The sequence below is a fragment of the Janibacter corallicola NBRC 107790 genome (genome assembly GCF_001570965.1).
In the GTDB taxonomy this organism is placed as follows: Bacteria; Actinomycetota; Actinomycetes; order Actinomycetales; family Dermatophilaceae; genus Janibacter; species Janibacter corallicola.
On sequence record NZ_BCSR01000018.1, the window covers coordinates 1 to 49,213 of the forward strand.

The window sequence follows — 49,213 nt, forward strand, 5'->3', positions numbered from 1 at the left end:
CCCGCCGGTGGTGGGGCGGGCAGTGGCAGCGGCGGGCCGTCGAGTCCGGCTTCCACGAGGAGGTCCTGCGGCAGGGCCTGGCCGACGAAGGGGACATCGCCGAGGTCGTCGAGGGCTGGCGGTCGTGGACCGGGTCACCCGACGGGTGGTTCGTCGTCGTCCACGGTGAGGTGCTCGCCCGGTGCCATACTCGGGACCGCCCGTGACCCCCTTCGTGCCCCTGGAGTGTCTGCATGACGATCACCGCCGCCGCTGACGGATCCGCCCTCGGCAACCCCGGCCCCGCCGGCTGGGGCTGGTACATCGACGAGGACCGCTGGGACCACGGTGGCTGGGCGCACGGGACGAACAACATGGGCGAGCTCACGGCGGTGCTCGACCTGCTGCAGCAGACGGCGCACCTCGAGGAGGACCTGCACGTCATCTGCGACAGCAAGTACGTCATCAACTCGATCACCGCGTGGATGCCGGGCTGGAAGCGCAAGGGCTGGCGCAAGAAGGACGGCAAGCCGGTCCTCAACGTCGAGATCATGCAGGCCCTCGACGCCGCGATGCAGGGCCGCTCGGTGACCTTCGAGTGGGTCAAGGGCCACGCCGGTCACGCGCTGAACGAGGAGGCGGACCGGCTCGCCTCCAGCGCCGCCGCGTCCTGGGCGAAGGGCGCCGCCCCCGAGGGTGGCCCCGGCATCCCGGGCGCCGGAAGCGTGCGGGTGCCGGCGACCCCCGCCCCCGGGGAGGACCGGGCCGAGGAGGGGCCGCTCTCGCTCTTCTGAGGGCCGCTCAGCGCTCGAGGACGTCGGTGAACTGGCGCAGCCTCGCCCCGGTGTAGACACCCGAGTCGACGACCCGGCGGGCCAGGACGGCATCGCCCAACTTGGCGCGCAGCACCGTGGGCAGGTCGATGCCGGAGCCCGAGGGCTCGACGTCGATCTCGTCCCCGGCGCGGATCTCGCCCGGGACGAGCACGCTGAAGAGGGCTCCGGTGCGGCCGTGCCGGGCGAAGCGCTTCACCCAGCCGCGCTCGCCCATCCACTCGCCGAAGGTCGCGCACGGCTGGCGCGTCCACCGCACCTCGAGGACCGCGCTGCCGACGTGCCAGCGGTCGCCGACCTCGGCGGCGTCGACGTCGATGCCGCTCGTGGTGAGGTTCTCCCCGAAGGACCCGTTCGGCAGCTCGCGCCCGAGCGCGGCGGCCCAGATGTCGAGCTCCTCGCGGGCGTAGGCATAGACCGCGCGGTCGTGCCCGCCGTGGTGTCGCCCGTCGCCGACGTGGTCACCACCGACGCCCGAGACCCCGGCGCCGTGCTCGACCCGCCGCGGGCCCGGGTCGTGGACCTCGAGCACGTCGACCGGCTGCTTGTCGATGCCGGTGGGTCGCTCGGGGGCCAGGCGCAGCGGACGGGGTCGCCCGATGTTGGCGGACAGCACGCGTGGCATGACCGAACCGGTGAGGGAGTGGCTCAGCGGGGGAGGGCCGAGGCCCGCCAGCCGCCGGGCGCCGGGTGGAGCGGGGCGTGCACCAGTCGGGCCGGTGCGGACCACTGCGACGTGGGCGCGGCAGGCGGTTCGTCCTCGCCGCCCAGCCCGGAGAGCACCGCGACGAGTGCGGCGACCTGCTCGGGCGTCGCGTCGCCGCGCACCTCGATGCGCTGCGCCGGGGTGGCAGCGTCCTGCGGGTCCGGACCGGAGTCCTGTGCGGAGTCTTCCTGCGCGGCGCTCACAGCGGGATGTTCCCGTGCTTCTTGGGCGGGAGGGTCTCCCGCTTGGTCTTCAGGGCCCGCAGCGCCTTGGAGACGTTCATCCGGGTGTTGCTCGGCGAGATGACCGTGTCGATGTACCCCCGTTCGGCGGCGACGTAGGGGTTGGCCAGCGCCGTCTCGTACTCGGTGATGAACTCCTGGCGGGCCGCCTCGACGTCCTTGCCCGCCGCCTCGGCCTCGGCCAGCTGCTTGCGGAAGAGGATGTTGACCGCGCCCTGGGCGCCCATGACCGCGATCTGGGCCGTCGGCCACGCGAGGTTGATGTCGGCGCCGAGGTGCTTGGAGCCCATGACGTCGTAGGCGCCGCCGTAGGCCTTGCGGGTGATGACGGTGACGAGCGGCACGGTCGCCTCGGCGTAGGCGAAGATCAGCTTCGCGCCGCGACGGATGATGCCGTTCCACTCCTGGTCGGTACCCGGGAGGAAGCCCGGCACGTCGACGAAGGTCAGCACCGGGACGTTGAAGACGTCGCAGGTGCGCACGAAGCGCGCGGCCTTCTCGGAGGCCTCGATGTCCAGGGTCCCCGCGAACTGCATCGGGTTGTTCGCGACGATGCCGACCGAGCGGCCCTCGATGCGGGCGAAGCCGCAGATGATGTTCGGCGCGAAGAGCGGGTGCACCTCGAGGAACTCGCCGTCGTCGACGACGCTCTGGATGATGGCCAGCATGTCGTAGGGCATGTTGGCCGAGTCCGGGATGATCGTGTCGAGCGCGAGGTCGGTCTCGTTGACCGACAGGTCCAGCTCGTCGCCGAAGACCGGCGGGTCCTCGAGGTTGTTGCTCGGCAGGTAGGAGAGCAGGGCACGCACGTAGTCGACCGCGTCCTCCTCGTCGTCGGCCATGTAGTGCGCGACACCGGACTTGGTGTTGTGCGAGCGGGCGCCGCCGAGGTCCTCGAACTCCACGTCCTCGCCGGTGACGGTCTTGATGACGTCCGGGCCGGTGATGAACATGTGCGAGGTCTGGTCGACCATCACGGTGAAGTCGGTGACCGCGGGGGAGTAGACGGCGCCGCCGGCGCAGGGGCCCATGATGACGGAGATCTGCGGGATGACACCCGAGGCGTGCACGTTGCGCTTGAAGATCTCGCCGTAGAGGCCGAGGGAGACCACGCCTTCCTGGATGCGGGCGCCGCCGGAGTCGTTCAGGCCGACGACGGGGCAGCCGATCTTCATGGCGAAGTCCATGACCTTGGTGATCTTCTCGCCGAAGACCTCACCGAGGGAGCCGCCGAAGACCGTGAAGTCCTGGGCGAAGACGGCCACCTGCCGACCGTCGACGGTGCCGTACCCGGTGACCACGCCGTCGCCGTAGGGGCGGTTGGCCTCCTGGCCGAAGTTCGTCGAGCGGTGCCGGGCGTACTTGTCCATCTCGACGAAGCTGCCCTCGTCGAGGAGCATCGCGACCCGCTCGCGGGCGGTCTGCTTGCCGCGCGAGTGCTGCTTCTCGACCGCACGGGTGGAGCCCGCGTTGGCGACCTCGGCCACCCTCCGCTTGAGGTCGGCGAGTTTGCCTGCCGTGGTGTGGATGTCGATGTCGACGGGTACTTCGGTGCCGCCGATCGACGGTGCTTCCGCGGTTTCGGTGCTCTGGGCCATGGGCCGCAGCCTAGCCTTGCGGTCGTGCCCGATTCGATCGACGTGCCCCGTCTCACCGACCAGCTGCCCCCCGACACGCCGTGGCGGGGCATCACCCACCTGGCCGAGGTGGACTCCACGAATGCCGAGGTCGCCCGTCGCGGTGAGCAGTGGGCGCCGGTGCTCGCGGACCACCAGACCGCCGGGCGCGGCCGGCTCGGCCGCGACTGGCAGGAGCGCCCCGGGGCCGGCCTGGCGATGTCGGTGCTCGTGCCGGCCGTGGCCCCGCCGGGGTGGCTGCCGCTGCTCACCGGTCTCGCCGTCCGCGAGGCCCTCGCCGGCGTGGACGTGGCGGCGGCCCTGAAGTGGCCCAACGACGTGCAGCTGCCCGCCGACGGGCACCGCAAGGTCTGCGGGATCCTCTGCCAGGGAGCCGGGGCGCTCGGTGCCGGGGTCGTCGTCGGCATCGGGATCAACGTCCACCACGACCGTGGGGACCTGCCCACGGACACCGCCACCTCCCTTCGCCTCGTCGGAGCGGAGGTGGACCGCACCGACCTCGCCGCCGGGGTGCTCACCGGGCTGGCCCGGATGCACGCGGACCTGGTCGCCGGCGGGACCCGCGCGAAGGGGGTCCGCGCCGCCTACCGCGCCGCCTGCGACACCCTCGGACGGCGAGTCGTCGTGCACCTGCCGGACGGGACCAGGGAGGAGGCACTGGCCGACGGGATCGACGAGGACGGCCGGTTGGTGGTGGACGGTCCACGGGGCTGGACTACCGTGGCCGCTGGTGATGTCCAGCACATCCGCGCCGCGGGCGCGTCGCGGACGCAGGGCCAGCACCGGCAGGAGCACTGAGTTCACGGAGGTGTCGTGACCGACGGGGCGCGCGAACGCGGCGAGGGTGATGGACCCGAGTCCTTCGAGCGTGCCCTCCTGGGGCGGCCCGCCTCCCTCGGGCGGCGCGAGGTCTCCCGGAGCGCCGGCGTCTCGATCCGCTCGGCCCGCAAGTTCTGGCACGCGATGGGCTTCCCCATCGTCCAGGACGAGGACACGATGTTCACCGAGGCCGACCGGGAGGCCCTGGCCCGGGTCGCCGAGATGGTCCGCCACGAGGACATGGAGGAGGAGTTCGCGCTGTCGATGACGCGCGCTCTCGCCCGGACCATGGACCGCCTCGCGGCGTGGCAGGCCCAGCTGGTCACCGAGGAGATCGCACGGCGCCGGCACGGCGAGGACTCGCTCGCCGACGTCGCCCGGGAGGAGATCCGCCTCCCCGACGAGCGGACCCTCGGCGACAACGAGGACGCGGCCCGGGCGCTCGCCGACCTCGCCGACGACCTGGAGCCCCTGCTGCTCTACGTGTGGCGCCGACAGCTGACCGCGACGATCCAGCGGATGCTCACCCGCGAGGAGGAGGACGGGCGCACGAGCACGATCGGCTTCGCCGACCTGGTGAACTTCACCTCGGTGGTGCGCCGGCTCACCGAGCGTGAGCTCGGCCGGCTCGTGCAGCGCTTCGAGGACCTGTGCACCGACATCGTCACCGCGCACGGCGGACGGGTGGTCAAGACGGTGGGCGACGAGGTGCTCTTCCAGACCTACGACGTCGCCCCGGGCGCGGCCATCGCCCTCGACCTCGTCGAGGCGATGGCCGAGGACGACCTGCTGCCCGCGGCACGGGTCGGGATGGCCCACGGGTCGGTGCTGCGCCGCCTGGGTGACGTCTTCGGCACGACGGTGAACCGGGCGAGCCGGCTCACCGCGGTGGCGCCCCCCGGGGGTGTCTACGTCGACGACGCGCTCGCCCGCCAGCTGGAGCCGTTGAGCGGCTTCACGACGGTTCCGACCCGGCGCCGCTCCCTTCGTGGCATCGGGGAGGTCCAACCGAGTCGCCTGCTGCGGGTCACCGGCGGCCGCCGCCAGACCGATGTCATGGCGCACGTGTGAGTCCCATCGCGCACCACCGGTCCGAAGTTCCTATGCTGCCCCCATGACCCGAGTGCTGCTGGCCGAAGACGACTCCGCGATATCCGATCCGCTGGCCCGCGCGCTGGTCCGGGAGGGCTACGACGTCACGGTCCACGCCGACGGGCGTGAGGCGCTCGACGTGGCCCTCAGCTCCACCCCCGACCTGCTCGTCCTCGACCTCGGCCTCCCCTCCCTCGACGGGCTGGAGATCTGCCGACGGATGCGGGCCACCGGCTCCGACCTGCCCGTCCTGATCCTCACGGCGCGCGCGGACGAGGTGGACACCGTGGTCGGGCTCGACGCCGGCGCCGACGACTACGTCACCAAGCCCTTCCGGCTCGCCGAGCTCATGGCCCGGGTGCGGGCGCTGCTGCGGCGCCGCTCGGACGAGCAGCTCGAGCCCTCCGGCCCGGTGCGCATCGACCCGGACAGCAGGCGGGTCTGGTTCCACGGCGAGGAGCTGGCCCTGACCGCCAAGGAGTTCGCGGTGCTGAGCGTGCTCGTGCGCGAGAGCGGGCGCGTCGTCACCCGCGAGCAGCTCATGGGCGAGGTCTGGGAGACCGAGTGGTACGGCTCGACGAAGGCCCTGGACATGCACATCTCCGTGCTGCGCCGCAAGCTCGGTGACGACGTCGCCGACCCGCGGCACATCGCGACGGTGCGCGGCGTGGGTTTCCGCTTCGACGCCTGAGGGACCTCCCGTGAGCTTCATCGGGTACGTACGGCGGGCGGTGTTCGTCGCCGTGGTGTGCGCCGGGGTCGTCACAGCGCTGGTCCTCGGCGCGGTCGCCCTGACGATCACCGGCGGTGACGGTGCGCGGGTGCTGGGGCTGGACGTGCTCGCCTGGGCCGTCGTCGCGCCGGTCGCCGGTGTGTTCCTCGCGGCGCCGATCGGCATGCTCGCACTGCACTCGATCATCCGGCGGCGCAACCGCGGCCTGGCCTTCATCGATGCCCAGGTCGAGGCGATCCGCCGGGGCGCCGGCGCCCTGCCGCGGCCGAAGGTCGGGCTGAGCGACATCGACTCCCACACCCAGGGGCTCGCGCGGCTGGCCGGCGAGCTGGCCCAGCAGCGGGCGCTGGACCGGGACTTCGCCTCCGACGCCTCCCACCAGCTGCGCACGCCGCTCACCGCGCTGCTCATGCGGCTGGAGGAGATGGGCGAGACCGACGACATGGACGTCGTCCGCGAGGAGGCGGCCGTCGCCGTCACCCAGGTCGAGCGACTCACCGGCGTCATCGACACCCTGCTGGCCCGCTCGAAGGGGGAGGAGGGCGTGGTCCCCGAGATCTCCCTGGACTCGGTGCTGGCGGCGCTGCAGCGGGAGTACCAGCCCGCCTTCACCGCGGCCCGGCGCACGATGCGGGTGGACGGCCCGCCCGGCCTGGCGGTGCGCTCGAGCCCGGCCGACCTGGGGCAGATCCTGCAGACCCTCATCGAGAACTCCCTCGCCCACGGGGACGGCCGGGTGACGATCACGATGCGGGCCTCCGCGGGCTCGACGGTCATCGAGGTGCAGGACGAGGGGGAGGGCATCCCGGCCGCGATCGCGCCCCACGTCTTCGAGCGGTCGGTGACCTCGCACGGCTCCGGCCTGGGGCTGGGGCTGGCCCGTCAGCTCGCCGAGCGCAACGGCGGCCGGCTGGAGCTCGTCAGCTCCCACCCCGCGGTGTTCTCGGTCTTCCTCGCCGGCCGGGGGATCCGCTGAAGCGGCCGGCCCGCCCGGGCGCGAAGACGAAGGAGCGGTAGGCCCAGAAGCGGAAGACCGTTCCCAGCCCGATCCCGATGATCGTCGAGACGTTGTCGGCGATCGTGCTCGTCAGCCCGAGCCCGTAGTGGCTGAGGACGAGGCAGAGCGTCGAGATGAGCAGTGCGATCCCGTTGACGACGAAGAAGAGCGTCACCTCGTGGTGGGCCGGGCGCGAGCGGCGCCGCACGAAGGTCCAGGACCGGTTGCCGAACCACGAGAAGAGGGTCGCGACACTGCCGCTGATGATCCTGGCGGTCGTGACCTTGTCCGAGAGCACCGTGGAGATCAGCAGGTTCAACAGCCCGATGTCGATGACGAAGTTCGCGACCCCGATGACACCGAACTTGCCCATCTCGTGCCAGAGCGTGTCGACCAGGCCCTGGCCCCCCTTCGCGCGCCGTCTCACCACGGCACCCCGGGCGGGGGTGCCGCCGTGGTCTCGGCTGCGTGGTGCACCACGGCAGGCTAACCGGGCCGGCCGCGTATCCTGCCCACGTGTCGACTCCCGTTCGTGCCCCCGGTGGATTTCCCGTTGTCGGCGTCATCGGCGGCGGCCAGCTCGCCCGGATGTGCGCCGGCCCCGCCACGGAGCTGGGGGTGACCCTCTCCGTGCTCACCGACGACCCCGGATCGAGCGCGGCGCAAGTGATCCCGTCCGCTCCCGTCGGGGCCCACACCGACATGGCCGCGGTGCGCGCCTTCGCCCGGGAGTGCGATGTCGTCACCTTCGACCACGAGCACGTGCCGCAGGAGATCCTGGCGGCCCTCGTCGAGGACGGCGTCACCGTGCACCCGAGCCCCGGCGCACTCCTGCACGCCCAGGACAAGCTCGTCATGCGCCGGGTGCTCACCGACGCCGGCACGCCCTGCCCCCCGTGGCGGGCCGCGGGCAGCCGTGAGGAGGTCGAGGCCTTCGCCGCGGAGGTCGGCTGGCCGATCGTGGCCAAGACCCCCCGTGGCGGCTACGACGGGAAGGGAGTCCTCGTCGCCGCCGCGATCGAGGACCTCCAGGAGTGGCTCGCCCGGGCGGACGAGCAGGGTGAGCAGCTGCTGCTGGAGGCGAAGGTCCCCTTCGTGCGTGAGCTGGCGGTGCTGCTCGCCCGCAGCCCCTCCGGCCAGGCGGCCGCGTGGCCGGTCGTCGAGACCGTCCAGACCGACGGCATCTGCACCGAGGTCATCGCCCCCGCGCCCGGGCTGTCCGAGGAGTCCGCCCGCGCCGCCACCCTCATCGGGCTCGACGTCGCGGCGGAGCTCGGGGTGACCGGTGTCATGGCGGTCGAGCTCTTCGAGCTGGCCGACGGGTCGGTGCTCGTGAACGAGCTCGCGATGCGTCCGCACAACTCCGGGCACTGGAGCATGGACGGCGCCGTCACGGGGCAGTTCGAGCAGCACCTGCGGGCCGTCCTCGACCTCCCCCTCGGGTCCCCGGAGGCACGCGCCGGGTGGACCGTCATGGCCAATGTCCTCGGCGGCGAGCACGAGGACCTGTACCCGACGTACCGGCACGTCATGGCGCGGGACCCCGGGCTGCGGGTCCACCTCTACGGCAAGGGGGTCCGTCCCGGTCGCAAGATCGGGCACGTCACCGTCTGCGGCGAGGACCTGCCCGCCCTGCGGGAGCGCGCCACCCACGCGGCCGACTACATCCAGGGAGTGATCACGCAGTGAGCAGCGAGCAGGTGCCGGTCGTCGGCCTCGTCATGGGCAGCGACAGCGACTGGCCGACGATGGAGGCGGCCGCGACGGTGCTGGAGGACTTCGGCGTGCCGTACGAGGCCGACGTCGTCTCCGCGCACCGCATGCCGACCGAGATGATCAGCTACGGGCAGCAGGCCGAGGAGCGCGGGCTGCGGGTCATCGTCGCCGGCGCCGGGGGAGCGGCGCACCTGCCGGGGATGCTGGCCTCGGTGACGAGCCTGCCGGTCATCGGCGTGCCGGTGGCGCTGGCCAACCTCGAGGGCTTGGACTCGCTGCTCTCGATTGTGCAGATGCCCGGCGGCATCCCGGTCGCGACGATGGCCGTCGGCGGGGCCCGCAATGCCGGTCTCATGGCGGTGCGGATCCTCGGCGCCGGCGAGGGCGAGGAGGCCCGGCGGTTGCGCGAGCGCACGGCCGAGTTCGCGACCGAGCTGTCCGAGCAGGCCCATGCGAGGGGGGAGGCGCTGCGGCGCCGACGCTCCGCAGGGTGAGGTGGCCGCCCTCGGGGCGCGGGGCGGGCCCCCTTCGCTCAGCGGGAGGCGCCCTCCATGCGCAGCCGTCGCCACTCGATCTTCGGGCAGGTGTCCATGATGACGTCCAGCCCGGCCTCGCGGGCCTTGTCCGCGGCGGTGTGGTCGATCACCCCCAGCTGCATCCAGACCGCGTCGATCTGCAGCCGGTCCTTGTGCTCGATCGCCTCGTCGACCACGGCACCCACGTGATCGGAGTTGACGAAGCAGTCCACGACCTTGATGTCCCCGTCGGGGATGTCCGCGATCCTCGCGTAGCCGGTGTCGCCGTCGACCGCCTCGGCCGCGTGGTGCACGGGGATGATGCCCTTGTGCATCTCCCGCTTCAGCCACTGGGCGACGCGGAAGGCGTCCCGGTCGGTGTTGTTGCTCAGCCCCACGACGACCCAGGTGCCGGGGTCGGCGATGAGGCGGCGCATCGTCTCGATGTCGTTCGTGTGCGTGAGGCTCATGTGACCCATCCAACGCCGGAAGTGCCGGAGGTGCAATGGTCCACGCCCACCGCGTGGCGGTCTGTTTCGCCGGTGGCACACTTGTGCGTGGTTGCGTCGCCCCACTGAAATGAGGAATGCGTGAGCACGAAGATCGCCGTCGTCGGAACCGGGTACGTGGGCCTGTCCATGGCCGTCCTGCTCTCCCAGCACAACGAGGTCGTCGGCTTCGACATCAACGCCGACCGGGTGGCGATGCTGGGGGAGGGACGCAGCCCCATCCACGACGACGAGATCGTCGACTTCCTCGCCCACCGCACGCTGGACCTGCGCTTCACCCTGGACAAGGAGGAGGCCTACGCCGGCGCCGAGTACGTGGTCATCGCGACCCCGACGGACTACGACCCGGAGACCAACTACTTCGACACCTCGAGCGTCGAGGAGGTCATCTCCGACGTCACGAGCGTCAACCCCGAGGCCGTCATGGTCGTGAAGTCGACGATCCCCGTCGGCTTCACCCAGGGCCTGCGCGAGAAGCTCGGCACCGAGAACCTCCTCTTCAGCCCGGAGTTCCTCCGCGAGGGGAAGGCGCTGATGGACAACCTGCACCCCAGCCGGATCGTCGTCGGCGAGGTCAGCGACCGGGCCCAGCGCTTCGCCGACCTGCTCGTCGAGAGCGCGGCCGACCCCGAGGTGCCGGTGCTGCTCACCGACTCCACCGAGGCCGAGGCGATCAAGCTCTTCGCCAACACCTACCTGGCGATGCGCGTGGCCTACTTCAACGAGCTGGACACCTTCGCCGCGCGGCACGGGCTGAACACGCGGCAGATCATCGAGGGCGTCGGGCTGGACCCGCGCATCGGGTCCCACTACAACAACCCGTCCTTCGGGTACGGCGGGTACTGCCTGCCCAAGGACACCAAGCAGCTGCTGGCGAACTACGAGCACGTCCCGCAGAACCTCATGCAGGCCGTCGTGGACTCCAACCGCACCCGGAAGGACTTCGTCGCCGAGGACATCCTGCGCCGCCGCCCCCGGATCGTCGGCGTCCACCGGCTCATCATGAAGTCCGGGTCGGACAACTTCCGCGCCTCCTCCGTCCAGGGGATCATGAAGCGGATCAAGGGCAAGGGCGTCGAGGTGGTCGTCTTCGAGCCCGAGATGGCGCAGGACGAGTTCTTCGGCTCCCGCGTGCTGCGCGACCTCGAGGAGTTCAAGGCCGAGGCCGACGTCATCATCGCCAACCGCCGCACCCCGGACCTGGCCGACGTCGCCGAGAAGGTCTACACCCGGGACCTCTTCGGCACCGACTCCTGACCCACGGTGGTCGAGACGCTCGGGCCCCCTGGGGCCCGAGCCTCGAAACCACCGGTAGCATCGCGCCCGTGAGCGCCAACCCAGACTTCGACCTGTTCCGCACCTCCGAGGACCACGAGACACTGCGTGAGGCGGTGCGTGCCGTCGCCGAGGGCAGGATCGCCCCCTTCGCCGCCGCGGTCGACGAGGAGTCCCGGTTCCCGACGGAGGCCAACGAGGCACTGATCGCCGCCGACTTCCACGCCGCCCACGTGGCCGAGGAGCACGGCGGCGTCGGGGCGGATGCGCTCGCGGTCTGCATCATCATCGAGGAGGTCGCCCGCGTCTGCGCCTCCTCCTCGCTGATCCCGGCCGTGAACAAGCTCGGCTCGATGCCGGTCATCCTCGGCGGCTCGGAGGAGATCAACGCGACGTACATGCCGCGGCTGGCCAAGGGGGAGGGCTTCTCCTACGGGCTCTCCGAGCGCGAGGCGGGTTCCGACACCGCCGCCATGCGCTGCCGCGCGACCAAGGACGGCGAGGACTGGGTCCTCAGCGGGCAGAAGGCCTGGATCACCAACGCCGGCGAGTCCGAGTTCTACACCGTCATGGCGGTCACCGACCCCGACGGTCCCCGTGGCGGCAACGTCTCCGCCTTCGTCGTCGAGAAGTCCGACGAGGGCTTCGGCTTCTCCGAGCCGGAGCACAAGCTCGGGATCAAGGGCAGCCCGACCCGCGAGCTGCACTTCGACAACTGCCGCATCCCCGGTGACCGGATCGTCGGCGCCGAGGGCGAGGGCCTCAAGATCGCCCTGCGCACCCTCGACCACACCCGGGTGACCATCGGCGCCCAGGCCGTCGGCATCGCCCAGGGCGCCCTGGACCAGTCGATGGCCTACGTCAAGGAGCGCAAGCAGTTCGGCAAGAACATCGCCGACTTCCAGGGCATCCAGTTCATGCTCGCGGACATGGCGATGGAGCTCGAGGCAGCCCGTCAGATGGTCTACGTCGCGGCCGCGAAGTCCGAGCGCCACGACGCGGACCTGCCCTTCTTCGGGGCAGCCGCCAAGTGCTACGCCTCCGACGTCGCGATGAAGGTGACCACCGACGCGGTCCAGCTGCTCGGCGGCGCCGGCTACACCCGCGACTTCCCGCTCGAGCGGATGATGCGCGACGCGAAGATCACCCAGATCTACGAGGGCACCAACCAGGTCCAGCGCCTCGTCATGGCCCGCCAGCTGCTCAAGGGTCTGCCCACGGCGCGCTGAACGACAGCGAGCCTCCGCGGGTGAAGGCGTGGGGCGCGGCCCTTGGGGCTTCGCAAGCTCAGCCCCTGAGTCGGGCCGACCCCAGCCTTCATCCGCTGCGCTCGCGACGCCCTACTTCTCGTACCTGTAGAACCCCCGGCCGGCCTTTCGGCCGAGCAGCCCGGCGTCGACCATGCGGGCGAGCAGCGGCGGGGGAGCGTAGAGCGGCTCCTTGAACTCCTCGTAGAGCGACTCGGCCACCGCCATCGTCGTGTCCAGACCGATGAGGTCGGCCAGGGCGAGCGGGCCCTGCGGGTGGGCGGCACCGAGGACGAGGCCGGTGTCGATGTCCTCGGCGGTGGCGAAGCCGGACTCGTACATCCGGATCGCGCTCAGCACGAAGGGGATGAGCAGGCTGTTGACGACGAAGCCGGCGCGGTCCTGGCAGGTGATCGCCTGCTTGCCGAGCACCCCGTCGACATAGGCCCGGGCCGCCTCGGTGGTCTCCTCCGCGGTCATGAGGGAGGGGACCAGCTCGACGAGCTTGAGCACCGGCACCGGGTTGAAGAAGTGCACGCCGAGGACCTTCGCGGGGCGCGAGGTGACCGTGGCGAGCTTCATGATCGGGATGGAGCTGGTGTTGGAGGCCAGGATCGCCTCGCTGTCCTCGACGATCTGGTCGAGCTGCTGGAAGAGCTCGACCTTGGCGCTCTCCTCCTCGACGATCGCCTCGACGACCAGCTGCCGGTCGGCCAGCAGCGTCAGGTCGGTGACCACCCGCACACGCGCCAGCGCGGCATCGGCGTCCTCGATCTTGCCTCGCTCCTGGGCCCGGCGCAGGGACTTCTCCAGCCGCCCGCGCGCGTTCTCGGCCCGCTCGTCGTCGGCCTCGACGACCACGACGTCGCTGCCTGCCCGGGCGCACACCTCTGCGATGCCCGAGCCCATGAGGCCGCCGCCGACGACCCCGATCCGTTCCATCGTCTTGTCCATGGGCGCAACGATAACCGTGCCCGCGTGACCGGCGTCACGTCGGGTCCGTGAGCGGGACGGTCAGCCCTGGGAGGGATCGACCTCGAGCGGCTCGTCGTTGCGCAGCTTCTCGAACAGGGCGTCGGAGCGCTCCTCGTCCCACTGCACCGCGGTACCCGCGGGAGTGGCGAGCGCCTCGCTGCTCATGGGGACCACGAGCGAGTTCCCCTTGCCCTGGGAGATGCCGCGGAAGGCCCACATGGCCCGGGCGGTGCCGATGAAGGAGTCGTCCTCGCCGATCGTGAGGTTCTCCGCGCTCGCGCTACCGAGGTGGTGCGCCCGCCAGGGCAGGAGCATGTTGGCGGGACTGACCATCTTGCCCATGAGGGCCCCGAGGAACTCCCGCTGCCGCTCGGCGCGCCCGATGTCGCCGCGCGGGTCGGAGTAGCGGGCGCGCACGTACCCCAGGGCGGTCGGGCCGTCGAGGACCTGGCAGCCCTTCTGGATGTCCAGGTGCGCCTTCTCGTCCTGCATGTCGTTCTTCACGCACATGCGGACCCCGCCGACGGCGTCGACGACCGAGGAGAAGCCCCCGAAACCGATCTCCATGTAGCCGTCCATCTTCAGGCCGGTGTTGTGCTCGATCGTCTCGGCGAGCAGCTCGGCGCCACCGATGCTGAAGGCGGCGTTGATCTTGTTCATCCCGTGCCCGGGGATCTCAACGTAGGAGTCCCGGGGGATGGACAGCAGCGTGGACTTCCCGCTGCCGGTGTGCAGGACGAGGATGCTGTCGGTACGCGCGCCGCCGGTGTCGGACCCGGTGCCGAGCGTCTGCTGCTCCTCGGCGCTCAGGCCCGCGCGGCTGTCGCTGCCGACGAGCAGGGTGTTGCTCCCCTCGCTCGAGGGTCGCTGGCCGTCCGGCGTGGCGTCCACGCGCTGCACCTTGGACCAGGAGGACCCGATCGCCCAGACCATCGCGACCGCCCACACGAGCAGCAGCACGAGCAGGACGAGGAAGAACTTCCGGGCCGGGCTGCGGCCGTGACCGGCGCCCGCCGGGCCGGCGGGCACCGGACCCCGCGGCCCGGTCGGACCACCGCGGTCGACGGGGCGCTGCGGGGGAGGCCCCGCCGGGCGTGAAGGGGGCGTGCCGGTCGGCATCACCCGGGTCCGGGGCTCCTGGGGCCGGGGGCGCCGCTCCGGTGTCGGTCCACCGCGACGCCCGGTCGGGATGGCGCGAGCGGAGGAGTCCGAGGACCTCCCGCGACGGTTGTCGAAGGTCATGGCCTCGCCGTCACGAGGGGGGCTCGTGCGGCCGTCGTCGGGTCGACGTGGGCGGGAGGGGCGCGCAGGCATGGGCCAGAGGATATGAGGTGTGGCTGGATGCTGCCCGACAGGACACCCTGCGGCGCGTCACGGCCGCCTCACGGGGGCGGAGGAATCCATACTGGGCGCGTGCTTCCCCGAGTCAGCGTCATCATGCCCGTCCTGGACGAGGAGCGACACCTGGCCGCCTCGGTCCGGATGGTCCTGCAGCAGGCCTACGAGGGTGAGATCGAGGTGGTGCTGGCCCTCGGCCCCTCCCGCGACGCCACGGACGCCGTCGCGGCGGGTCTCGCCGAGCAGGACCCCCGCGTGCGCACGGTCGCGAACCCCTCGGGCCAGACCCCCGATGCACTCAACGCCGCGATCGGGGCCTCGAGCGGCGACGTCATCGCCCGGGTCGACGCCCACGCGGAGATCCCGCGGGACTACCTGTCCACCGCGGTCGGGATCCTCGACGAGACGGGTGCGGACAACGTGGGCGGGATCATGGACGCGAAGGGGGCCACCCCCCTGGAGCGGGCGATCGCCTGCGCGATGAAGAGCCCGCTCGGCGTCGGTGGTGCCCGCTTCCACACCGGCGGTGGTGCGGGTGAGTCCGACACCGTCTACCTCGGGGTCTTCCGCCGCAGCGCCCTCGAACGCGTGGGCGGCTACGACCCCCACTTCGCGCGGGCCCAGGACTGGGAGATGAACCACCGCATCAGGGCCACCGGTGGACGCGTGTGGTTCACGCCCGAGCTCGTCGTCACCTACCGACCCCGCTCGAGCCTGCGCAAGCTCGCCGACCAGTACTTCAACTACGGGCGCTGGCGCCGCGTCGTGGCCCGGCAGCACCCGGGGACGGCCAATGCCCGCTACCTCGCGCCCCCGGCCATGGTCCTCGGCACCGTCGCGGCGAGCGCCCTCGGCCTGGCCTGGCGACCCGCCTGGCTCGTGCCCGCCGGGTACGCAGCCGCGGTCGGCGCCGGCGGCTGGCTGATCTCCGGCACCGAGCCCGCCGGGGTGCGCGCCCGCGTCCCGCTGGCGATCGCGACGATGCACTGGTCGTGGGGCATCGGCTTCCTCACCAGCCCGGCGAGCCTGGCCGACCGCGCGGACTGAGCCGCGGACGGGTTCGGGGAGTGGTGAGCTCCTCGGCGCGCCGCTCCCGGGTTCGGAGAGCTGGGGCCCGCCCTTGGACTACGGCCGCGGGCGGCCTCCGTCCTGAGACGGGCCGACCCCACTCCCCGACCCCGTCCGCGGCCCGGGCGTCGGCTCGTGTCAGGCCAGGTCGACGGCCAGGGGCGCGCCGGTGCGCTCCTTGACCTCGTGCTCGGTGACGCCGGGGGCGAGCTCGCGCAGGACGTAGCCCTCGTCGGTGACGTCGATGACGGCCAGGTCGGTGATGATCCGCTGCACGACGCCCTTGCCGGTCAGCGGTAGGTCGCAGTCCTGGAGGATCTTCGGGGAGCCGTCCTTGGCGTTGTGGTCCATGAGGACGATGACCTTCTTCGCGCCGTGGACGAGGTCCATCGCGCCGCCCATGCCCTTGACCATCTTGCCCGGGATCATCCAGTTGGCGATGTCGCCGTTGGCGGCCACCTGCATGGCGCCGAGGATGGCGGCGTCGACCTTGCCGCCGCGGATCATCCCGAAGCTCGTCGCCGAGTCGAAGATGGAGGCGCCCTTGCGCAGGGTGACCGTCTCCTTGCCGGCGTTGATCATGTCCGGGTCGATGTCCGCCTCGCTCGGGTAGGGCCCGACGCCGAGGATGCCGTTCTCGGACTGCAGGACGATCTCGACGTCCTCGGGGACGTAGTTCGGCACGAGCGTCGGCATGCCGATGCCGAGGTTGACGTAGTCGCCGTCGTGGAGCTCCTCGGCGGCGCGGGCGGCCATCTGCTCACGGGTGAGTGCCATGTCAGGCCTCCTTGCTCTCGGTGCGGACGGTGCGCTTCTCGATCCGCTTCTCGGCGGCCTGCTCGGGGGTCAGCGGGACGACCCGCTGGACGTAGATGCCCGGCAGGTGGATCGAGTCCGGGTCGAGCTCGCCGGGCTCGACGAGCTCCTCGACCTCGGCGATCGTCACCTGGCCGGAGATGGCGCACAGCGGGTTGAAGTTGCGGGCGGTGGTGCGGAAGACGAGGTTGCCGTGGCGGTCGCCCTTCCACGCCCGCACGAGGGCGAAGTCGGCGGAGATCGCGTGCTCGAGGACGAACTCGTGCTCGGCCAGGACGGTCTCGCCCTCGGGGGTGCGGTCCTTGACCTGGAAGGTGCGGGTCTCCTTCTTGGGGGAGGAGACGGCGACATCACCCTCGGAGTCGTAGCGCCAGGGGAGCCCGCCGTCGGCGATCTGGGTGCCGACACCGGTCCGGGTCCAGAAGGCGGCCATGCCCGACCCGCCGGCGCGCAGCTTCTCGGCGAGGGTGCCCTGGGGGGTCAGCTCGACCTCCAGCTCACCGGAGAGGTACTGGCGCGCGAACTCCTTGTTCTCCCCGACGTAGGAGGAGACCATCCGCCGGATCTGGCCACCGGCCAGGAGGACGCCCAGTCCCCAGTCGTCGACCCCGCAGTTGTTCGAGACGCACTCGAGATCCTTGACCCCCTTGTCGCGCAGCTGGGCGATTAGCACGCTCGGGATCCCGCAGAGCCCGAACCCACCCACCGCGAGCGTGACGCCGTCGGGGATGTCCGCGACGGCCTCTGCCGGTGAAGTGACCACTTTGTCCATGCTCGGCAGGCTAACGCCCCCGTGTGAGGAACCTCATGTGAGGGCCGCACGTGGTGGTGGCGCCGCAGCGTGCCGGGAGGCCATGGCGCCCGACCCGGACGGGACGCCTCGGAGGCGGGTGGGAACCACAGGGACGTAATTACCCGGATGGGTCTGGCGTGCTGCAAGTGGTCTGTGGAGCATGTGTGACGGTGCTGCATTCACGTGCCTCCTGTGGTTGGTGTGACTGCGCCCCGACAACCGAAGCAGTCGACAACCGACGCAGTCCCGGCGCCACCCCGACGCCCGACCCGATCCCCACAGCAAGGAGCAGCCGCGTGTCTCGATCCGCCCGCATGGTCGGTGCCGCTCTCATCCCCGCCTTCGCCCTGCCGTTGGCGGCGGGGCCGGCACGCGCGGCGGTCCCGCAGCCCCCGACGAACAAGAACCTGCCCCAGGACCTGGACGTCGCCTCGCCGTACGTCCCGCAGTCCACGTGCGACCCGGACCCCAAGCCCGGGGTGACGGCCTTCGCGCGGCTGATGGCCAACCACTACGAGGAGTTCAGCTACGGGATCTCCCGGGAGTGCAACCACGGGCTGACCGAGCACTCCGAGGGCAGGGCCCTGGACTGGATGCTCGACGCGAACGACCCGCACGAGCGGGAGGTCGCCGACTCGGTCATCTCCTGGCTGCTCGCCCCCGACGACCAGGGCCGCCCGGCCGCGATGGCCCGCCGCTTCGGGATCATGTACATCATCTGGAACCGCCAGATCTGGGGCACGTACCAGATGAGTGACGGCTGGCGGCCCTACAACGGCCCGAGCCCGCACACCGACCACATCCACTTCAGCTTCAGCTGGGACGGTGCGATGCAGCGCACCTCCTGGTGGACCGGCAAGGCGTGGCAGGACGTGACCACGACCCCCGGTGGGCCGAGCGTGCCGGTGCTGCCGCCGGACGGCTACCCGACGTTGCGCGAGGGCTCCCGCGGACCGGACGTCCAGCTGGCCCAGCGGGTCATCGGCGTCACCGCGGACGGGGTCTTCGGCCCGGACACGAAGGCGGCGCTGCGCGAGTGGCAGGGCGAGCACGGCCTCACGAGGACCGGCGTCCTCGACGATGACACGTGGAACCGGATGGTCGCCGAGGGCGAGGTCTCCGCACGGGGGGAGGACGACGGCGGCATCGCGAAGTACTTCGACACCTCCGTGCGGCTCGGTTCCACCGGCGAGGCCGTCAAGGCGTTGCAGCGCGAGCTCGGCGTCACCGTCGACGGCGTCTTCGGGCGCCGGACCGACAAGGCGGTCCGGGACCTCCAGAGGAGCAAGTCGCTGCGGGCCGACGGGGTCGTCACCGCCAACGTGTGGCACGCGCTCGCCGGCCTCGACTACACGAGGAACGCCAAGAAGCCCGACAAGAAGCCCGACAGGAAGCCGGAGCAGGAACCCGCTCCCACCCCGGAGCCGGAGCAGACCCCGCAGCCGGAGGCCACGTCCGAGCCCGAGCCGGAGAAGACGACCGCGCCCACCCCGGAGGAGAGCGGGAGCACCGAGCCCGCCCCGGAGGGGACCTCCGGGAACGAGCAGCCGGAGGAGGCGAAGGGGGAGCCCGACGCCGAACCGACACCGACCCCCAGCGGCTCGCCGGACTCGACGTCACCGACGACCTCGCCGGCTCCCTCGTCCTCGCCGAGCAAGGGCTCGGTCGTGCGCACCGACACCTGGTTCACCCGGGTCAAGGACGAGGTGCTGGCCAGGGGCTCGCACGGCAGCGCCGTGAAGGTGCTCCAGCGGGGCCTCGGCGGGGTGGCCGTCGACGGGAACTTCGGCGCGACCACGGAGCGCGCCGTCGCCACCTTCCAGCGGGCACACGGCATCCGGGCCACCGGGGTCGTCGACGAGGACACCTGGGAGGCACTGGAGGTGCGGGCCTTCCCGCTGCTGCACTACCGGACCATGGTCCTCAAGCCGGGCTCGAGCGGCGACGGCGTGAGCGCCCTGCAGCGCCACCTCGGCGTCGAGGAGACCGGCACCTTCGACGACGAGACGCGGGCCGCGGTCAAGGAGCTGCAGGCCCGGCACGGGCTGGCCCGGACCGGGTACGTCGGCGCCGTCACCTGGGAGGCACTGGAGGAGGAGGCCCGCCCGTACGAGCGGAACCACTGACCCCCACACCGGTGTCCCTCAGCCCGCCGTGACCCCCTCGGCCTGCGCGCGGCGCTCCACGGTCTCCGGGTCGCTCGGGCCGAGGTGGACCACGAGCGACCCGCCGGCGGCCCACACCGCGACCGCGGTGCGCAGCAGGGTCTCGGCGGAGGGGTCGACCAGCTGCAGCCGGCTGTCCGGCTCGACCCCGGCGTCGGTGAGTGCGGGGACGACCTCGCCGTAGGTGAGGCGCTCGCCGGCAACGAGCAGGGCGGTGTCGTCCTCGTCCGGCTCGTCCAGGGCGGTGAAGTCGTCGCCGTGCGAAGCGAGCTCGGCCGCCTCGTCCATCGTCGAGCCCGGCAGCTCCGTGCCGGCCGAGCGGGCGAGGGCGCCCCGCGTGACGAAGACCCCGGGCACGCCCGCCACGAGGCGGTCGAGGTCGTCGGTGACGACGAGCTCGGGGCTGGCTCCACCGCCGTCGCCCAGCTCCACGGCGGCGCCGACCGACCAGGTCGCCCAGGCCCAGTAGAGCAGCCGCCAGTGCGGTCGCAGGGCGAGCCGGACGGTCTCGCCCGGCTCGAGGCCCCACTCGTCCTGCAGGGCATTCGCGGCCTTGCTCACCCAGGTGTCGATCACCCTGCCGGAGAGCTCGATCCGCTCCCCGGCGGTGGGGCCGGGCAGGTCGTCGTAGCACGTGATGCGGGGGGCGGCCGAGTCCTCCCGGTTCAGGCGGGTCAGGAGGTCTGGGGGCGTGGTCATGGCACCACCCTACGAAGGGGGCGGCCGCCTGCGCGCCGCCCTCCTGCCAGAGTGGGTCCGGTGAGGACACGAGTGCACCGGTCGGAGCCGCCGCTGGACCTGGACCGGACGCTCGCCCCCTTCGTGCGGGGCAGCGGGGACCCGACGTCGCGAGGGGACCACCGGGACTGGTGGTTCGCGTGGACCACACCAGAGGGGTCGGTGACCCTCCGGCTCGTGGGCGAAGGGGGCACCGTGCGGGCCACCGCGTGGGGGCCGGGGCAGGGGTGGGTGCTCGAGCGGGCCCCCGACCTGCTCGGTGCCCGTGACGACCCGAGCGGCTTCGTGCCCCACCACGACCTCGTGGCCCGGGTCTGGCCGGAGCTGTCCCGGTGGCGGGTGCCCGCGAACGGCCTCGTGGCGCAGATGCTCGTCTGCTCGGTGCTGGAGCAGAAGGTCACCGGTCGGGAGGCCTTCGCCGGGTACCGCCGGCTCGTGCGCGCCCACGGGCGACCGGCCCCCGGCCCGGGCGCCGACCTCGGCCTCACCGCCCCGCCGACGCCGCGGGAGTGGGCGCTGATCCCCTCCTGGGAGTGGCTGCGCGCCGGTGTCGACTCCGGCCGTTCGCGCACGGCGGTCGCCGCGATGAGAGTTGCCGGCCGCCTCGACGAGTGCGCCGATCTGCCTCTGCCGCAGGCGCACTCCCGACTCCGGGCGCTGCCGGGCGTGGGGGAGTGGACCGCCGCGGAGGTGGCCCAACGCGCCCTCGGCGACGCCGACGCGGTCAGCTTCGGGGACTACCACGTGGCGCGTGACGTGACGAGGGCACTGACCGGCGAGGAGGGGGACGACGCGCTCATGGCGCGGCTGCTCGAGCCGTATGCGGGACAGCGCTTCCGCGCGCAGCGGGTGATCACCCTCGGAGCCCGGCAGCGGCCACGGAGGGGCCCGCGCCGGGCGCTGCCGACGCACCTGCCGAGGCCTTTTTGAGGAACGCACAACAGCGCCCGGTACCGTGTCGTCCTCGCAGGGACGATGCAGGGAGATGAGATGACCCGGAGCCGAGGCGGCCGAGCAGTGGCGGCGGTCCTCGGCATCACGCTTGCGCTCTCGGCGTGCGCGGGAGGAGATCCTGCGCCGTCGAGCAGCTCCGGGGATGCCAGGCCCACGTCCACCGCGAGCCCGAGCTCGGAGGAGCCCACGGACGTCAACCCGTTCAACGACGACGACCTGCCCGCCGTCGACCCGGGCACGCCGAACACGCTGCCCGGGGACGCGCGGAAGAAGACCAAGGAGGGGGCGCTCGTCTTCTCCCGCTTCTACCTCGAGCAGATGGGCGAGGCGATCCGCACCCGGGAGTCGGCGACGCTGCGGAAGAACTCCCAGGAGTGCCCGGAGTGCGAGGAGTTCATCGCCTGGATCGACTACGGCCGGCTGCGGGGGCTCACCGCGAACCGCAACCCGTTCACGGTCGAGGGGGTGACGATCCTCAGCAGCGTCGCCCACGCCCACGAGATCCGCGCGCGGGTGAAGGTCCAGGACGTGGTCACGAAGGACCCGGGCGGCCCCACGACCCGTGCGGTCGTGCCGCGGCTGGCGCCCGAGGAGGGCGTGACGACCGGTCCGGACGGCGAGGAGACGAGTGTGCCGACCGCGCCGGGCCTCTACAGCGAGGTCCCGGGTGCCTACAGCGCCGCCCTGTCCGTCGCGTGGGTGCACGGCCGGTGGGTCGTGCGCGGCATCTCCTTCGTCTGACCCGGCCGGACTCAGGCGTGGGCGCCCGTGCGGCCCAGCTCCAGTGCCCGGGCGGCCGTGCGGGCCGCGGCCTCCGGCGAGGCGAGGGTGATCGGCTCCGCGGCGGTGCTCGTGGGCGGCGTGGAGCGCGTCGGGGCGGGGTCCTGCGGGTCGGCGAGCCAGCCGTCGAGCAGCCCCTCGTAGACGTTGCGGGCGCCGGTCCCGTCGGTCGCCTCCCCGAGGGCGGCGAGCGAGGCGGTGAGCGAGGGGAGCCCGCCCGGGCTGGTCCCCACGACGGGGGCCGTGGTGCCGCGCACCGCGTCCCGCACCCCCGGGACCCCGAGGACGATGCCCAGGGAGAGGACCGGGTCGCTCGGGGCGAGCAGCACCACGTCGGTGCCGCGGAGCGCCTCCAGGACGCCCGGGGCCGGGGTCGCCCGGTCCAGGCCGGCCACGACGAAGCGGCTCGGCGCCCGACCGGGGCCGCGCTGCCACTCCTGGACGTGCACGGCGTGCTGGCCCTCGTCGTCCTCGAGCACCGCGTGGGTCTCGACCGGGACGTCGCTCATCGGCAGCACCCGGACCCACTCCGGGACCCCTCGGCGGCGGGCCAGCCGCTCGGTCACCTCGGCCAGGCCGTCGCCCCGGGCCAACCAGCTCGTGCGGGCCAGGGAGGCGGCGACCTCCGCGTCGGTGATCGGGTACCAGTCCGGCTCTGCCCCGAGGTCGTCCAGCCCGCGGCGCACGACGTCGCCGGAGGCGGCTGCCGTGGGGGTGGGGGAGAGGGCCTCGACGTGGCGGTCCAGGTCAGGGCAGAGCCGCAGTCCCCAGAGCGAGATGTCGTCACCCGTGTTGACGATCACGCTCACGGTGCTGCCGGCGAGGTCGCCCGAGCCGGCGACGTGATCGACCAGGCCACGGACGAAGGCGGCCCCGCCGGGGCCGCCCGAGAGGACGCAGATGTGCATGGGCACCATGGTCCCACCCGGGCGGCACGGTCCTCTCGGGGGTGGGACCGTTCGCCGCACAGCCGCCCCTTCGGCTTGACGTGCCGGGATGACACACGTGTAATTTCATGTGTGTCATGCCGAGGTCGTCGGCCGGGCATGGAGTAAAGGGTCGGGTGCCTAGGTCGAGGAGGGACCGTGCACGAGCTTCATCTGATAACTGGTGTCGAGGACGAGAGCGAGCTGTCCTGGCAGGAGCGTTCGCTCTGCGCCCAGACGGATCCGGAGGCCTTCTTCCCGGAGAAGGGCGGATCCACGCGAGAGGCCAAGAAGGTCTGCGTCGGCTGCGAGGTGCGCCAGCAGTGCCTGGAGTACGCCCTCGCCCACGACGAGCGCTTCGGTATCTGGGGCGGACTGTCCGAGCGCGAGCGGCGCAAGCTGAAGAAGCGCGCGGTCTGAGCCCCGTGAGGTCGTGACCCGCCCGGGTACCGCCTCCGCCACCCCTTCCCGGCGGATGACGGCATCGCTGATGACCGTCACCGTGGTGGTCATCGCACGCACTCGGGAAGGCGCCGGACAGGTCCTTGCCGCCCTCCTCGCGCAGGACCGCATCCCCGACCGCGTCCTCCTCGTCGACGCCTCCATCGACGGCCTCGGGGACATGGGTGACCTGCTCGACCCCGTCGACGACTCGGGCATCGACGTCCTGAAGACGACCCTCGGTCCGAGCCGCGGAGTGCGCCGGTACCTCCCGTCGGTCATCGACGCCGTCCCCCGCGCACGGCTCGGCCGGGACCAGGTCTGGGTGCTGACCTCGCGCGCCCGCCCGCACCCGGAGGCGCTGCACCGTCTGCTCGCCGCGAGCACCGAAGGCGTCGGGATGACCCTCCCGAAGCTCGTCGACGCAGAGCACCCCGACCGGATCGTGGGTCTCGGGCTCCAGGCGACGAAGACCGGCCGGCTCGTGCCGCAGCCGATCCCCGGCACCCCCGACGACGGCGCCCACGACAACGACGTGGACTCCCTCGGCGCGCCCCTCGAGGGGGTGCTGCTGGACCGGGAGACCTTCGAGCAGCTCGGAGGCCACGACCCCTCGCTCGGCGACGTCGGCGGCGACCTCGACCTCGGCTGGCGCTCCCAGCGCGCGGGCCGACGGGCGGTGCTCGTCCCGGCCGCCCGCGTGGCGGTCACCCCCACGCCCGCCGACGAGCACCCCACGACGACCCAGCGGCGGCAGGCCCGCCGCGCCGCCCTGACCCGCGCGAACCTCCTGCTCGCCCCGTTCCTGGCCCTGTGGATCCTCCTCGGCTCGCTCGTGACCGGCCTCGGCCTCCTCCTGGCCAAGCGGCCCCGGATGGCCCTGGAGGAATGGGGCGACGCCGGGGCCGCACTCGACCCGCGCACGCTGCGCTCGCGACTGCGCGGACGGGCGCCGCGTGGAGTGCCCCGCCGCCATCTGCGCAACCTCTTCGTCACCGCCGGGGAGGCTCGTCACCGCCTCGCCGAGGAGTTCCGCGGCCCCACCCTGCGGACCGCGAGCCCCCCGCGCACCCGGACGAAGGGGGCCCGCGGCCTCGCGCGCCTGGCCCACCCGCTCCCGTGGCTCCTCCTCGCGACCATCGCGATGACCGCCTGGGCGGCGCGTCCGCTCGCCGGTGGGGCATGGCGCCACGGCGGCTCCGGCCTCGTCGGTGGTGAGCTGCTCGGGGGACGGGCCACCGCGGGCCAGCTGTGGGACGACTGGCAGCTGGGCTGGCACGGCTCCGGCTGGGGCGACGGCCTCGCGACCTCCCCGGCCCGTCTGCTGCTCGCCGCGGCGGCGCAGGTCGTGGAGTGGCTCCCCGGTACGGTCGCCTCCCCGGCCGGCGTGGTCATCACGGTGCTCCTCGCCGTGGCCCTCCCGCTCGCCGCCCTCGTCGCCTACACGAGCACCCGCACCATCACCGCGCGCCGCTGGCCGCGTGCCGGCGCCGCCCTGGCCTGGGTGGGCAGCGCCCCGGCAGCCCTCGCGGTCGGCGAAGGGAGGGTCGGTGCCCTCGTGGCGCTGATCCTGCTGCCGCGGATCGCCGCGGGACTGCTGCGGGTCACCCACCCGGAGGTGCGTTTCAGCGACAGCGTGCGGACCGCCCTGTGGGCCGGCGTGCTGGCCTCCTTCGCTCCCGTCGTCGGCGTCGGGACGATCCTGCTCGGTCTCGGTCTCGTCCTCCTCGGCGACGTCCGTGGGCGCCTCCGGGGTCTCGTGCTCGCGGCCGTCCCGTTGGTGCTGGCCGGGCCGTGGCTGCTCACGCTGCGCGCCGAGCCCCGCCGACTCCTCACCGGCTGGGGGCTCACCGACACCCCCGTCACGACGGAGCCCTGGCAGCTGGCCCTGGGGCAGCTGCCGGGCGGCGCGCCCACCACGTGGTGGACGGCTGCCGTGCTCGCCCTGGGTGTCCTCGCGCTGCTCGTCCCCGGGCGTCGTGGCGGGTCCTGGGCGGTCGCCGTGACGGCCCTGCTCGGGCTCCTCGGGGCAGTCGGCGCCCCGCACCTGGCGCTGGGCCACCGGCCCGGCGGGGCCCACGGGGCCGGTGAGCTCGTGACCCCCTGGGCCGGCACCGGCCAGCTGGCGCTCATCGGGTCCGCCCTCGTGGCCGTCCTGATCGCCGTCGATGTACTGCCGGAGCGCACGCAGGCCGGCCGCTCCCCGTCGTGGCGGTGGCTGCCGGCGCTCGTCCTGCCCGTCGCGGCTCTCGGCAGCGGGGTGGTCCTCGCGCTGCACACCTTCGGTGACGGACTCTCCCCCTGGCAGGACCCCCGGCCCCGCCAGGCGGTGGCGGCCGCAGAGGGCCCGGGCGCCACCCGCACGCTCGTCGTCACGGCCGGTGACGGGCCGGTCCGGTACTCGGTGCCCGGCCGTGAGCCGGGCCCGCTCGTGCGCGACCTGCAGGCGCCCGGCGAGCCGGACTTCGGTGAGCAACAGGTCGCCGATGCGGCCTCCCGGCTGCTCACCGCGCAGGAGGGGGACCGCCCGGTGGGGCAGGTCCTCGCCGAGCAGGGCATCTCGCACGTCGTCCTCGTCGGCGCGGACCCCGAGCAGCGCGCGCGGGTCGCCGCGACCGACGGGCTGACGAGGACGGCCGCGGCGCATGGTCGCCACGCGTGGTCCGTGCAGTCACCGGTCACCGACGGGCACCCGCCCTCCCGCGCCCGCGTCGTCACCTCCCGGGGCAGCGAGCCGCTGCCGGGCACCGGAGCCCACGCCGACACCGACGGCCCCGTCGCGATCGACGGGGGCAGCCGACTGGTGGTCGCGGAGTCCGTCGCCTGGGGCCAGGCCGCCACGGTGAGTGCCGACGGCACCGAGCTGACGATGAGCACGCGCAGCCAGCTGCCCACCTACCGCCTGCCCGCCGGGACCGACGAGGTGACGATCGACGTCGCGGACCACCGGACCTGGCAGCTCGTCTCGGCGGTGGCACTGCTGCTCGTCCTCTACCTCGCCCTCCCGTTCGAGCGCCCTCCTGCCCGGGCCCGCACGGGCGAGGACGACGTGCCCGAGTCCCCCGAACCGGACTCCGAGGACGACCCCGATCGGGACGCGCTCGACGCGGATGCCCCGGAGCGGGACGAGACCGCCGGCGACCCGACGGCTCCCACGGCCCCCGAGGAGGAGCGATGACCTCGCGCGCGGGTGCCTGGGCCCACGCGGTCGCCCGCGTGGCCCTCGTCGGCGGCGTCGGTGCCGCTCTCGTCGTCGGGGCGCAGGACCTCGGCACCATCTCCTCCGGGCTGCCGCCGGCCACCGGCGAGCAGGCGGGCTCGAGCACGACCACGGCGTACTGCCCGGGCGCCCCCTTCGCGCCCGGCGCAGGGTCCGTCGTCGGCATCGCGGCGCCCGCCGTCGCCCTCGAGGGCCTGGCGGAGGCCTCGGGGGTGCCCGGTGCCGTCACCGTCGACCCGCTGCCGGCCGGTCCGTCCACGGACGACGGGCGGCAGGACCGGGCGCGGGACTCCGTGTCGCTGCCCGACCGCCCCGTGCGCGTGCGCGGGAGCCAGGACCGGGCCCCGGGCGTGGTCGCGGGGCAGTCCTTCACCGCCGAGGGCGAGGAGAGGTCCGGTCTGGCGACGCTGACCTGTACTCCTCCCGAGGCGGAGTCCTGGCTGATCGCCGGCGAGGACGAGGACGGCAGCCGGGGCCGGCTCGTGCTCGTCAATCCCGCGAGCAGCGCGGCCACCGCGGAGGTGAGCGCGCTCGGCGGCCGCAGCACGCGGGTGCGTGTGCCCGCCGAGGCCCGCACGGAGGTGCCGCTCGACCGCCTTCGCGGGGAGGGCCCCGCCCACGTCGTGCACGTGCGGGCCGAGGGCGGGCCGGTCTCCGCGAGCCTCGCCGTCGAGCGGCAGGGGGAGCTTCCCGCCGGTGTGGCCACCGTCGGCCCGACCACGGCACCGGCCACCCGGCAGGTCGTCCCCGGCAATGCGGACGCCGTCGGCAAGTCCCTCGTGCTCGCCGCGCCCGGAGAGCGCGACGCGAAGGTCGAGATCACGGCCGCGGCCACGAAGTCCTCGGACGTGACCAAGGAGGTCACCGTCCCCGCCGGGGAGCAGCGCGAGGTGGACCTGCCGGAGGTGGAGGGCATGCACACCTGGCTCGTCGACTCCGACGAACCGGTCCTGGCCGCGGGCCGACTCACCACCGCCACCCCCGACGGGCGCGGGGACCGTGCGTGGACCGTGGCCACCCCGCCGGTGACCGGCCTGGCGGGAGCGAGCCTGCCGACCGAGGCGCCGAAGCACGTGAGCCGCTACCTCGAGGTGGCGGCCCCGGACGGCCCCGCCAGGGTCGAGATCCTCGTGCTCACCGACGGACGGGTCGGCACCCGCACGCTGCGGATCGACCGCCACCGGAGCAAGGCCCTGGACGTCGGCCGCGCCGAGGCGGTGTGGGTGCGCCCCCGCGACGGACGGGTCCACGCCGCGGTGCTGCTGCTCGGCGACGAGAAGGCCAAGGACCCGGCGATCGCCTCGATGCCCTTGCTGCACGCACCGGTCAGCCGCAGCGAGAGCGAGGTCGTGCGCAGCGAGTGACCCGCCCCGGCGCCGGCTCAGAGCCCGGGGTCGACCTCGTGCGGGGGGACGCCGAGCAGCAGCGCGATCTGCTCGACCAGCACCTCGTGGACCACGAGCGCCCGGTCGCTGCCGGGGGCGATGCCCTCCACGGGACGGCGGTAGACCACCACCCGGGCGGGCAGGCGCCCCTGAGCGGGCCACAGCCGCGCGAGCGGGACCCCGCCCTCCCACTCGGCCGGCTCCTGCGGGGGGATGTCCTCGACGGCGAACTCGACGTCGTGCCACCGGCGCCCCAGCACCGGCCGGAAGCGCTCCGCGGTCTCGAGCACGAGGTCGTCGAAGGCCTCCGCGCGGGTGGCCATCACCGGTACGGGAGGGTGCGCGAGCGGCCCCCGGGGGCCGCGGCCACGTCGATCACGATGCCGGCTCACACCTGCAGATCGTAGGCGGACGGCGTGCCGATGACCGCGAAGGGGGAGCCGTGGCCTAGCCTGCTCGGGTGACAGCCCCCCGAATGTGCTCCCGCGCCGCCTGTGCGCGACCGGCCTCCGGGACCCTCACGTACGTGTACTCCGACTCGACGGTCGTCCTGGGCCCGCTCGCGACCTACGCCGAACCCCACGCCTACGACCTGTGCCGGGAGCACGCGGCGCGGCTCACCGCGCCCCGGGGCTGGGAGGTGGTGCGACTGGCCGCCGACCAGCCCGCCCCGGCCAGCCGCGACGACCTCGTCGCGCTCGCGGAGGCTGTGCGGCAGCGGCCCGAGCCGGAGTCCCGCCCCACGGACGCCCGGCCCGAGCCCGAGAGCGTCACCGAGACCAACCGGCGTGGCCACCTGCGGGTGCTGCGTGACCGCGACTGACCCGCCCGACCTAGGATTGGGCGTGTGTCCGTCCCTCTCGCCGACTTCGTCAAGGCCTACGACGTACGGGGACTGGTCCCGGCCCAGCTGAACCCCGACGTGGCACGCGCGCTGGGCGCGGCCTTCGTCGAGCGCCTCGTGATCCCCGAGGGCGCCGGGGCCGTCGTCATCGGTCACGACATGCGGCCCAGCTCACCGGAGCTCGTGGATGCCTTCGCCGAGGGGGTCGTCGGGGCCGGCGCCGACGTGGTCGTCATCGGCCTGTGCAGCACCGACGGGCTCTACCACGCGAGCGGCTCCCTGGACCTGCCCGGGGCGATGTTCACCGCCAGCCACAACCCCGCCCGGTACAACGGGATCAAGCTCTGCCGGTCCGGTGCCCGCCCGGTCGGCAAGGGGTCGGGCCTCGTCGAGGTCCGGGACCGCGCCCAGACCCTGCTCGATGCCGGGGGCCCGATCCCGGTCGCCTCCCCGGGGAGCGTCCGGCACCGGGACATGCTGCCCGAGTACACCGCCTTCCTCCGGGGGCTGGTCGACCTGGGGGGCAGCCGCCCCCTTCGCGTCACCATCGACGCCGGCAACGGGATGGGAGGGCTCACCGCGCCCGCGGTCCTCGGGGACGGTGCCGGCCTGCCGGCCCTCCCGCTGACCCTCGACCCGCTGTACTTCGAGCTCGACGGCACCTTTCCCCACCACGAGGCCAACCCGCTGGACCCGAAGAACCTGCTCGACCTGCAGGAGCGGGTGGTCGCGAGCGGCTCGGACATCGGGCTCGCCTTCGATGGTGACGCCGACCGCTGCTTCGTCGTCGACGAGCGGGGAGCCCCGGTCAGCCCCAGTGCCATCACCGCGATGATCGCCGGGCGGGAGATCGCCCGGGAGGTGGCCGCCGGTACACCCGCGCAGGACGTGACGATCGTGCACAACCCCATCGTCTCCGCCGTGGTGCCCGAGACCGTCGCCGAGCGCGGCGCCCGCGCGGTCCGCGCCCGGACCGGGCACTCCTGGGTCAAGGAGGTCATGGGCCGCGAGCAGGCGGTCTTCGGCGGCGAGCACTCGGCCCACTACTACTTCCGGGACTTCTGGTTCGCCGACACCGGGATGCTCGCGGCGATGCACGTCCTCGCCGCCCTCGGCGAGCAGGAGGGGCCGCTCAGCTCGCTGATGGCCCCCTTCGAGCGCTACGTGGCCTCCGGGGAGATCAACTCCGCCGTGGCCGACACCGAGGAGGTCATCGAGCGGGTCCGGGATCGGCACGTCGGCCCCGGCGCCCGGGCCGAGCACTTCGACGGGCTGACCGTGTGCCACCCCGGTGACGAGGACTCGCCGATGTGGTGGTTCAACCTGCGCGCGAGCAACACCGAGCCACTGCTGCGGCTGAACGTCGAGGCCGCGGACGTGGCGACGATGGAGCAGCTGCGCGACGATGTCCTGACGACGATCCGGGAGGACTGACATGAGCGGCACGACGATCGCACCCTGGCTGCGCGAGATCCTGCGCTGCCCCGCCTGCCGGGCACGGCTGCGCGACGAGGGCGGCGGGCAGGGGAGGCCCGAGGAGCTCGTCTGCACCTCGGGCGAGTGCGGGCTCGCCTACCGCGTGGAGGACGGGATCCCCGTCCTCCTCGTGGACGAGGCGCGCCGGCCCTGAGGCTCCGCCATGGCCTTCGACGAGTCACTGCTCGACGACGAGGGGCGCCGGCACTCCGTCGACGCCCAGGACCTGCTGCGCGCCCTCGCCGGCGCAGGTGCACAGCTGCGGCGGGCGACCACGCTCGCCGGTGAGGCGCCGGACCTGCCCCGGGTCGCTGGCGGCGAGCGGCCGCGGGCCGTGCACGTCGCGGCCGTCGGCAGCTCCGAGGCGGTCGCCGACGTGCTCGACCTGCTCGTCTCCACGTCCGGCCCGGTGCTGCTCACCCGCGACGGCTCCGGCCCGCTGCCCGGGTGGGTCGGCACGCTCGACCTCGTCGTCGCCGTCTCCGTCTCGGGCCGCGCCGAGGGCCCGGTGCGTCAGGCCCGGGAGGCCGCCCGGCGCGGTGCGCACCTGCTGACCGTCGGTCCCAGCGGGAGCCCGCTCGCCGACGCCGCCGAGGCCGCGAGGGGAGTGCACCTGCCGATCGCCCCGAGCAGCGACCACTCGCGCACCGCGCTCTGGGGGCTCGTCACGCCCACGCTGCGCGGGCTGGACGCCTGCGGAGTCCTCGAGGTGCCCGAGCACGTCCTCGACCGGGTCGCCGACCGGCTCGATGAGCAGGCCGAGGCCTGCCGGCCCGACGCGGAGTACTTCGTCAACCCCGCCAAGTCCCTGGCCCTCGAGCTCTCCGAGGTCACCCCCGTCGTCCTCGGGGACGGGCCGGTCACCGGCGTGGCCGCCCGCCGGGCGAGCGCGATGCTCGCCCGCACCGCCCGCACCCCCTCCACCTGGGGGCGCCTGCCGGACGCGGCCGCCCAGGTCGTCGCCTGCCTCTCGGGACCGCTGGCCGTCGGGGAGAAGGCACCCGACGGTGGCCGGGACATCTTCGCCGACCCGTACCTGGACGCGCCGGCCGGCCAGCACCTCGGGCTCCTCCTGCTGCGCGACCCGACACCGGACACCGGTGGCCCCGCGGGCGAGATCGAGCGGCACAACACCGCGCAGTCGGTCGCCGACCACGCGCAGGACACCGGCACGAGGGTGCTCGAGCACACCGCGCACCCCGGCCACCCACTGGAGCGGCTGGCCGAGCTGGTCGCCCTCACCGACTTCGCGAGCACCTACCTGGCCATCGGCCACGGGCTCGATCCGGCCACTGCGCCGGGACTCTCCGACATCCACCTCCCGAGGAAGGCCCCGTAGATGATCGACGTGGACATCGCCGTGATCGGCAGCGGATCCGGCAACAGCCTGCTCACCGAGGAGCTGGCGGACAAGCGCTTCGCCGTCATCGAGGGCGGGGAGGTCTTCGGCGGAACCTGCCTGAACGTCGGGTGCATCCCCACGAAGATGTACGTCCACGTCGCCGAGGTCGCCACGACGGTCCGTGAGGGGGGTCGGCTCGGGGTCGACGCGGACCTGGAGCGGGTGCGCTTCGCCGACGTGCGCGACCGCGTCTTCGGGCGGATCGACCCGATCTCGGCCGCGGGGGAGGCCTACCGGCGCGACGGTGAGGGCGTCGAGCTAATGCGCGGCCACGCCCGCTTCACCGGGCCGCGGACCCTGCACGTGGACCTGCGCGACGGGGGCAGCGAGGAGGTCCGCGCCGAGCAGGTGGTCCTCGCGACCGGCTCGCACGCGACCATCCCCGAGCAGCTGACCCGCCTCGCCGAGCGCGAGGAGGTCACGCTGCACACCTCGGACACCGTGATGCGGCTGCCCGAGCAGCCTGCCCGGATGCTCGTCGTCGGGGGCGGCTACATCGCCGCCGAGATGGCCCACGTCTTCTCCTCCTACGGCACCCGCGTGACCGTCGCGACCCGCGGCCCGCAGATGCTGCGCCACCTCGACCAGGACATCGTCGACGCCTTCGACACCCGGGCCCGCTCGCAGTGGGACGTGCGTACCGGGGCCCGGGTGAGCGACCTGCGCCGCGGCCCGGACGGGACCGTCGTGACGCTCACGGACGGCAGTGAGGTGGTCGTCGACGTCGTCCTCGTCGCGACCGGTCGCCACCCGAGCAGCGGCGGCCTCGACCTGGACGCCGGCGGCGTCGGCGTGCACCAGGACGGCCGGGTGGCCGTCGACGCCCACGGCCGCACCACCGCGGAGGGGGTGTGGGCCCTCGGCGACGTCTCCTCCCCCTTCCAACTCAAGCACGTGGCCAACCACGAGGCCCGGGTCGTCGCGCACAACCTCGCCCACCCCGACGACCTGGTCGCGTTCGACCACGAGGCGGTGCCCGCGGCGGTCTTCACCCACCCGCGCATCGCGAGCGTCGGGATGACCGAGGCCCAGGCACGTGAAGCCGGTGTCGACGTCGTGACGAAGACCCAGATGTACGGCGACACCGCGTACGGGTGGGCCATGGAGGACACGAGCAGCATCTGCAAGGTCATCGCCGACCGGCGCACCGGCCTGCTCGTCGGAGGGCACCTGATGGGCCCCGAGGCCTCCACGCTCGTGCAGCCGCTGATCCAGATGATGGCCTTCGGGCAGCCGGTGGCGCAGATGGTGCGCGGCCAGTACTGGATCCACCCCGCGCTGACCGAGGTCGTCGAGAACGCCCTGCTCGGCCTGGACCTGCCATGAGCGGTGGTCTCGTCGCCCTGCTGGACGACATCTCGGTGCTCGCACGCGCGGCCGCGGCCTCCGTCGACGACGTGAGTGCCGCCGCCGGGCGGGCCAGCACCAAGGCGGCCGGCGTCGTCGTCGACGACGCCGCCGTCACACCGCGCTACGTGGATGGCCTGGACCCCAAGCGCGAGCTGCCGATCATCAAGCGGATCACGATCGGCTCGCTGCGCAACAAGATCGTCCTCATCATCCCGGCGATCCTGCTCATCAACGCCTTCGTGCCCTGGCTGCTCTCGCCGATGCTCATGCTCGGCGGTACCTACCTGTGCTTCGAGGGTGCCGAGAAGATCTGGGAGAAGCTCTCCGGCCACGGCGGAGAGGAGGCCGCGGGCCGGGCGCAGGAGAAGCGCGAGACCGACGAGGACCAGATCGTGCGCAGTGCCGTGACCACGGACCTCATCCTCTCCGCGGAGATCATGGTCATCTCCCTCAAGGCGGTCCTCGACGAGGGGCTGGGGGGTTCCTTCTGGTACCTGCTGGCCGTGCTCCTGGTCGTCGCCGTCGTCATCACCCTCGCGGTCTACGGCACCGTCGGCCTCATCGTGAAGATGGACGACATCGGTGTGCACCTGAGCCGCTCCGACTCCGGGGCGATGCAGTCCCTGGGGAGGGGCCTGGTCAAGGGCATGCCCACGCTGCTCACGGTGCTCTCCGTCGTCGGGGTCTTCGCGATGCTCTGGGTCGGTGGGCACATCATCCTCGTCGGGCTCGAGGAGACCGGGTGGCTGCCACAGCCCTACGAGTTCGTGCACCACCTCGAGACCGCGGTCGCCGACGCGACGGGCGCCCTCGGCGGCGCCCTGGGGTGGCTGACCAACACCTTCGGCTCGATGGTCCTCGGCGCGGTCGTCGGCGGCGTGGTCGTCGCGGTCACGCACGCCCTGCCCTTCGGCAAGGGCGACGGGGAGGACGCGGCGGCCCATTGAGGCCGTGCGGTCCCAGCCGATGATGCCGTCAGCCACGGCAGGCGGGGGACCGGCCCCCTTCGGGCAGCGCCTAGACTGTCGGTGCCGGCGTGGGTGATGACCCGCGAGAGCCCAGAAGGGTCGCGCCGGGTCCGATCCCGCAGTTGTCACAGGAGTTTTTCACGTGTCCTTCGACTTTCAGGTCGCCGACCTGGGCCTCGCCGAGGCCGGCCGTCACCAGATCCGCCTCGCCGAGCACGAGATGCCCGGCCTGATGAGCCTGCGCGAGGAGTACGCCGACTCCCAGCCGCTCGCGGGCGCCAAGATCGCCGGGTCGCTGCACATGACGGTCCAGACCGCCGTGCTCATCGAGACCCTCACCGCCCTCGGCGCGCAGGTGCGCTGGGCGAGCTGCAACATCTACTCCACCCAGGACGAGGCCGCCGCCGCTGTCGTCGTCGGGCCGAACGGCACGGCCGAGGACCCGCAGGGCGTGCCCGTCTTCGCGTGGAAGGGGGAGACGCTCGAGGAGTACTGGGCCTGCACCGACAAGATCCTCACCTGGGGCGACGACGAGGGGCCCAACATGATCCTCGACGACGGCGGTGACGCGACGATGCTCGTGCACCAGGGCGTCGAGTGGGAGAAGGCCGGCCAGGTGCCGCCGACCACCGAGGACGACTCCGAGGAGTTCAGCGTCTTCAAGGCCCGGGTGCGCACCACCATGGAGGCCGACCCGCACAAGTGGCGCACCGTCGCCGAGCGCATCAAGGGCGTCACCGAGGAGACGACCACCGGCGTGCACCGGTTGTACCAGCTGGCCGAGTCCGGGGAACTGCTCTTCCCGGCGATCAACGTCAACGACTCGGTCACCAAGTCCAAGTTCGACAACAAGTACGGCACCCGTCACTCCGTCATCGACGGGCTCAACCGCGCCACCGACGTCCTCATCGGCGGCAAGGTCGCGGTCGTCGCCGGCTACGGCGACGTCGGCAAGGGTGTCGCCAACGCCCTCGCCGGGCAGGGTGCCCGCGTCGTCATCACCGAGGTCGACCCGATCTGCGCGCTGCAGGCCGCGATGGAGGGTTTCGAGGTCACGACGATGGACACGGCGGCGACCTACGGCGACATCTTCGTCACGACGACCGGCTGCTACGACGTCATCACGGCCGAGCACATGGCCTCGATGAAGAACAAGGCGATCGTCTCCAACATCGGCCACTTCGACAACGAGATCGACATGGCCGGGCTGGCGCGTACCGAGGGCATCACGAAGACCGAGATCAAGCCGCAGGTCCACGAGTGGACGTATCCCGACGGCAGGTCGATCATCGTGCTGTCCGAGGGCCGGCTGATGAACCTCGGCAATGCGACCGGTCACCCGAGCTTCGTCATGAGCAACTCCTTCGCGAACCAGACGATCGCCCAGATCGAGCTCTTCGCCAAGGACGAGGAGTACGTGGACGAGGACGGCGACCCGACCGTGACCACCCTCCCGAAGCACCTGGACGAGAAGGTCGCCCGGCTCCACCTCGAGGCCCTCGGCGTCGAGCTGACCGAGCTGACCAAGGGCCAGGCCGAGTACCTCGGCGTCGACGTGGCCGGTCCGTACAAGCCGGAGCACTACCGCTACTGAGCCGGCGTGGCGAAGGGGGCCGGCGGCCCCCTTCGCCGTGTCAAACTGTGCGGGACAACCGGCGCCCGGACCGGGCGGAACGAGGGAAGGACAACGCGTGAAGGGTCGCGTGCTCGTCGTCGACGACGATCAGGCACTGGCAGAGATGCTGGGGATCGTCCTGCGCAAGGAGGGACTCGACGTCGCCCACGTGGCCGACGGGGCCCGGGCGCTGGACGCCTTCCACGAGGCGAAGCCGGATCTCGTGCTGCTCGACGTCATGCTGCCCGGGATGGACGGCATCGAGATCTGCCGCCTCCTCCGGCAGGAGTCCGGCGTCCCCATCGTCATGCTCACCGCCCGCACCGACACGGTCGACGTCGTCGTCGGGCTGGAGTCCGGGGCCGATGACTACATCGTCAAGCCCTTCAAGCCCCAGGAGCTCATCGCACGGCTGCGGGCGCGACTGCGCCGGGGAGAGGAGCCGGAGCCGGAGCGCCTCACCATCGGCGACCTGACCATCGACGTCGCCGGCCACACCGTCAAGCGCGGCGACCGCGCCCTCGGCCTGACGCCGCTGGAGTTCGACCTGCTCGTCGCACTCGCGCGCAAGCCGTGGCAGGTCTTCAGCCGCGAGGTGCTCCTGGAGCAGGTGTGGGGCTACCGGCACGCCGGTGACACCCGGCTGGTCAACGTGCACGTGCAGCGGCTGCGGAGCAAGATCGAGCACGACCCGGAGTACCCGAAGATCGTCGTGACGGTGCGTGGGGTCGGGTACAAGGCCGGACAGGCCTGAGGTGGGCGAGGCCGCCGGCTCGGGGGCCGCGCCCACCGCGCCGCCCGAGGAGGAGACCGAGGGCTTCTTCGCTCGCTGGGTGCGGCGCTTCGTCGACCTGTGGCGGCGCTCGCTGCAGTTCCGGGTCGTCGCCAGCACCCTGATGCTCGGGCTGACCGTCGTCTCGATCATCAGCTTCACGCTGTACCGCTCGATCGCCGACGGGCTCGTCGAGGACCGCATCGACCGCTCCCAGGTCGAGGCGCGCCAGCTGGCCGACGACGTCGAGAGCACCCTGGAGGACTCGACCGCCGAACCGGACGCCCTGCGTGGGACGGCGGCGGACGTGCTCAACCGCAGCCTCGGCACGCCCCAGGGAGGTGACTGGCGCTACGCCATCCTCGCCCGGAGTCTGAACAACAACCACAACGCGGCCAACGAGTTCCCCGCCGTGGCCACGAATGCGGAGACGATCAAGGAGATCCCGGGGCCGATGCGCGAGTCGGTGATGCGCGACCCGGATCACCAGCAGGTGACGACGATCGACTTCACCCGCCCCACCGAAGGGGCCGGTTCGGAGGCCGCGGACGCCGGGGAGTCCGTCCCTGCCGTGCTCGTCGGGTCCCAGATCGACATTCCCCGCGCCGGCAAGTACGACCTGTACGTCATCTACCCGATGGACCAGGAGGAACGCACCCTCTCGATCATCTCCCGCTCGCTCATGCTCGGTGCCGCCTTCCTCATCGTGCTCGTCTCGGGGATCGCCTACATCGTCACGAGCACCGTCGTGACCCCGGTGCGCCGCGCGGCCTCGGCCGCCGAGCGACTCGCCGCGGGGCACCTCAACGAACGCATGTCGGCCCGCGGTCACGACGACCTCGCCCTGCTGGGCAAGTCCTTCAACGACATGGCCGACAACCTGCAGACCCAGATCCGCCAGCTCGAGGGGCTCTCCAGGGTCCAGCAGCGCTTCGTCTCCGACGTCTCCCACGAGCTGCGCACGCCACTCACCACGATCCGGATGGCGGCCGACGTGCTGCACGCGTCGAAGGACGAGCTGGACCCGGTCACCCGACGTTCCGCGGAGCTGTTGCACGACGAGCTGGATCGGTTCGAGGAGCTGCTCGCCGACCTGCTGGAGATCTCCCGCTACGACGCCGGGGCGGCGCTGCTCGAGCAGGGCCCCGTCGACGTCCACTCGATCATCGACCGCGTCGTCGAGTCCGCGCAGTCCATCGCCGATGCCCGTGCCTGCGACGTCGTCGTCCACCGCGATCCCTCGCTGGACACCGAGGCCGAGATCGATGCCCGGCGGATCGAGCGGATCCTGCGCAACCTCGTCTTCAACGCCATCGAGCACAGCGAAGGCGAACCCGTGGACATCCTCGTCGGCGCCGACGAGGACGCGGTCGCCGTCGTCGTCGAGGACCACGGTGTCGGGTTGAAGGCCGGTGAGGCCTCCCTGGTCTTCAACCGGTTCTGGCGCTCGGACCCCGCGAGGACCCGCACCACCGGCGGCTCCGGCCTCGGCCTGGCCATCGCCCTGGAGGACGCCCGGCTGCACCAGGGCTGGCTGCAGGCCTGGGGACAGCCGGGCGAGGGATCCCGCTTCCGCCTCACCGTGCCGCGCGTCGCGGGTGGAACCCTGACGAGCTCGCCGCTCCCACTCGCTCCCGGGGAGGACACGTCCGTGGAGCAGCAGCAGTGACCCACCCGCACGGGATGCCCCGACGGACGGCACTGGGCGTGCTCGTCACCGGTGCGCTGGCCGCGTGCGGGCTCAGCCCGGACCACACCATCCGCTCCGGCCTGGACGTCAACGCCCCCGTCGACAACCGCCTCGACGTGGTGCCCGTGCCGCCCCGGAGCGGCGACGGGCCGGAGGCGATCATCCGTGGCTTCCTCGAGGCGGGGGAGGCGAGCGGCTCCGGTCTCGACGTGGCCCGCCAGTACCTCACCCGGGAGTGCGCCGAGGGCTGGAACCCCGACATCAACGAGACGATCGTCCACCCCTCCGAGCGGGAGTCGATCTCCATCACGGAGGCGAAGGGGAAGGAGGGCTCCTACGAGGTGACGGTGCCGGTCGTCGCCCGGATCGACCAGGACGCGCGCTACCTCGTGGCCGAGAGCACGGACTCGGCGGCCTTCGAGTTCGGCCTGACGAAGGTGGACGGCGAGTGGCGCATCGACCGGATGCAGACCTCCTTCGGCCGGGTGCTCTCCACCCGTTCCACGGGGCGGGTCTACCGGCAGTACCACGTGCACTACCCGGCCAACGCCTCCAACGTGCTCGTCCCGGACCAGCGCTGGGTCATGGAGGGCCAGCAGGCCACCCGGCTCGCCCAGGTCCAGCTCGGTGGTGTGCCCGACTACCTCGACAAGGCGGTCGCGCCGAGCACCGGCGCGGAGCTGGCCCTGGAGTCGGTCCCCGTCATGGAGGGCGTCGCCCGGGTCGACCTGCGCGCCGCCAGCGTCCCCAGCGAGTCCAACGAGCGGGAGCGGTTGGTCGCCCAGCTGGTCGCGACCCTGATGCAGGTCCCGGACGTCTCGGAGGTGGCCCTCACCCTCGACGGCGCGCCCCTCAGCCTGCCCGGCCTCGATGGTCCGTTGACCTCGCCGGAGCAGCTGGACTACGTCAGCCCGACCGGCCTGCAGGACCCCCTCGTCCTCGGCCGCACGAAGGGTCGCCTCGTCAAGGTCTCGGAGACGTTGGCGGCCCTGACCAAGCGGGAGCTGCGCTCGGCCAGGACCCGCTTCCGGGTGGCGAAGAAGTGGTCCCGCCTCGCCCTTCGCTCCGACGGCAGCGAGGCCGCCGGGGTCACGGACAAGGGATTCGAGCTCGTGCGGTGGCGCTCCTCCTCGAAGGACGAGCCGATCGTCGTCCCCGCCTTCGCCGCGAACCTCACCCGCCCCTGCTACGACAACGGCAGCGTGCTCTGGGTCGGCGGCGTCGGGCTGGGCAGCGAGGTCGGCCACCGCCTCTTCCACATCAACACCCGCGCCGACCTCGACGACGTCGAGGGCTCCGGCCCTCGTTACGTCCCGACGCCGTGGCTGGAGGCGAACTATGTCGTCGCCGCGGTGGTCTCCGCGGACGGCAGCCGGATCGCGGTGATCTCCGAGGTCTACCCCGGGCAGGGGAGCGACCTGTGGGTCAGCGGCATCGTGCGGGAGTCCAACGGCCTGCCTGAGGGCACCTCGCCGGATGCGGTGCAGGCGGGTGCCGACCTCATCGAGATGCTCGACGTGGTGTGGGTCGAACCGACGACGCTGGCCGTGATCGGCCGCCACGACAAGCAGGAGCACATGAGCCCCTATCTCGTCGGGGTCAACGGCGAGGTGACGGCACTGAGCTGGCCACCGCTCGGCGCCGCCCGGAAGAAGAAGGACTCCGAGCCGGTGGCGGTGACCACGACCGACGGTGCGGACGCCATCATCGTCACCTCGGCCGACGGCCGGCTCTGGCAGCGGCTCGGGGACACCGGGTGGACGGAGATCGAGCTCATCTCCGACGTCGTGACCGCAGGGGTCTGAGCGTCCACAACCCCTCCCGGTGGGAGGGCGTCGTCCACCGGCGCGTCACGGCCGGCGGCCCCGACCGGTCTCCCGGACAGGCTGGTGGCATGCGCCCTCTCCTCGGAGCCCTCGCCGCCGGACTGGACCTCGTGCTGCCCCGCAGCTGTGCCGGGTGCGACCGGCCCGGTGCCGTCATCTGTCCCGGCTGCCGGGTCGAGCTGGCTCGACTCGCCCTGCCCGACGAGGGGCTCCTCGCGCCGCATCCCGTCCCGGCGGCCTGGCCCGGCTGCACCGGGGTGCTCCGGTACGAAGGGGTCGCGGCCCGCCTGGCGACGGAGGTCAAGGACGGTGGCCGCCACGACCTCGTGCCTCCCCTGGGGAGGCTGCTGGCCGAGGCGCTGCGGCGGGCGCTGCGCGGGCGGTCCCCGCCCCGCGGCGGGCCCGTCCGTCTCGTGCCGGTGCCCTCGGCTCCGGCAGCCGTGCGCTCCAGGGGAGAGGCGCCGATGCTGGTGCTCACCCGGGTGGCGGCGCGGCGCCTGCCCGGCCGTGTCGACGTCGTGCCGGCCCTGCGGGTGGTCCGGCGCACTCGGGACCAGGCGGGCCTGACGCGGGAGGAGCGCCTCGCCAACCTCCACGGGGCCATGCACGTGGGGCGTCCGGCCGCCGTGAGGGGGCGCTCGTGCCTGCTCGTGGACGACGTGCTCACCTCCGGTGCGACCCTGACCGAGGGGCGCCGTGCCCTTCTCGACGCGGGCGCGGAGCGGGTCGACCTGGCGGTCCTGATGGTCACCCCCAGCCGGTACCGGTGGGGTGGGCAGGGCTCTTCCCTACCGTTCCTCGCCGTCTCGGACTAACGTGTCGTCATGGGTCCCCGGATCGGCCGCCGAGGGTGGCGCGGATCAGGGGTCGACTGCGTCTCTCGGGCACGAGGGGTGGTGGTGCGGGCGCCGAGAGGTCCTCGCCAGGCGTAACTCCGTCTCACCCGATGTCCCAGGAGGACTCCGTGGAAATTGCCATCACCGGACGCAACGTCAACGTCTCTGATCGACTGCGGGACTACCTCGACGAGAAGCTCGCGAAGGTGCCCCAGCTCGAACCGCGCGTCCAGCGCATCGAGGTCATGGTGAGTCACGAGCCCAACCCCCGTCAGGCCAAGGCCAGCGAACGAGTCGAGATCACCCTCCGGTCGAAGGGACCGGTGGTGCGGGCCGAGGCCAAGCACGACGACCGGCAGGCGGCCGTCGACCTCGCGGTCGACAAGCTCCTCGAGCGCCTCCGCCGGGCCCACGACAAGCGCAACGTCCGTCGAGGCCGTCGTCGCACCTCGGTGGCCGACGCCACCGCCAACCTCACGGAGCCGCTGCGGCCGCAGACCGAGGAGGTCGAGGAGCCGAGGACCGACGAGGCGCCCGACCACTTCGGCACTGTCGGTGACTCGCCGATCGAGGTCCGGGAGAAGGTGCACGCATCGCGCCCGATGACGCTCGCCGAGGCGGTTCGCCGCATGGAGCTCGTCGGGCACGACTTCTTCCTCTTCCACGACTCGGAGCACGACCGCCCGAGCGTGGTCTACCGGCGGCGGGGCTGGTCCTACGGCGTGATCCACCTCGACGTCACGGACGGGATCATCCCCAACGGCAGCGACACCCACGAGATCAGGGAGGCCGAGGCGGGCGCCCGCGTCTGAGACCGGGCGACGGTCGGCGGGGGAGGGCAGGCTGGTCCGGTGACCCGTTCGCTCTCCTCCGCCGCCGCCCGCCGTATCGCGATCGCCGCGCAGGGGCTGGCCCGGGCCCGCCCCGAGCACGTCCCGACGACCCGCGACCTGCAGCGGGTGGTCGACACGGTGGGGTTGGTGCAGATCGACAGCGTCAACGTCCTCACCCGTAGCCACTACCTGCCCTTCTTCTCCCGGCTCGGCAGGTACGACACCGGGTTGCTGGACCGGATGCGCGACCGCGGCCCGCGGCGACTGGTCGAGTACTGGGCGCACGAGGCGAGCCTGATGCCCCCTTCGACCTGGCCGCTGATGGACCACCCGCGGATGCAGCGGGCGCGGGACGGTTCCTGGGGCGGGATGCAGCGGATCGCCCGCGACCACCCCGACCTCGTCGCGGCGGTGCGCGCCGAGGTCATCTCGGGCCGGCCCCGGACGGCCCGGGAGATCGAGGCCGCGCTCGGTCACGAGCGGTCCACGTCCCTCGAGGACTGGGGCTGGAACTGGTCGGAGGTCAAGCACGCCCTCGAGCACCTCTTCTGGGCCGGCGAGATCTCCTCGGCGGGGCGGACCGCGCAGTTCGAGCGCCGGTACGCCGGCCTGGCCAGGGTGGTGGCGAAGGGGGACGCCGCCCCGTGGTTGGACCCTTCCCGACGGCTGCCGGCGCAGGAGGCCTATGAGCAGCTCGTACGGATCGGCGCCCGGGCCCACGGGGTGGCCACCGAGGCGGACCTGGCCGACTACTTCCGGCTGGAACGGCGGCACGTGCGGCCCGCCATCGCGAGCCTCGTCGGGGCCGGCGAGCTCGAGGAGGTGGCGGTCGAGGGCTCGAACCGGACCTGGTACCTGCACGAGCGGGCCCGGCGGCCCCGGTCCGTGGCGGCGCGGGCCCTGCTCTCCCCCTTCGACAGCCTGGTGTGGCACCGGCCGCGGATCGAGGCGCTCTTCGACTTCCACTACCGGCTGGAGATCTACACCCCGGCCCACAAGCGGGTCCACGGTTACTACGTGCTGCCCTTCCTGCTGGGGGAACGGCTCGTCGGCCGGGTCGACCTCAAGGCCGACCGCGCTGCCGGGGTGCTGCGCGCCCGGCGGACGACGTGGGAGCGGGGCCGCGGCGGTGCCGAGGACCGGCGTGAGCTCGCGGCGGAGCTGGAGCTCATGGCCGGTTGGCTCGGGCTCACCGACGTGGCTTCCGGCTGACCCGCGCGGCCCGACGTGACCGGGAAACCTCGTGGTGACCGGGATCCCTGCCGATGGCCGGGACGATTCGCGGTCAGGTCACCGCTGGGGAACGCTGGCGGACCCGGCATCGTTCATCCGCCCAGAGCGCAGGTCGAAGGGGAGGCCCACAAGCGATTAGCCTGTGGGGGGTCTCCGCGGGCCCGGCATCGTGCCGTGCCCGGGTCGTACACGTCAGGAGTTGTCGGTTCGTGAAGATGATGGAGCGCATGCTGCGCGCCGGTGAGGGTCGCCAGATCAAGCGGCTCGAGGGCATCGCTGCCCAGGTCAACGCCATCGAGGAGGACTTCCAGAAGCTGACCGACGCCGAGCTGCGTGCGGAGACGGACGCCTTCAAGAAGCGTCTGGAGGACGGCGAGACCCTGGACGAACTGCTCCCGGAGGCCTTCGCCGCGGTCCGGGAGGCAGCCGGTCGCACCATCGGCAAGCGCCACTTCGACGTGCAGATCATGGGTGGCGCCGCGCTGCACCAGGGCAACGTCGCAGAGATGCGCACCGGTGAGGGCAAGACCCTCGTCGCGACGCTCCCTTCGTACCTCAACGCCCTCTCCGGCAAGGGCGTGCACATCGTCACGGTCAACGACTACCTGGCCGAGTACCAGGCCGAGCTCATGGGACGCGTCCACCGCGCCCTCGGCCTGGAGACCGGGGTCATCCTCAATGCGATGACCCCGGAGCAGCGGCGCAAGGAGTACGCGAAGGACATCACGTACGGGACGAACAACGAGTTCGGCTTCGACTACCTGCGCGACAACATGGCCTGGAACACCGACGAGCTGGTCCAGCGCGGTCACAACTTCGCCATCGTCGACGAGGTCGACTCGATCCTCATCGACGAGGCCCGCACGCCGCTGATCATCTCCGGACCGGCCGACCAGCCGACCAAGTGGTATGTCGAGTTCGCCAAGATGGTCAAGAAGTTGGACAAGGGCCACGGCGCCGACCCGATGCGTGGCATCGAGGCCGAGGGCGACTACGAGGTCGACGAGAAGAAGCGCACCGTCGGCATCCTCGAGCCGGGCATCGCCAAGATCGAGGACCTGCTCGGGATCGACAACCTCTACGAGAGCGAGAACACCCCGCTCATCGGCTACCTCAACAACGCGATCAAGGCCAAGGAGCTCTTCACCCGCGACAAGGACTACGTCGTCATGAACGGCGAGGTCCTCATCGTCGACGAGCACACCGGGCGCATGCTCGCCGGGCGGCGCTACAACGAGGGCATGCACCAGGCGATCGAGGCGAAGGAGGGTGTGGAGATCAAGAACGAGAACCAGACCCTGGCCACGATCACGCTGCAGAACTACTTCCGCATGTACGAGACGCTCTCGGGCATGACGGGCACCGCCCAGACCGAGGCGGGGGAGCTGAACTCCATCTACGGCCTCGGGGTCGTGCCGATCCGCACGAACAAGCCGATGATCCGCGAGGACCAGGCCGACCTCGTCTACCGGACCGAGCAGGCGAAGTTCAACGCCGTCGTCGACGACATCGCCGAGCGCCACTCCAAGGGCCAGCCGGTGCTCGTCGGGACGACGAGCGTCGAGAAGAGCGAGCTGCTCTCCAAGGAGCTGACCAGGCGGGGGACCCCGCACAAGGTGCTCAATGCCAAGCACCACGAGAGCGAGGCCGGGATCGTCGCCGAGGCGGGCCGGAAGGGCGCCGTCACGGTGGCGACGAACATGGCCGGTCGCGGTACCGACATCATGCTCGGCGGGAACCCGGAGTTCCGGGCCGTCGCCGAGCTGCGCCGCCGGGGGCTGGACCCCGAGGAGACGCCGGAGGAGTACGAGGAGGCCTGGGACGAGGCCCTCGCGGAGGCCGAGGAGGCCGTCGAGGCCGAGCACGACGAGGTCACCGAGCTCGGCGGCCTGTACGTGCTCGGCACGGAGCGGCACGAGTCGAGGCGCATCGACAACCAGCTGCGCGGCCGTTCCGGTCGTCAGGGTGACCCGGGGGAGTCCCGCTTCTACCTCTCCCTCGAGGACAACCTCATGCGGCTGTTCAACGCCGGATTCGTCGACCGGGTCATGCAGACCGCGAAGATCGACGAGGACGTCCCGATCGCCGGCCGGATGCTCACCCGCTCCATCGAGAGCGCGCAGAGCCAGATCGAGGGCCAGAACTACGAGATCCGCAAGAACGTCCTCAAGTACGACGACGTCCTGAACCGCCAGCGCAGCGTCATCTACGGCGAGCGCCGGCGGGTCCTGGAGGGGGAGGACCTGGAGGAGCAGATCCGCCTCTTCATGAACGACGTCGTCGGCGGGTACGTGGACGCCGAGACCGCGACGGGCTTCGCCGAGGACTGGGACCTCGAGCGGCTCTTCACCGCGCTGCGCGCCATCTACCCGACCTCGCTCAGCCCGCAGGGCCTCATGGACGGCGCCGGCGGTCTGGCCAAGCTCAACGCGGCCAACCTGCGCGAGGAGCTCATCACCGACATCCACGAGGCCTACGACCGGCGCGAGGCGGAGCTGACCGAGCCGGTGGCCCGGGAGCTGGAGCGTCGGGTCGTGCTCTCGGTCCTGGATCGCAAGTGGCGCGAGCACCTCTACGAGATGGACTACCTCAAGGAGGGCATCGGGCTGCGGGCGATGGCCCAGCGCGACCCGCTCGTGGAGTACCAGCGCGAGGGCTTCCAGCTCTTCGAGGCCATGAACGAGGCCATCAAGGAGGAGTCGGTGGCCTACCTCTTCAACACCGAGGTCCAGGTGCCCTCGGTGCCGGAGTCCACCACCGCACCCAAGAGCGTCGACGCCCTGCTCGGCGGCGACTCGGACCAGGCCCGCCCGACGATCTCCGCCAAGGGGCTCGAGGACGGCGCCCCGGAGCGGCGGCTGCACTACTCGGCGCCCTCCGAGGACGGCGGGGTCGAGGAGCGCGAGGAAGGCGTGTCCGCCACGGCCGGCACGACCCGTGCGCAGCGCCGCGCCGCGGCCAAGAAGGAGCGGAAGAAAGCCAAGAAGAGGGCCTGAGGCCACCGGCCGGGACCCTCACCCGATCTGGAACGCGTCGAGCAGCCAGCGCCCGTCGCGGCCGACCAGCCGCAGGGCCAGTGCTCGCACCCGGCTGCCGTCGGCCAGCACGACCGAGGCCTCCGCGACGTCGTCGGCGGGCTCGCACACCCGCACCCGCACCACGCGTGCCCGCCGTGCGGGCCCGGACCTGGCGCCGCGTCGGGCGGCCAGGGCTCCCCGACGTGCCACGAGGGCGTACACCTCGGGGGTGGCCCACCGCATGATCTGGGGTGCCGGTCGGATCCCGTGCATGACCTCGACCAGCGCCTGTCCGATGTGGGCCGCCCACCGGGTCGGGTCCGGCAGGTCCCGGTCCCGGAGCGGGCCGGGCAGGGGCTGGCGCGGTTCACGGGCGAAGTCCACGGCCAACGCGTCCTGCACGTAGGGCGCGGGCGCCGGCCTTCGCAGCGCCGCCTCGGCGTGGGTGGGCAGGGGCACCCCCTTCGGGCTGTGCCGGGGCACGGGCAGCACCCGCAGCGTGTGGTCGGTCGTGGCGGTCATCGTTGACTCCTTGCGGTTCGCGGGTGGCGGTCGTGGTCAGGGAGTTCCCGGCTCGGGCCCGGGCGGCTGCAGCCGGGTGCCCGGTCGCAGGTCGTCCGGGTCATCCCCGATGACCTGCCGGTTGGCCGCGTACCAGCGCGGCCAGGACCGGGCGATCTCGGTGGCACTGGCACCGGCGCCCAGACGGGCCGCGGCGATGCCCCAGAGCGAGTCGCCCCGCAGGACGACGACGGCCGGGTCCCCGCCCTGCCGGGTGCGGCCGGTCACCAGACCGGGGTCGGCACGTGGACCCGGCGCCGGCCGGCTCGGGACCCACCCCGGCTCGGGCACCTCCGCCTCGTCGGCTGCGGGCTCCTCCGCCAGCACCTCGCGGTCGGCGGGTCCGGCCCCGGAGTCGCCCGCCCCCGATGTGCTCGGGGACCACCCGGGGGAGGGGCCGGCCACCTGGGCGGCGGTGGCCGCCGTCCCCGGCAGGACCACCGCGGTGGCGGAGGCGCCGAGCACGACTGCCGCCCAGCGCTGCACGACGGCGGGGGCGTACCGGTCCCGCAGGCCCGTGCAGCGCTCGCCGACCGACCCGGGCAGCCGGGCGGCGGCCGCGAGCAGCGTCGTCAGGGTCAGCCATCCCGAGGCGAGCGCTGCGAGGACGGCGGCCGCGGCGACGAGCAGCTGGGCCGGTGCCGCACCCGGGTCGAGGCTGCCGGGCAGGAGGCGCCACGCGCCGAGGGCGGTGCTCGCGGTCAGGACCGAGCCACCGGTGAGGGAGAGGACCAGCAGCGCGGCGCGGCCCACGTCCCGCCGCGGGTCGGGTCGGTGATCACGCATCGCTCCCCCTCGTTTCCTGTCAAACACATCAGTTTGATGCTGTTTGATGATGTTTGCGCTCGAATGACAGCAAACCATCCCGTCGACGGAAGCGCAATGCCTCCCTGTGGATGCGTAGGCTGACCGCGTGCGCTGGGACCGGCTGTTCGAGGACCTCGAGGGGCAGCTCGCTGCCCGCGCCCGCCTCGAGCTGGACTCGGAGGTCGCCGAGCGCACCCGCGGCGAACGCGCCCGGGTGACTCTCGGCGAGCGGATCCACGGCGCCGGAGAAGGTGAGCTCGTGGTCCACCTCCGTGGCGGGAGCAGCGTGCGCGGCGGGCTGCGCGACGTGGGGGACCAGTGGTTCCTGCTCGAGGACGCCGTCGGCCGTCAGCAGCTCGTGCTCGGGCCCTCGGTTCTGGGGATCGAGGGGCTGGGCCGTCCCCGGGACGACACGAGGGCGCGGCGCTTCGCCGTCGGGACCGCGTTGCGGGAGGTCAGCCGCGACCGCCGGGCCGTCGTCGTGCTCGACGTCGACGGCGGCCGCCGGCACGGGACGATCGACGCCGTCGGGGCGGACTTCCTCGATCTCGCCGAGCACCCCCAGGACACGCCCCGTCGGGCCGAGCACGTGCGCACGGTGACGGCGATCCCCTTCGTCGCCCTGGCGGCCGTCGTCTCCACCTGAGGGAGGTGCTCAGTCCTCGGTGCCGTCGCGCTGGACGAACTCCCGGGTCCGGGCGTACATCCGCTCGATGTAGGCGTCGAGCTCGGCGACCTCGACGCGCCACTGGCCGCGCCCACCCACCTTGATCGCGGGCAGCTCGCCGCTGCGTACGAGGGCGTATGCCTGCGCCGAGGAGATGCCGAGCACGTCGGAGACCTCGGTGAGCGGGACGAAACGACGGGCCATGCGGCAATTCTGCCATTGCTGCCGGGGGCCACCGACGGGTGCGCGCCATTGCCTGTGGACGCTCGGGGAGCGAAGTGGGCCGACTCACGGCATGATGCCGAGGGCCACACCCGAATGAGAAGGACGATCCGTGAGTTCCCTGCCCACCCCGCCAGCCCGACGCCTCGTCAAGCCCTCCTGGCGGGATGCGCGACTCGTCGTCGGGGTGCTCCTCGTGCTGCTCTCCGTCGTGCTCGGCGGGCTCGCCATGGCGGCCGCCGACGACCGCGTAGGGGTGTGGGCGGCCCGCACGGCGATGACCCCGGGGGACACCATCGAGGAGGAGGACCTGGTCCGGGTGGAGGTCCAGCTCGGTGACGAGACGGCCCGCTACGTCGGTGCACAGGAGCGGTTGCCGAACGACGCCGTCCTCGGTCGGGCAGTACGCGCCGGTGAGCTCATCCCCGCCTCGGCGGTCATCGACCCGACGGACCAGCAGGTCCGGCCCGTGCCCGTGCACGTCGACCCCATCTACCTCGACAACCTCACCAAGGGCTCCCGGGTCGCGGTCTACGCCGTCACCGAGGAGCCGGAGGAGGGCGCCGACGCCGAGCCCCCGCAGTACGAGGAGGTCCTCGAGCAGTCCACGGTCAAGCGGGTGCCGAAGCGCTCCCGCGCCGTCGTCGGCGGCGGGTCGCCCTCCTCGGTGACGATCCTCGTGCCGGAGGAGCAGGTCCAGCGGGTCCTCAGCCTGGACCGGAAGGACACCCCCATCAAGCTCGTTCTCGAGGGCGGCAGCCCAGAACGGGTCGACTGATGCCGGCGAGCGTCCTGACCGCGCTCCCGCACGAGTGGGAGGCCCGCATGGTCGCGGTCATCGACGGGCTGCCCGGGGTCTGCGTCAGCCGGCGGTGCGTCGACCTGGCCGACCTGCTCGCCAATGCCTCGGCCGGCCACGGCGACATCGCGCTGGTCTCCGCGGACCTGCGCGGGTTGGACCGGGACGCGGTCGACCACCTGCGCCGCCACGGGGTCACCGCCGTCGGCGCCAGCCCCGACGGCGCGGAGGACGGCGAGCGCCACCTGCGTGCCCTCGGCGTCGAGCGGCACCTGCACCTCGGTACGCCCGGGGAGGAGGTCGTCCACGCCCTGCGGCCCGACGAGGACGCCCCGGGCACGACGCCCCCCGCGGAGGAGGCGGCCGAGGAGGAGGAAGGGGGCGTGCCCGCCGACC

Annotated in this window: 47 protein-coding genes and 2 pseudogenes; 34 read left to right on the forward strand and 15 right to left on the reverse strand. The window is 72.6% G+C overall.

Annotated elements, in window-relative coordinates; all coding sequences use genetic code 11:
* Both JCO01S_RS15905 and JCO01S_RS08355 read left to right on the forward strand, forming a co-directional pair.
* A pseudogene (locus tag JCO01S_RS15905) lies at nt 1-206 on the forward strand (hypothetical protein); the annotation flags it as partial.
* A 27-nt stretch (nt 207-233) separates the two neighbouring features.
* Nucleotides 234-773, forward strand: a complete 540-nt coding sequence (locus JCO01S_RS08355) for a ribonuclease H family protein (RefSeq protein WP_084342757.1) — start codon at nt 234-236, stop codon at nt 771-773.
* Nucleotides 774-780: 7 nt separating this feature from the next.
* Here the strand turns inward: JCO01S_RS08355 and JCO01S_RS08360 are convergent, their stop codons facing one another.
* The 3 genes from JCO01S_RS08360 to JCO01S_RS08370 are packed head-to-tail and all read right to left on the reverse strand — an operon-like array spanning nt 781 to nt 3,358.
* Nucleotides 781-1,437 (reverse strand): MOSC domain-containing protein, encoded by a 657-nt coding sequence (locus JCO01S_RS08360; protein ID WP_068253706.1) that lies wholly within the window; start codon nt 1,435-1,437, stop codon nt 781-783.
* Between the two features lie 23 nt (nt 1,438-1,460).
* Nucleotides 1,461-1,721: an acyl-CoA carboxylase subunit epsilon gene (locus JCO01S_RS08365; protein ID WP_084342758.1), complete on the reverse strand. Its 261-nt coding sequence runs from the start codon at nt 1,719-1,721 to the stop codon at nt 1,461-1,463.
* Nucleotides 1,718-3,358, reverse strand: a complete 1,641-nt coding sequence (locus JCO01S_RS08370; RefSeq protein WP_084342759.1) for an acyl-CoA carboxylase subunit beta — start codon at nt 3,356-3,358, stop codon at nt 1,718-1,720. The genes JCO01S_RS08365 and JCO01S_RS08370 overlap by 4 nt, the downstream gene beginning before the upstream one ends.
* A gap of 24 nt (nt 3,359-3,382) precedes the next feature.
* On the opposite strand from JCO01S_RS08370, the gene JCO01S_RS08375 reads away from it, so the two are divergent.
* The 4 genes from JCO01S_RS08375 to JCO01S_RS08390 are packed head-to-tail and all read left to right on the forward strand — an operon-like array spanning nt 3,383 to nt 7,017.
* Nucleotides 3,383-4,195, forward strand: coding sequence for a biotin--[acetyl-CoA-carboxylase] ligase (locus tag JCO01S_RS08375; RefSeq protein WP_245634373.1), 813 nt, complete (start codon nt 3,383-3,385; stop codon nt 4,193-4,195).
* Nucleotides 4,196-4,210: 15 nt separating this feature from the next.
* A complete protein-coding gene (locus tag JCO01S_RS08380) occupies nt 4,211-5,287 on the forward strand; it encodes an adenylate/guanylate cyclase domain-containing protein (RefSeq protein ID WP_084342760.1) in 1,077 nt (358 codons plus the stop codon).
* A 43-nt stretch (nt 5,288-5,330) separates the two neighbouring features.
* Nucleotides 5,331-5,999 (forward strand): response regulator transcription factor, encoded by a 669-nt coding sequence (locus JCO01S_RS08385; protein ID WP_068253709.1) that lies wholly within the window; start codon nt 5,331-5,333, stop codon nt 5,997-5,999.
* 10 nt (nt 6,000-6,009) lie between these two features.
* Nucleotides 6,010-7,017, forward strand: a complete 1,008-nt coding sequence (locus JCO01S_RS08390; RefSeq protein ID WP_245634374.1) for a sensor histidine kinase — start codon at nt 6,010-6,012, stop codon at nt 7,015-7,017.
* On the opposite strand, the gene JCO01S_RS08395 is transcribed toward JCO01S_RS08390, so the two are convergent.
* Nucleotides 6,962-7,465, reverse strand: coding sequence for a GtrA family protein (locus JCO01S_RS08395; RefSeq protein WP_245634375.1), 504 nt, complete (start codon nt 7,463-7,465; stop codon nt 6,962-6,964). The genes JCO01S_RS08390 and JCO01S_RS08395 overlap by 56 nt on opposite strands.
* An 89-nt stretch (nt 7,466-7,554) precedes the next feature.
* Between JCO01S_RS08395 and JCO01S_RS08400 the strand changes: the two genes are divergently transcribed.
* Together JCO01S_RS08400 and purE are read left to right on the forward strand one after the other, a co-directional pair.
* Nucleotides 7,555-8,727: a 5-(carboxyamino)imidazole ribonucleotide synthase gene (locus JCO01S_RS08400; protein WP_068253712.1), complete on the forward strand. Its 1,173-nt coding sequence runs from the start codon at nt 7,555-7,557 to the stop codon at nt 8,725-8,727.
* 32 nt (nt 8,728-8,759) lie between these two features.
* Entirely contained in the window at nt 8,760-9,248 is a 489-nt protein-coding gene (purE, locus tag JCO01S_RS08405) for a 5-(carboxyamino)imidazole ribonucleotide mutase (protein WP_068253808.1), read from the forward strand.
* Nucleotides 9,249-9,286: 38 nt separating this feature from the next.
* Here purE and JCO01S_RS08410 read toward each other — a convergent pair whose 3' ends face one another.
* On the reverse strand, nt 9,287-9,739 hold the full coding sequence (locus tag JCO01S_RS08410; RefSeq protein WP_068253811.1) for a CoA-binding protein: 453 nt from the start codon (nt 9,737-9,739) through the stop codon (nt 9,287-9,289).
* A 120-nt stretch (nt 9,740-9,859) separates the two neighbouring features.
* On the opposite strand from JCO01S_RS08410, the gene JCO01S_RS08415 reads away from it, so the two are divergent.
* A complete protein-coding gene (locus JCO01S_RS08415) occupies nt 9,860-11,035 on the forward strand; it encodes a nucleotide sugar dehydrogenase (protein ID WP_218002249.1) in 1,176 nt (391 codons plus the stop codon).
* A 68-nt stretch (nt 11,036-11,103) separates the two neighbouring features.
* The gene (locus JCO01S_RS08420) at nt 11,104-12,282 is read left to right on the forward strand and encodes an acyl-CoA dehydrogenase family protein (protein WP_068253715.1); all 1,179 of its coding nucleotides are present in this window, start codon (nt 11,104-11,106) and stop codon (nt 12,280-12,282) included.
* A gap of 111 nt (nt 12,283-12,393) precedes the next feature.
* On the opposite strand, the gene JCO01S_RS08425 is transcribed toward JCO01S_RS08420, so the two are convergent.
* Together JCO01S_RS08425 and JCO01S_RS08430 are read right to left on the reverse strand one after the other, a co-directional pair.
* Nucleotides 12,394-13,254 (reverse strand): 3-hydroxybutyryl-CoA dehydrogenase, encoded by an 861-nt coding sequence (locus JCO01S_RS08425; protein WP_169796915.1) that lies wholly within the window; start codon nt 13,252-13,254, stop codon nt 12,394-12,396.
* A gap of 60 nt (nt 13,255-13,314) precedes the next feature.
* The gene (locus JCO01S_RS08430; protein ID WP_245634376.1) at nt 13,315-14,589 is read right to left on the reverse strand and encodes an LCP family protein; all 1,275 of its coding nucleotides are present in this window, start codon (nt 14,587-14,589) and stop codon (nt 13,315-13,317) included.
* Between the two features lie 99 nt (nt 14,590-14,688).
* On the opposite strand from JCO01S_RS08430, the gene JCO01S_RS08435 reads away from it, so the two are divergent.
* Nucleotides 14,689-15,660: a glycosyltransferase family 2 protein gene (locus JCO01S_RS08435; RefSeq protein WP_281189186.1), complete on the forward strand. Its 972-nt coding sequence runs from the start codon at nt 14,689-14,691 to the stop codon at nt 15,658-15,660.
* 159 nt (nt 15,661-15,819) lie between these two features.
* Here JCO01S_RS08435 and JCO01S_RS08440 read toward each other — a convergent pair whose 3' ends face one another.
* Nucleotides 15,820-16,458: a CoA transferase subunit B gene (locus JCO01S_RS08440; RefSeq protein ID WP_068253718.1), complete on the reverse strand. Its 639-nt coding sequence runs from the start codon at nt 16,456-16,458 to the stop codon at nt 15,820-15,822.
* 1 nt (nt 16,459) lies between these two features.
* Nucleotides 16,460-17,269 (reverse strand): CoA transferase subunit A, encoded by an 810-nt coding sequence (locus JCO01S_RS08445; protein ID WP_068253720.1) that lies wholly within the window; start codon nt 17,267-17,269, stop codon nt 16,460-16,462.
* A gap of 317 nt (nt 17,270-17,586) precedes the next feature.
* On the opposite strand from JCO01S_RS08445, the gene JCO01S_RS08450 reads away from it, so the two are divergent.
* On the forward strand, nt 17,587-19,416 hold the full coding sequence (locus tag JCO01S_RS08450; protein ID WP_157074526.1) for a peptidoglycan-binding protein: 1,830 nt from the start codon (nt 17,587-17,589) through the stop codon (nt 19,414-19,416).
* Nucleotides 19,417-19,434: 18 nt separating this feature from the next.
* Here the strand turns inward: JCO01S_RS08450 and JCO01S_RS08455 are convergent, their stop codons facing one another.
* Nucleotides 19,435-20,154, reverse strand: coding sequence for a TIGR03089 family protein (locus tag JCO01S_RS08455; protein WP_068253726.1), 720 nt, complete (start codon nt 20,152-20,154; stop codon nt 19,435-19,437).
* A 60-nt stretch (nt 20,155-20,214) separates the two neighbouring features.
* On the opposite strand from JCO01S_RS08455, the gene JCO01S_RS08460 reads away from it, so the two are divergent.
* The gene (locus tag JCO01S_RS08460) at nt 20,215-21,123 is read left to right on the forward strand and encodes a DNA-3-methyladenine glycosylase family protein (RefSeq protein WP_245634377.1); all 909 of its coding nucleotides are present in this window, start codon (nt 20,215-20,217) and stop codon (nt 21,121-21,123) included.
* Nucleotides 21,124-21,183: 60 nt separating this feature from the next.
* Entirely contained in the window at nt 21,184-21,888 is a 705-nt protein-coding gene (locus tag JCO01S_RS08465) for a hypothetical protein (protein ID WP_157074527.1), read from the forward strand.
* An 11-nt stretch (nt 21,889-21,899) separates the two neighbouring features.
* Here the strand turns inward: JCO01S_RS08465 and JCO01S_RS08470 are convergent, their stop codons facing one another.
* Nucleotides 21,900-22,844 (reverse strand): 2-phospho-L-lactate transferase CofD family protein, encoded by a 945-nt coding sequence (locus JCO01S_RS08470; protein ID WP_068253734.1) that lies wholly within the window; start codon nt 22,842-22,844, stop codon nt 21,900-21,902.
* Between the two features lie 168 nt (nt 22,845-23,012).
* Between JCO01S_RS08470 and JCO01S_RS08475 the strand changes: the two genes are divergently transcribed.
* From JCO01S_RS08475 to JCO01S_RS08485, 3 genes are all read left to right on the forward strand, one after another.
* Nucleotides 23,013-23,273 (forward strand): WhiB family transcriptional regulator, encoded by a 261-nt coding sequence (locus JCO01S_RS08475; protein ID WP_068253737.1) that lies wholly within the window; start codon nt 23,013-23,015, stop codon nt 23,271-23,273.
* A gap of 70 nt (nt 23,274-23,343) precedes the next feature.
* On the forward strand, nt 23,344-26,472 hold the full coding sequence (locus tag JCO01S_RS08480; RefSeq protein WP_068253740.1) for a glycosyltransferase: 3,129 nt from the start codon (nt 23,344-23,346) through the stop codon (nt 26,470-26,472).
* Entirely contained in the window at nt 26,469-27,878 is a 1,410-nt protein-coding gene (locus JCO01S_RS08485) for a DUF5719 family protein (RefSeq protein WP_068253744.1), read from the forward strand. The genes JCO01S_RS08480 and JCO01S_RS08485 overlap by 4 nt, the downstream gene beginning before the upstream one ends.
* A gap of 17 nt (nt 27,879-27,895) precedes the next feature.
* Here the strand turns inward: JCO01S_RS08485 and JCO01S_RS08490 are convergent, their stop codons facing one another.
* Entirely contained in the window at nt 27,896-28,222 is a 327-nt protein-coding gene (locus JCO01S_RS08490; protein WP_068253746.1) for a metallopeptidase family protein, read from the reverse strand.
* Between the two features lie 137 nt (nt 28,223-28,359).
* Between JCO01S_RS08490 and JCO01S_RS08495 the strand changes: the two genes are divergently transcribed.
* From JCO01S_RS08495 to secA, 14 genes are all read left to right on the forward strand, one after another.
* Nucleotides 28,360-28,722, forward strand: coding sequence for a DUF3499 domain-containing protein (locus JCO01S_RS08495; RefSeq protein ID WP_068253749.1), 363 nt, complete (start codon nt 28,360-28,362; stop codon nt 28,720-28,722).
* Nucleotides 28,723-28,746: 24 nt separating this feature from the next.
* Nucleotides 28,747-30,177, forward strand: a complete 1,431-nt coding sequence (locus JCO01S_RS08500) for a phosphomannomutase/phosphoglucomutase (RefSeq protein WP_068253752.1) — start codon at nt 28,747-28,749, stop codon at nt 30,175-30,177.
* A gap of 1 nt (nt 30,178) precedes the next feature.
* Nucleotides 30,179-30,373, forward strand: coding sequence for a Trm112 family protein (locus JCO01S_RS08505; protein ID WP_068253755.1), 195 nt, complete (start codon nt 30,179-30,181; stop codon nt 30,371-30,373).
* Nucleotides 30,374-30,382: 9 nt separating this feature from the next.
* On the forward strand, nt 30,383-31,558 hold the full coding sequence (locus JCO01S_RS08510) for an SIS domain-containing protein (RefSeq protein WP_068253758.1): 1,176 nt from the start codon (nt 30,383-30,385) through the stop codon (nt 31,556-31,558).
* A complete protein-coding gene (locus JCO01S_RS08515; protein WP_068253761.1) occupies nt 31,559-32,947 on the forward strand; it encodes a mycothione reductase in 1,389 nt (462 codons plus the stop codon).
* Complete coding sequence (locus tag JCO01S_RS08520; RefSeq protein WP_068253764.1) at nt 32,944-33,918, forward strand: DUF808 domain-containing protein; 975 nt, start codon at nt 32,944-32,946, stop codon at nt 33,916-33,918. The genes JCO01S_RS08515 and JCO01S_RS08520 overlap by 4 nt, the downstream gene beginning before the upstream one ends.
* Nucleotides 33,919-34,081: 163 nt before the next feature.
* Complete coding sequence (gene ahcY, locus JCO01S_RS08525; protein WP_068253767.1) at nt 34,082-35,533, forward strand: adenosylhomocysteinase; 1,452 nt, start codon at nt 34,082-34,084, stop codon at nt 35,531-35,533.
* A 97-nt stretch (nt 35,534-35,630) separates the two neighbouring features.
* The gene (gene mtrA / locus JCO01S_RS08530) at nt 35,631-36,308 is read left to right on the forward strand and encodes an MtrAB system response regulator MtrA (RefSeq protein ID WP_068253771.1); all 678 of its coding nucleotides are present in this window, start codon (nt 35,631-35,633) and stop codon (nt 36,306-36,308) included.
* A 1-nt stretch (nt 36,309) separates the two neighbouring features.
* Nucleotides 36,310-37,995 carry an MtrAB system histidine kinase MtrB gene (gene mtrB, locus JCO01S_RS08535; RefSeq protein ID WP_157074528.1) on the forward strand — a complete coding sequence of 562 codons (1,686 nt, stop codon included), beginning with the start codon at nt 36,310-36,312 and terminating at the stop codon, nt 37,993-37,995.
* Nucleotides 37,992-39,821: an LpqB family beta-propeller domain-containing protein gene (locus JCO01S_RS08540; RefSeq protein WP_068253774.1), complete on the forward strand. Its 1,830-nt coding sequence runs from the start codon at nt 37,992-37,994 to the stop codon at nt 39,819-39,821. The genes mtrB and JCO01S_RS08540 overlap by 4 nt, the downstream gene beginning before the upstream one ends.
* 89 nt (nt 39,822-39,910) lie before the next feature.
* Nucleotides 39,911-40,657 carry a ComF family protein gene (locus tag JCO01S_RS08545; protein ID WP_068253777.1) on the forward strand — a complete coding sequence of 249 codons (747 nt, stop codon included), beginning with the start codon at nt 39,911-39,913 and terminating at the stop codon, nt 40,655-40,657.
* Between the two features lie 149 nt (nt 40,658-40,806).
* Complete coding sequence (gene hpf, locus JCO01S_RS08550) at nt 40,807-41,490, forward strand: ribosome hibernation-promoting factor, HPF/YfiA family (RefSeq protein ID WP_068253830.1); 684 nt, start codon at nt 40,807-40,809, stop codon at nt 41,488-41,490.
* Between the two features lie 39 nt (nt 41,491-41,529).
* Nucleotides 41,530-42,723 carry a winged helix-turn-helix domain-containing protein gene (locus tag JCO01S_RS08555; RefSeq protein WP_068253780.1) on the forward strand — a complete coding sequence of 398 codons (1,194 nt, stop codon included), beginning with the start codon at nt 41,530-41,532 and terminating at the stop codon, nt 42,721-42,723.
* Nucleotides 42,724-42,959: 236 nt separating this feature from the next.
* The gene (secA, locus tag JCO01S_RS08560) at nt 42,960-45,740 is read left to right on the forward strand and encodes a preprotein translocase subunit SecA (RefSeq protein WP_068253833.1); all 2,781 of its coding nucleotides are present in this window, start codon (nt 42,960-42,962) and stop codon (nt 45,738-45,740) included.
* 18 nt (nt 45,741-45,758) lie between these two features.
* On the opposite strand, the gene JCO01S_RS08565 is transcribed toward secA, so the two are convergent.
* Together JCO01S_RS08565 and JCO01S_RS08570 are read right to left on the reverse strand one after the other, a co-directional pair.
* The gene (locus tag JCO01S_RS08565) at nt 45,759-46,283 is read right to left on the reverse strand and encodes an Rv3235 family protein (RefSeq protein ID WP_068253782.1); all 525 of its coding nucleotides are present in this window, start codon (nt 46,281-46,283) and stop codon (nt 45,759-45,761) included.
* A 36-nt stretch (nt 46,284-46,319) separates the two neighbouring features.
* Complete coding sequence (locus JCO01S_RS08570) at nt 46,320-47,108, reverse strand: LysM peptidoglycan-binding domain-containing protein (protein ID WP_068253785.1); 789 nt, start codon at nt 47,106-47,108, stop codon at nt 46,320-46,322.
* A 127-nt stretch (nt 47,109-47,235) separates the two neighbouring features.
* On the opposite strand from JCO01S_RS08570, the gene JCO01S_RS08575 reads away from it, so the two are divergent.
* The gene (locus JCO01S_RS08575) at nt 47,236-47,775 is read left to right on the forward strand and encodes a hypothetical protein (protein WP_068253788.1); all 540 of its coding nucleotides are present in this window, start codon (nt 47,236-47,238) and stop codon (nt 47,773-47,775) included.
* Between the two features lie 9 nt (nt 47,776-47,784).
* On the opposite strand, the gene JCO01S_RS08580 is transcribed toward JCO01S_RS08575, so the two are convergent.
* Complete coding sequence (locus tag JCO01S_RS08580; RefSeq protein ID WP_068253790.1) at nt 47,785-48,000, reverse strand: helix-turn-helix domain-containing protein; 216 nt, start codon at nt 47,998-48,000, stop codon at nt 47,785-47,787.
* Nucleotides 48,001-48,130: 130 nt separating this feature from the next.
* Between JCO01S_RS08580 and JCO01S_RS08585 the strand changes: the two genes are divergently transcribed.
* The gene (locus tag JCO01S_RS08585) at nt 48,131-48,796 is read left to right on the forward strand and encodes a CpaB family protein (RefSeq protein ID WP_068253793.1); all 666 of its coding nucleotides are present in this window, start codon (nt 48,131-48,133) and stop codon (nt 48,794-48,796) included.
* Nucleotides 48,796-49,213: pseudogene (locus tag JCO01S_RS08590) on the forward strand (hypothetical protein); the annotation flags it as partial. The gene JCO01S_RS08585 and the pseudogene JCO01S_RS08590, both read left to right, overlap by 1 nt.

Bases quoted from the DNA above. Each gene is read 5' to 3' on its own strand.
- JCO01S_RS08355 (WP_084342757.1), top strand. From the start codon at position 234: ATGACGATCACCGCCGCCGCTGACGGATCCGCCCTCGGCAACCCCGGC.
- JCO01S_RS08360 (WP_068253706.1), bottom strand. From the start codon at position 1,437: ATGCCACGCGTGCTGTCCGCCAACATCGGGCGACCCCGTCCGCTGCGC.
- JCO01S_RS08370 (WP_084342759.1), bottom strand. From the start codon at position 3,358: ATGGCCCAGAGCACCGAAACCGCGGAAGCACCGTCGATCGGCGGCACC.
- JCO01S_RS08385 (WP_068253709.1), top strand. From the start codon at position 5,331: ATGACCCGAGTGCTGCTGGCCGAAGACGACTCCGCGATATCCGATCCG.
- purE (WP_068253808.1), top strand. From the start codon at position 8,760: ATGGGCAGCGACAGCGACTGGCCGACGATGGAGGCGGCCGCGACGGTG.
- JCO01S_RS08410 (WP_068253811.1), bottom strand. From the start codon at position 9,739: ATGAGCCTCACGCACACGAACGACATCGAGACGATGCGCCGCCTCATC.
- JCO01S_RS08425 (WP_169796915.1), bottom strand. From the start codon at position 13,254: ATGGACAAGACGATGGAACGGATCGGGGTCGTCGGCGGCGGCCTCATG.
- JCO01S_RS08430 (WP_245634376.1), bottom strand. From the start codon at position 14,589: ATGCCTGCGCGCCCCTCCCGCCCACGTCGACCCGACGACGGCCGCACG.
- JCO01S_RS08440 (WP_068253718.1), bottom strand. From the start codon at position 16,458: ATGGCACTCACCCGTGAGCAGATGGCCGCCCGCGCCGCCGAGGAGCTC.
- JCO01S_RS08445 (WP_068253720.1), bottom strand. From the start codon at position 17,269: ATGGACAAAGTGGTCACTTCACCGGCAGAGGCCGTCGCGGACATCCCC.
- JCO01S_RS08455 (WP_068253726.1), bottom strand. From the start codon at position 20,154: ATGACCACGCCCCCAGACCTCCTGACCCGCCTGAACCGGGAGGACTCG.
- JCO01S_RS08465 (WP_157074527.1), top strand. From the start codon at position 21,184: ATGACCCGGAGCCGAGGCGGCCGAGCAGTGGCGGCGGTCCTCGGCATC.
- JCO01S_RS08470 (WP_068253734.1), bottom strand. From the start codon at position 22,844: ATGGTGCCCATGCACATCTGCGTCCTCTCGGGCGGCCCCGGCGGGGCC.
- JCO01S_RS08480 (WP_068253740.1), top strand. From the start codon at position 23,344: ATGACCGTCACCGTGGTGGTCATCGCACGCACTCGGGAAGGCGCCGGA.
- JCO01S_RS08485 (WP_068253744.1), top strand. From the start codon at position 26,469: ATGACCTCGCGCGCGGGTGCCTGGGCCCACGCGGTCGCCCGCGTGGCC.
- JCO01S_RS08490 (WP_068253746.1), bottom strand. From the start codon at position 28,222: ATGGCCACCCGCGCGGAGGCCTTCGACGACCTCGTGCTCGAGACCGCG.
- JCO01S_RS08505 (WP_068253755.1), top strand. From the start codon at position 30,179: ATGAGCGGCACGACGATCGCACCCTGGCTGCGCGAGATCCTGCGCTGC.
- JCO01S_RS08510 (WP_068253758.1), top strand. From the start codon at position 30,383: ATGGCCTTCGACGAGTCACTGCTCGACGACGAGGGGCGCCGGCACTCC.
- JCO01S_RS08515 (WP_068253761.1), top strand. From the start codon at position 31,559: ATGATCGACGTGGACATCGCCGTGATCGGCAGCGGATCCGGCAACAGC.
- JCO01S_RS08520 (WP_068253764.1), top strand. From the start codon at position 32,944: ATGAGCGGTGGTCTCGTCGCCCTGCTGGACGACATCTCGGTGCTCGCA.
- JCO01S_RS08545 (WP_068253777.1), top strand. From the start codon at position 39,911: ATGCGCCCTCTCCTCGGAGCCCTCGCCGCCGGACTGGACCTCGTGCTG.
- secA (WP_068253833.1), top strand. From the start codon at position 42,960: ATGATGGAGCGCATGCTGCGCGCCGGTGAGGGTCGCCAGATCAAGCGG.
- JCO01S_RS08565 (WP_068253782.1), bottom strand. From the start codon at position 46,283: ATGACCGCCACGACCGACCACACGCTGCGGGTGCTGCCCGTGCCCCGG.
- JCO01S_RS08570 (WP_068253785.1), bottom strand. From the start codon at position 47,108: ATGCGTGATCACCGACCCGACCCGCGGCGGGACGTGGGCCGCGCCGCG.
- JCO01S_RS08580 (WP_068253790.1), bottom strand. From the start codon at position 48,000: ATGGCCCGTCGTTTCGTCCCGCTCACCGAGGTCTCCGACGTGCTCGGC.